Here is a 57,671-nt window from a genome sequence, read left to right as displayed (position 1 = left end):
GACCCTGAGTCCCTACATGTCCTTTCGCGTGCCGCGTCCGCTTCTCTTGCTTCCCCTGGCGGTCCTCGCCGGTTGCGCTTCCAGCGGCGGTACACCGCGCGCGGGCAAGGTCACGCCCCAGGTCAATGCCCTCTACGACCGCATGAACCAGGCCAGCAAGGGCTACGAGGCGGCCATCGACCAGGCTCGCCGCGGCGATACCCCGCAGGCGGCGCAAACGCGCAAGCAGGCCCTCGACCAGCTCAAGGATGCCTCCGCCCGCTGCAGCCTTACGCCGGGCTGCGATCCGCAGCGTTTCGCCGCCGTCTTCGACCGGCTGCTGCGCCTGAAGGACGGCAGCTTCATCGAGGGCGAGGACGCCGACGATACCGAGCAGGGTGCCGAGGTGGGCGTACAGCCCGGCGACGCCAACCTGCCCGGCTCGGTGGCGGTCGGCTCGCTGCCCGCGGCGCAGCGCAGCGTCACCATGTTGAAGGGCCACCAGTTTTCCGACCTGATGGTGATGAACGGTCCGGTCAAGGCGGCGCTGGAGCTGTGGCTGACGCAGCTGCGGCCCAACCTGATGGACGCCTACGTCAACTACCAGATGATGCGTTACAAGATGTGGCCGGCCTACAAGAAGGCCGACCTTCCCGAGGCGCTGCTGTTCGGCATCATGGCCAAGGAATCCGGCGGCAAGGTGCACGCGGTCTCGCGCTCGGGCGCGTCGGGCCCCCTGCAGTTCATGTACGCCACGGGCCTGCGTTTCGGCCTCAGCAACGCCGACGGCTTCGACCAGCGCTTCGATCCGACCATGGCCGCGCAGGCCAACGCGGAGTACATCGACGAACAGCTGGCCGCGTTCAACAACAACCTGGAAATGACCCTGGCCGCCTATAACGGCGGGGAAGGGCGCATGCGCCGCATTGCCGCCGGCAGCCCGGGTGCCAGCTTCTACGATCCGCAGATCTACGGGCAGATGTCGGCCGAAACCCGCGACTACGTGCCCATGGTGCTGGCCGCCGCCTGGCTGTTCCTGCATCCGGACAGCTACCACCTGCGCTGGCCGAAGATCGACGGTGAGCCGGGCCAGATCGTGCTCAAGCGACCGGCCTCGCTGTCGGAGCTGACCATCTGCCTGGGCTCTTCGCAGGACATGCCCGAGGGCTGGTTCCGCACGCTGCGCAACCTCAACCCGCGCCTCGACCCGCAGATCAGCCAGCCGGTGGGTGCGCGCCTGGAGGTCCCCAAGCAACTGGAGAAAGCCTACGCGTCCAGCTGCGCCGACGGCCCCTGGCCGATCCTCGCGTCCGACCTGCACAACGCGGCAAAGATCGTCGCGCCGCCGCCGCCCGCCGCGACCTCGGCCGCTCTGGCCGGTGGCGGATCCTCGTCGTCCTCGTCGTCGCGGGCGTCATCGTCCGCCTCGCGCAGCTACACCGTGCGCAGCGGCGACACGCTGGTCAGCATCGCGCGCAAGAGCAGCTGCGCGGATGTCGAGGACATCGCCCGCATGAACGGCCTCAGGGGCCACCAGTTGAAGGTAGGGCAGTCCATCCGCGTGCCGGTCTGCCGGTAAGCGGGAAATGCCCCGTGTTACGCCAGCGCGCTGGGCGCCATCCAGCGCGACGACGCCTCGCGCGTCTCCGACGTGGACAGTTCCTTGATCTGTCGCATCAGCCGCAGGATCTGGCGATGCAGTTCATCCATGCCCGGACGGCGTGAGCCCAGGGTCTCGTGGTAGACCGCGGCGACCCACAGGGCGACGCCACGCGCGGCGATCAGCGGATTGTCCGACCGCGCCTTGCCCAGGCCCACTTCGGGGCCATGGCCATGGGCACTGTAGCGCTCGTCGGGCGGCGTGCCGTAGCGGTGAGGGAAATCGCAGGCCGCGGCCTGCTCCATCTCGCGCCTTACCAGTTGCTGCAGGTCGGCATGGGCCCGGACCGGCAGGGAAAGCACCACGCGCTCGATATCGGCAAGCTGTCGACGCAGGCGGATCTCGCGGCTCACGGCGATGAGATGGGTGACCAGGCGCATGATGACTTACCTCGGGCTGACGCTTTCAGCAGGCACCGGGTTCCTCCCCCATGGAGTGGCCGGTCGCCGGGAGCATACCCCCTGAGCAGGTCGAAATGAAGATATTTCGTCACATTGTGACGTGTCGGGTCACCGGTTTGGCTGGGTGCCGACCCAGCGGCCCAGGCGCTGCCCAACCATGACCTGCTGCTGGGGCTGCAGGTCGTCCAGGGCGTAGCCCTCGGGAAGGAGCAGGATGACGGTGGAGCCCATGTTGAACCGGGCCATTTCGCCGAAGCGCTCCAGGGCCACTCCGCGCCCGCGACAGTCCTTGCGGATGATGGACGAGGCATAGGGCGGGATGGCCATGCCGTCCCAGACGGTGGCCACGCTGGAGACCAGGATCGCCCCGACCATCACCGAGACGAACGGCCCGTGTTCGCCGTCGAAATGGCAGACCAGGCGCTCGTTGCGGGCGAAAAGGCGCGGGATGTCCTGCACCGCGAACGGTGCGACGCTGAAGATCCGGCCCGGCACGTGGGTGGTACCGGTAAGGGTGCCGGCCAGCGGCATGTGCACGCGGTGGTAATCGCGCGGCGAGAGGTACACCGTGACGAAGCTGCCATTGCGGAAGGGCACGGCGGCGGCCTCGTCGCCCAGCAGCTCGGCGGCGGTGTACTCCTGGCCCTTTGCCTGGAAGATGCGGCCGTCGCGAATCCGGCCGGACTGGCTGATCCGGCCGTCGGCCGGGCACAGCAGGGTCGTGGGATCGTCGTCCGGGCGGCGCGCGCCCGGTTTCAGCTTGCGGGTGAAGAACGCATTGAAGTGCTGGTAGGCCAGCGGGTCCGGCTGCGCGGCCTGGCTCATGTCCACGTCGTAGCGCTGGACGATCTCCCGGATGAGGAAGTTCTTCCAGGGCGCCCATGCCCAGCGCGTCGCCCAATAGACGATCCGCGAGAGGAACCGGTGCGGGAGGATGTACTGCAGCAGGACCTTTGGCTTCATCGGGGGAGTATAGGCGACCGCCGGCCCTCGCCGCAGCGCCCCGGCTACTTCACCACCGGCAGCTCCAGCCAGGTGCCGTCGGCGCCGCCGCGGAACACCTTTTGCGTGGCCTTTTTATAGTCGCCCGGCTTCGCATTGAAGATATTCGGCACGAACGTCTGGGGGTTGCGGTCGTACAGCGGAAACCAGCTGGACTGGACCTGCACCATCACGCGGTGCCCGGGCAGGAAGACGTGGTTCACCGTGGGCAGGGGGAAGCGATAGGCCTGGGCCTTGCCCGGTACCAGGGCTTTCGGGGTGGCATAGCCCTCGCGATAGCGCCCACGGAAGATCTCCATGGCTATCGGCAACTGGTAGCCACCCATGGACGGTTCCGCTTCCACCTCGTCCGGGTAGACGTCGATCAGCTTCACCACCCAGTCGCTGTCCGTGCCGCTGGTGGAGGCGAGCAGGTGGACCAGGGGTTCGCCGGCGATGCCCATCGGCTGGATCAGCACCGGCGATACGTAGGTCAGCACGTCGGTGCGCGTGGCGAACTGGCGCTGGTCGTCCACCAGCCATTCGGGCCAGCTGTCTTCCCGGTCGGCCACGCCGTGCGACCACGATTGGATGGGGCGCACGCGGTAGGGCACCGGCTTGGCCGGATCAGACACATAGGCGTCCTCGCCCGTCGCGGGCGCCGTCGTGCCGAGCGTACCGTCCGCGCCCACGAACCAGCGTTGCATCGTCGGCGCGCAGCCCGTGCGGCAGGCGGACGGCCAGGTGTCCAGCTGGCGCCAGGTGTTCGCGCCGGTGACGAAGGCGTTGACCGGTGCGATGTCCGCGCGCGGCGCATCATCCTTCAGGTAGCGGGCGAGGAACGGTCGCAGGATCGTCTGGCGAAACGTGGTGGCCGTGTTGCTGCCCAGGTCGATCGCACCGATGGTGTTGCCCTTCTCCCAGGTCTTGGCGTGTCGCCAGGGACCCAGCACAAGCCACAGTTTCTCGTGGTTCGGGTCGCGCGGGGCCAGCGCCCGATACACGGCCATGTCGCCGTAATTGTCTTCCTGGTCCCACAGGCTGTGCACGAGCATGGTGGCTACGGTCATCGGCTCGTTCGCCGCTACCTTGTCCAGCGCCTGGTCCGACCAGAAGCTGTCGTAGGCCGGGTGCGCCAGGATCTTCTGCCAGAACCCCAGGGCTTCCATGCCGTAGGCGCGGCCGATGTCGCCGGCGGAGCCGCCCTTGAGATACAGGTCGTAGTCGTCGCGATAGCCGGTGCTCCAGCCGATGTCGCTGCCGCGCGAGTTCACCATGCCGTAGATGTAGGGAATCATCTGCTGGCGGAACGCGCCGCGATGGAACCAGTCGTCGCCCATCCAGCCGTCGATCATCGGGTTGATCGGCACGGCCACCTTGAGGGCGGGATGCGGGCGGATCGTGGCGACCATCGCCTCGAAACCGTCGTAGGAGATACCGATGATGCCGACCTTGCCGTTGGACTCCGGCACGTGCTTCACCAGCCAGTCGATCGTGTCGTAGATGTCGGACGATTCGTCGATGCCGGTGGGGTTGCCGTGGCCGATCGGCGGCCGGTTCATGACGAAGTCGCCTTCCGAACCGTGCTTGCCGCGAATGTCCTGGATTACGCGGATATAGCCGTCCTGGACCACGACATCGGCCGGGTTGTCGTAGCCGCGCAGGGTGCTGTCCAGGTGGGGGCTGTCGTTGCGGTGGCCCATGCCGTCCGCGCCGTAGGGCGTGCGCGTGAGCAGGATGCCGGCATGCGTGCTGCCCTTGGGCACCAGGATCACGGTGTGCAGTTTCACGCCGTCGCGCATGGGAATCTCGACGGTGCGGCGCACGTAGTCGAAACCGGTGTCGGTGGGAACGAAGTGTGCCGGCGTTTCCGTCGGCAGGGAGTTGTCCGGGGCCGTGTCGCCGAACGCCGGGGTCGCAAGGACCCCGGCGGCCAGTGCGACGATGGCCAGTCGCAGGAGGTGATGCATGGCGGCTCCGTCAGAAGTCGTAGGTGACGCCGAAGCGAGCGTAACGCGGCTGGGTGTAACCGATCACCTGCTGGTAGCCGTCGTTCACCGAGTTCTTGCTGCCCGACACCGGGTTGCTTCGCTGCGAGCGTTGCTGGTTCAGCGCGTTGAATACCGAGGCGGTGAAGGCCAGCTTGCGATCGGCCCACAGCGGACGGTATTCGATGTTGACGTCGACCAGTTCCTCCCACGGCTCGCGACCCTTGGCACCGTACGCCGACGGTTCGCCGAAGCAGAAGTGGTAGTAGCTGCCGTAGCCGGACGGGTCGCTCTCGTCCGCACCGTAGCGGCCCAGGCAGGACTTCGGCAGGCCCGACTGGATCAGCAGGTTGGCCGAGACCATCCATTCCGGTGCGACCTGGTACGAGCCGTACAACTTGATCTGGTGCTTGCGGTCGTTGGCGAGGTAGCCGTTGGCGTAGTTCATCAGCGTGGCGTAGTCCCAGTCACGCGAGGCGGCCACCGAACCCTGGCCCACGTCCGAGCGCACCTGGCCTTCGGTGTTGCCGTAGCTGCGCGAATACAGGTAATCGACCTTGCCCGACCACGTACCGTCGAACGGATGCGACAGGTACAGGTCCAGCCCGTAGTAGTTGCGCTTGAGGTGCGGGAAGCCGAAGTCCGCGTTGGTCACGGTGACATCGGTGTAGCCGCCGCTGGCCTTGGCCAGCTGGTAGACGTTGGCCCTGCCCGGATTGGACAGGTAGCAGCTGCCTACCGTCACCGCGTCGATGTCCGCCCCCTGGGCCACCGCGGCGCGCGTGATCGCACCGTTGTCGCACACGTCGTCCAGCGCGTTGCGCAGCTTGCGTACCGTGGCCTTGGCACCGGCCACCCATTCGGGGTTCAGTTGCTTGTCCAGGCCGAGGATGTATTCGTCCTGGTACTCGGACTTGATGTTCTTCGCGCTGACCGTCTTCGGGTCGGGCGGCTGGCCGTATTCGCCGTTGGGCGATACCGCGCCGCCGGTGGCGGACTGTACGAAGGTGACACCCGTGGGCAGGCCGCCGGCGTCGATACCCGTATAGGTGAAGTACTGGTTGGTTGCCAGCGACCCGGACGAGGTGCGCAGCGCGACGGAGGCGGGCATGGCGAGGAAGTAGCGTCCCGCGTTGCCGTACACCTTCATGCTCGAATCGCCATTCACGTCCCAGCTGAAGCCGAGGCGCGGCGCCCACTGCGGCTTGGTCAGCTTCAGGTACGGCTGCCCGGCAGGGTTGTAGTTGGTGAACTGGTCGTTGCGCAGGCCCAGCGAGAGCAGCACGCGATCGGTGACCTGCCAGTCGTCCATGACATATTGCGCGCGCTGCTTCACGCGCACCGAGGCCAGCGTGTTGTAGTGACGGTAATACCCGTAGTAACCGGTCTGGCCGCCGGGATAATTGGCCGGCTTGTCGACGAACGGGCTGTCGCTGATGTTGAGGCTGGGATCGCCCTTGGCATACCAGAGTTCGTAACCGTCGCCGCCGATGGTGGTGCCATCGTCGATGTCACGCGAGTCCTGGTTGTCGATGCCCGCGGTGATCGAGTGGTCGCCGGCCTTGTAGTTCAGGTCCACGCGCAGGTTGCGGTTGGTCGACTGGTGATCGGGGTTGTCCACCGTGTCCAGCGTCTGCCCGTTGCTGATCGGCGTACCGCCGTTCAAGGCCGGGTTCTGCTGGCTGACATTGCCCAGGAACGGTCCGGTGACGCCGGTGGCCGGCGGTTCGTTGTAGTAAGTCAGCTTCGACTTGCCGTACAGCGCGGTGAGGGTCAGGTTGTCGGTGATGTAACTGGTGAACTTGGCCGCGTAGACCATGGCGCGGGTCTTGTATGTCGAATCGGTGCTGGCGAAATCGCCTACCGTGTTCGTGTCGTAGTCATAGTTGTACTTGTTGCCGTTGGAACGGTGGGTCTGGTTGACCCCGGTCAGCTCGAGGATGTTGCTGTCGTTGATGTTCCAGTCCAGCTTGCCGTACCACTTCGGGTCCTTGTACGTGTAGCGGGTGTCGTAGGCGTGGTTGACGTCGCCGATGCTGTTGCCCTTGCTGCGCTGCATTTCCACCGCGGCGAAGGCGTACAGCGTGTCCTTGATCAACGGGCCGCCGGCATACGCGCTGACTGTCGTGCTCCACTCGTGGTTGTCGTCGTTGCGCTGGTTGATCGTGCCCGGCGGCGCGGGGTTGTCGTGGCCGTAGGTGATGTTGCGTGCGCTGGCGCGCGCGAAGTCCGGCTCCCACAACACCTGCGCACCGAAGTGCCATTCGTTGGTGCCGCGCTTGCCCACCTGGCTGATGACGCCGCCGTCCGAGCGGCCGTACATCGCCGAGTAGCCGCCGCTGAGTATTTCCTGCTGGTCCACCGCGCCATAGGGCAGGGTGACGCCGCCGAAACCGCTGAGCGGGTCGGTGGTGTTCATGCCGTTGATGTAATACGCGTTCTCGGAGACCGCGGAACCCGCAAAGCTGACCAGGCTGCCGCCGAACGCGTTCTGGAAACCGGAATAGCCCGGCGAGGCACCCGGTGCCAGCAGGGCGATCGCCTCGGCCGAGCGCTGCAGCGGCAGGCGTGCCATGTCGGCCGCCGTGATCACGGTGCTGGAGGCGACGGTGGCGACGTCGATCTTCGCCACCTGCGTGGCCGAGACGGTTACCTGGTCGAGCTGCTGTGCCGAGGCCGACGAGCCGGCGGACGCGAACGAGACATCGGTGGCCGCACCGACGCGCAGGGTGACGTTGTCACGTGAATCGACCACCTGGCCGTTGGCCTTGAGCGACACCTTGTACGTGGCCAGCGGCAGCGCCTCGGCGACATAGCGGCCGCGGGGATCGACGGCCACCTCGCGGGTGAGGCCGTTGCTGCCTTCGATCAGGACGGTTTCCCCGGCGGCGACCGGCGCGCTGCCAGCGATGCGGCCGGTGGTGGCCTGGCCGTAGGCCACGCCGGTGAGCGAAGCCGCGACGGCGGCACATAACAGGCTGCGTCGAAGATAAGGACGGGGAATCATGGGTTGCTCCGGGAAGGACAGATAAGGACAAGGGTGGGTTGGCCGTCCTGGCGCATTGTTTTCGGGTCAGGCATAGGCGATATCGCCGACGGCTTTGCCGAGGGCGGCGATACCGCGGGATTTTTCCGCGCGCCGGTCGGTGACCAGCAGGTCGATACGATCCGCGGGGCACCAGGCGACGCGACTGCGCACGCCGATCTTGGAATGGTCGGCGGCAATGACGATGCGTCGCGCGTTCGCGCACATCGCCCGCGCGATCTCGGCTTCTTCCATCTCGAAACTGCTGGCGCCCGCCTTGGCGTCGATGCCCACCGGCGAGAGGATCACCATGTGCGGTTGGTAGCGTCCGATCTCGGCGATGGTGCCCGAGCCGTTGGTGCAGCCGATCTGCGCATCGAAGCGTCCGCCCAGCAGGTGCACGTCGTTGCCGGGACGCGAGGCGAAGCGCGCGGCCACGTCCACCGCGTTGGTGACGATGGTGAGCCCGGTACGGGTGGCCAGCGCTTCGGCCACCAGGTTCATCGTGCTGCCGGCGTCCATGAAGATGGTCTGTCCGCTCTCGACCAGACTGGCCACCTTCCGCGCGATGGCGCGTTTTTCGCGGACGCGGGTGGCGTGGCGCACGGCGATCGGCGGTTCGTCGCCGGTGAGCACGGCACCGCCGTGCACGCGACGGATCTCGCCGCGGGCGGCCAGTTCGACCAGGTCGCGGCGGATCGTCTCGCGCGACACGCCCAGTTCGGTCACGATGCGCTCGACGGATACCTGGCCGCTGGTGCTGAGCAGGTCACGGATACGGGTGTGTCGTTCTTCATGCCACATGGCGTCGGTCCCTGAGTGTGTGGAGGAGAAGGCGCATGGCGCCGAGTGCGAGGCCGCCGGCGGCCACCACGCATGTCGCGTAGGCGGCGGCCGGGGCCAGGAAGCCGTTTTCGTCCAGGCGCATCACCGACACCGAGGCCAGGCCCAGGTCGGCGGTTACCAGGAAGATCACGCCCGACAGCGTCACCATCGAGCGCATGAACAGGTAGAAGAACGCCGCGATCGCCGCCGGCGCCGCGAACGGCAGCACGGCGTCGCGCAGCACGTGGCGTGTATCGCCGCCGCACACGGCCACCGCATCTTCCAGGGCGTCGGGCACGCGGCGCATGCCCGTCTGCATCGTGAGGAAGGTGGGTGCGTGATAGTGGTAGAGGCTGCATGCCGCCACGATCGCCACGCTGCCATACAGCCATGTCGACAGCACGCCATGGTTGAACGCCAGTACGTAGCCCAGGCCCAGCACCATGCCGGGAACGGCGGCGGGCAGGGCCGCCACTACCTGCAGCGGGCGGGCCAGCCATCCGGGCAGGCGACGCAGGCCCGCCGACAGCATGAACACGCCGACCACACCGACGGTCGCGGCGAGCAGCGACATGCCCACCGATGTCGCCACGGGGCCGTAGCCTTCCGGCATGCCGCCCAGGTAGTTGGCGAGGGTAAGCGTGCGATCGTACGGCCACAGCCTGACCACGCTCACGTACACCACCGTGCCGAGGGTGACGACGATCGACAGCACCGCCAGCGCGGCAACCCCGCCCAGGGCGGCGTCACGCCAGGGATGCCGTTCCGGCCGCAGCGCATGGCCGGGGCTGGCGTCGCCCAGGTCCTGCCGGCGTCGCGCCAGACGGCCCAGCCACACCGACAACAGCGCCGGGGCCAGCAGCAGCACGCCCAGCGTGGCACCCATGGCGAAATCACGCTGGCCCACCACCTCGCTGTAGATCTCCATGGCCAGCACGCGGTAGTTGCCACCGACCACCACGGCACTGCCGAAGTCGGTCAGTGTTTCCGTGAAGACCAGGAACGCGGCGGCCCAGAGGGCGAAGCGAATCCGCGGCAGGGTCACGTCGACGAACTGCCGCCAGGGCGTGGCCCCCATCGACGCCGCTGCGTCGTAATGGCGTGCGGGCGTGCGTTCCAGTGCGGCCGAGACGATCACGACCACCTGCGGCAGGCCATACATCAGGTTGGCCAGCAGCAGGCCCCAGAAACCGTAGATGTCGGTGGGCCAGCCCGTCAGCCGGTGCACGAGGCCGTTGCGTCCCAGCAGGCAGACCAGGCCGAGGCCGAGCACCAGCGAGGGCGCCAGCATGGGCAGCAGCAGCGCGCCGCGGATCAGCGCCTTGCCGGGCAGGCGCGAGCGATGCAGGGCCATCGCCACGCACAGGCCGATGGCGAGGGTGCCCAGCGTGGTGGTCGCGCCGATAACCACGCTGTGCCATGCCGCGCGCGGCAGGCCGGGGTCGTCCAGCAGCCGCGCGTAGTTGGCCAGCGTGAAGGCGCCCTGGTCGTCCACGAGGCTGCGCGTCAGCACGCTCAGCAGCGGATGCAGGAAGAATACGCACAGGCCCAGCAATGGCAGCGCCACCATCGGCATGCCGGGCAGCAGGGAGCGCTTCATGTCGTCACCCAGGCGCCGCGCGATGCATCGACGGTCACGGCCTCGCCTCGCGCCAGCGTGCTGCGGCCGGGCAGTTCGACGAGCAGCGAGCGACCGCGCCAGGCCACGCGGGCGTGCGCGAGGCTGCCCAGGAAGGTCAGTTCCTCGACCACCCCCTCGCCGCGCGGGTCGGCCGCGATCGTGAGGTCTTCCGGGCGCACGCACAGCTCGAACGTGGCCTCCGCGCCGGGCGGCCGTCGTTCGAGGAACGCGGGCACGGCTTCCCGTACCAGGGTCGTCGGCAGCAGGTTGGCCTTGCCGACGAAGCCGGCGACGAAGCGCGTGCGCGGCCGCTCGTACAGGCAACGTGGCGAGCCAACCTGTTCCACGCGTCCTTTGTTCATGCAGACCACGGTGTCGGCCATGGACAGGGCTTCGTCCTGGTCGTGGGTGACCATGAGCGTCGGAATGCCCAGCGACCGCTGGAGTGAACGGATCTCCACACGCAACTGCGCGCGGATGGCCGGGTCCAGCGCCGACAGCGGCTCGTCCAGCAGCAGCATGGCCGGGTTGCTGGCCAGGGCGCGAGCCAGGGCGACGCGCTGCTGTTGTCCGCCGGACAGCTGATCGGGAAAACGCGCCTGCAGGTCGCCCATGCCGACGCGCGCGAGCAGGTCGTCGGTGCGCGTGGCGATCGTGGCGGGGCTCTCGCGACGCAGGCGCATCGGGTATCCGATGTTGGCCGCGACCGTCATGTCGGGAAACAACGAGTAGGACTGGAATACCAGGCCCATGCGGCGATCGCGAGGCGGTAGCGCGGTGATGTCCCGGTCGCCCAGGATCACGCGCCCGCGGTCGGGCGGCGTGAGGCCGGCGACGATGCGGAGCAGGGTCGTCTTGCCGCAGCCGCTGGGGCCGAGCAAACAGACCAGATCGCTCTCGCCGGCCTGGAAGGACACGCCGTCGAGCACGGTGTGACCGCTCCAGGCCTTTGTGATGTCGTCGATGCGAAGGTGCATGGTGCCCTGGTCTCCGATGGCCGCGGCGTCAGCGCGTCGATCGTTTGTAGCGGTCGACGAGCGCGGCGCGTTCGCGCGCCGCGCTGGCGAAATCACGTGCGGGCAGGGTGGCGACGACGTCGGCCGGCAGCCCCTGCCGTTGCTGTTCGGCGCTGGGCACGCTGCCGGGGGCGGCCACGATTTCCTTGAAACCGCGGTAGAGCGCGGCGGCCTGGGGGGATGCCGTCCAGTCGAGGAACCGGCGCGCATCCGCCGCGTGCGCGGCGCCTTTCATCAGTGCCGAGCCCTCCAGTTCGTATCCTGCGCCGTCGGCTGGGATCACCATCGTGATCGGGTAGCCCTGGCGGATGGACTGCATCGCGGAAAAGGCGAACGAGATACCGATGGGGAATTCACCGATGCGCGCCAGCTTGCAGGGCGCCGAGCCGGACAGCGTGACCTGCCCGACGTTGCGTGCGATGGCCGTCACCAGCGCCATGCCGCGTGCATCGCGCCCCGCGTCGGTGAGCGAGGACAACACCATGTAGCCCGTGCCGGAGGACGCCGGATCGGGCATGGCGACCTGGCCGCGGTAACGGGGCGATGCCAGGTCTCGCCAGGTGCGCGGCATGGGCAGGCCGCGCTCGGCCAGTGCTTCCCGGTTGACGCACAACGCCGCCAGATAGCCGGTGGGGGCGAACCATGTGCCGTCCGCCCCGCGAAAACGTGCGGGCATGGCGTCGATGTGCTCGCCATGGACCGGCGTCAGCAGCGGGGCGATGCGCGGATCGAGCAGGTCGGTCACCGCCATGCCCCAGATCGCGTCGTTACGTGGTTGTGCGGATTCCGCCAGCAGGCGTGCGGCAAGATCGCCGCTGGAAAGACGCAGCACATGGATGTCCAGATCCGGCAAGGCATGCTTCGCCGCATCCAGGTAGGTGGCTATCTCGTCGCTTTCCAGCGCGGAATAGACGGTGACCTGGCCCGCTTGCACCACGCCGCAGGCCACGCCCAGGGCGACTGTCATGGCAATGCTGCGGAATGGACGCATGGATGGCCCTATGCTGTGACGCGGGTTGTCTTCCACCTGAGGGGGTACCATACCCCACCAATGTGGCATTTTGGGTATATTTGCAAAGCTGTGGTTTTACTTCCAGCAGAGAATTTTCGTTTTTGTCATCCCACCGAAACGTGTTGCCGCTAAGAGGCGCACGGCCAATCCCAGGAGTTCTGTCGATGGAATCGTTGTCCGCCGCCGGGCGGAAGGAGTTCGAGGCATTCGCCACCGGCATCGCCGATAACGCCCGCGCGCTGTCGTTGCCGCGGTTTCGCCGGCCCGTCGACGTCACCCTCAAGGGCGACATGAGCCCCGTGACGGCCGTGGACCGCGGCGTGGAATCGATGCTGCGCGAGCGCATCGAGCACGCCTGGCCCACCCATGGGTTGCTCGGCGAGGAATACGGCGCCACGCGCACGGACGCGGAATTCGTCTGGTCGATCGACCCGATCGACGGCACCCGCAGTTTCATCTCCGGCTGGCCGCTGTGGGGCACCCTGCTGGCACTGCTGCACCAGGGCCGACCCGTCATGGGCCTGCTCGACATGCCCGCCCTGGACGAACGCTGGATCGGTCACGTGGGGGTCGGTACCACGATGAACGGGCGGCCATGCCGCACCACGGGCTGCGAGGCCCTGGCCGACGCCACGCTCTACACCACCACGCCGGACATGTTCGACGCGGCGGAGTGGACACGCTTCGATCGCACCAGCCGCGCGGCGTACAGCCGTCGCTTCGGTGGCGACTGCTACGGCTACGGCATGCTGGCCTCCGGGCATATCGATGCCGTGATCGAAGCGAACCTCATGCCGTACGACTACCTGGCCATCGCGCCGGTGGTGCAGGCGGCCGGTGGTGTCATGACCGACTGGGAAGGCCGCGACCTGGGCCTCGACAGCGGCGGGCGCGTCGTCGCCGCGGCCACGCCCGCCCTGCATCGGGCGATCATCGCTTCACTGCAACAGGACTGACCTGCATGGTCTCGCGCGATCGTCGCCGTTTCCTCCAGGCCGCCGGCACCACCGTCGTCGCCTCGCTGGTGGCGCAGGGTTTCCCGGCGTCGATCGCACGCGCCATGGCCACTGCGCCCGACCGCCGCACGGGCAGCATCGCCGACGTCGAGCACGTGGTCATCCTCATGCAGGAAAACCGCTCGTTCGATCACTATTTCGGCAGCCTGCGTGGGGTGCGTGGGTTCGGCGACACGCGCGTGCTGGAGCTGGGCAACGGCGATCCGGTCTGGAAGCAACCGGTGGCCACGTCGCACACCAAGGTATGGAAGTCGCGTGGATTGGCCGACGACGTGGCCTGGGTCTATCCCTTCCACCTGGATACCCGTGCCAGCGGCGACCATCACGAGGGCACGGATCATGGGTGGAGCACCGGGCACGGCGCGTGGAACCTGGGCCGCAACGATCGCTGGATCGAGCAGAAGCAGGATGTGCTGACCATGGCCTACCTGCGTCGTGAGGACGCGTCGTTCCATTACGCCCTCGCTGACGCATTCACCGTATGCGATGCGTACCATGCCTCCGCGCTCGGCGACACCGCGATCAATCGCATCTACCTGTGGAGCGGTTCGTGCGATCCGTCGGGACGGCTGGGGCGCAAGTCGAACGGTCCGGGCACCGAAGAGCGTGCAGATGCCAACGGCTACACGTGGACGACCTATCCCGAGCGGCTGGAGAAGGCCGGTATCCGCTGGCGCGTCTACCAGGGCGGCACGGGCGAGCCGGGTTCGCCCACCGACAACTACACCGACAACTCGCTGGAGTTCTTCGCCGCCTACCAGGTGAAGGAGGGCGCGGACCCGCACGGTGCGCTGGTGCGCAACGGTGCCTCCACCCACACCTTGCGCGAACTGCGCGACGACGTGATCCACGGCCGGCTGCCGCAGGTCAGCTGGATCGTCGCGCCTTATCAATACAGCGAACATCCCACCTCATCCCCGGCCGACGGCGCGTTCTACATCCGCCGCGTGCTCGATGCACTCACCGTCAACCCGAAGGTGTGGTCGCGCACGGTGCTGTTCCTCAACTACGACGAGAACGACGGTTTCTTCGATCATGTGGTGCCGCCGGCGCCGCCGTTGCGCAGCGAGGAAAACGCGCAGGGCAGGGTGTCGGACGATCTGGTGGCCGGGCTCGACGACGAGATCATGGACCTGGATGCGCACCCGCGCATCTCCGCGCCCATCGTTCCCGGCAGCGATCCGCGCGGCCGGCAACCGGTCGGCCTGGGCAACCGCGTGCCGATGATCGTGGTGTCGCCGTGGACACGCGGCGGCTGGGTATGCTCGGAAACCTTCGACCACACCTCCGTGCTGCGTTTCCTCGAAAAACGCTTCGGCGTGGAGGAAACCAACATCAGCGCCTGGCGACGCTCGATCTGTGGCGACCTGACCAGCGCCTTCGACTTCGCGGGCAAGGTCGACGAGCGCATGCCGACGCTCGGCGTGCCGGAAGGTTCCAGCGGCAAGGCACCGATCCAGGTGCCGCGCACGCCGTCGATGCCCGTGCAGGAAGCAGGCACCCGCCCGTCGCGGACGTTGGGTTATGCCTGGACCATTCAGCACACACTGGATGGCGAAAGCAGTCGCATCGTCTTCGAAAACACCGGGCGCCTGGGCGCGGCCTTCCTCGTCTACGACGGCTTGCAGCGCGACGCGCCGCCGCGTCGCTACGCGGTAAGCGCAGGCACGCGCGTGGCGGATCGGTGGGATATGCCACAAGCCGGCGATGCCTACGATCGTCGTATCCACGGTCCGCAGTCGTCTCTCGCGCATCTGCGTGGATCGGCGGACGACACGATCGAAGCGTCGGTGTCGGGCGTCGGCGGCGAGCGCCGGCTTGACGTGCACCTGAGCAACCGCGGGCGCTTGCCGGTCGAGGTTCGGGTGACGGAGCGATACGGTGGCGCGTCGGCGCATCGTGTCGTGGTCGAGCCGGGCAGTGAATCGACTTTTTCGCTGGAACTGGGTGCCAGCGCGGGATGGTACGACGTAGCGATCGATCTGCCCGACGCACCTCGATACCTGCGTCGGTTTGCCGGGCATCACGATGACGGAAAGCCGGCGACGAGCGATCCGGGCTACGGTGCGACGGAGCAGCGCATCGACTAGCCGTTTCGCAATGATCAGCGATGACTGGAAGGGCTCGCCTTCCTTGGCGGTCGTTTTCTCTGCGGAGAGGAGGCGTCGGGCGGTCACCCTCTGCGCTCGAGCAGCGGCCGCAAGCGGCCGAACTCGCTCAGAGGATGACCCCCCGACACCTCCCAGACGACTGAGGTTGCGGGTTGGGAAAGCAACGCTCGCGGCGCCTCCTCGCCGCACCCGTACGAACAACGGCGGTTCTCGGCGACGGCACAAGCGACGGCACTAACCCACGTGGCTGGTACGCAGCTAGCCCGAGCGGTCGGCCCATGCCCGGCAAGCCCCGGTTGGAAGCGACCAGCGGCGCGGATGGCTATACTCTCCGGTCAGCCCCAGCGAAAGTCTCCCCGTGACCCACGAACTCGCCTCGATCATCGATTTCATCCGCTACGGCGCCAGCCGCTTCTCGGCCGCCGGGCTTACTTTCGGCCACAGCCACGACAATCCGATCGACGAGGCCACGCACCTGGTGCTGGCCGCGCTGCACCTGCCCCCGGACATTCCGCCGGCCTATGGCGCCGGTGTCCTCGTGGCGGACGAGAAGGCGAGGGTGCTGGAGCTGATCGAGCGCCGCGTGACCGAGCGCGTGCCGGTGGCCTATCTGGTGGGCGAAACCTGGTTTGCCGGCATGAAGTTCAAGAGCGACCGCCGCGCCCTGGTGCCGCGCTCACCCATCGCCGAACTGATCGAAGGCCGCTTCACGCCCTGGCTGGACGATCGTCATGTCACGCGGGCGCTGGACCTGTGCACGGGCTCGGGCTGCATCGGCATCGCCATGGCCGAATACAACCCCGACTGGCAGGTCGACCTGGTTGACGTCAGCGACGACGCCCTGTCGCTGGCCAACGAGAACATCGCCTTCCAGCACGTGGAAGACCGCGTGCGCGCGATCAAGTCCGATCTGTTCGCCGGCGTCCAGGGCGAGGTCTACGACCTGATTGTCTCCAACCCGCCCTACGTCACCCATGACGAATACGCGGCCATGCCGCCCGAATACAGCCATGAACCGGTCCTGGGATTGACCTCCGGGGATGATGGACTGGATCTCACCCTGCGCATGCTCGACGAGGCCGCCGACCACCTGAGCGAGGATGGCCTGCTGATCGTCGAGGTGGGCGACAGCGAGCATGCGCTGGTCGCGCTACTGCCGCGGGTACCTTTCGTCTGGCTCGAGTTCAAGGTCGGCCAGATGGGTATCTTCGCGCTGGAACGTCGCGACCTGATCGAGCACGCCGCCGACCTCGCCGCGGCGCGCGCCGCCAGACACTGACCCCATCGGAAACACCGTGTCCTCCAATACGTTCGGCAAGCTCCTCAGCGTCACCACCTTCGGCGAAAGCCACGGCCCGGCGATCGGGTGCGTGGTCGACGGCTGCCCTCCCGGCCTGGCCCTGGAAGCGTCGGAATTCCGCGCCGACCTGGAACGGCGTGCCACCGGGCGCTCGCGGCACACCTCGCAACGGCGCGAGGCGGACGAGATCGAGATCCTCTCCGGCGTCTACGAGGGCGTCACCACGGGCACGCCCATCGCGCTGTTGATCCGTAACGTGGATGCCCGCTCGAAGGATTACGGCAACATCCTGGAAACGTTCCGCCCGGGGCATGCCGACTACACCTACTGGCAGAAATACGGCGTGCGCGATCCGCGCGGCGGCGGACGTTCCTCCGCCCGCGAAACCACCATGCGCGTGGCCGCCGGTGTCATCGCCAAGAAGTGGCTTGCCCTGCGCCATGGGGTGAGTGTCCGCGGCCATGTCGCGCAGATCGGTCCACTGGGCCCACGCGGTTTCGACGCGGAGGCGATCGAAGGCAATCCGTTCTTCTGGCCCGACGCGTCACAACTGCCCGAGCTTGAGGCCTACATGGATGCGCTGCGCAAGTCGGGCGATTCGGTCGGGGCGAAGGTCACGGTGGTCGCCGACGGCGTGCCGGCCGGATGGGGCGAGCCCATCTACGGCAAGCTGGACGGCGAACTGGCCGCGGCCATGATGTCGATCAACGCGGTGAAGGGCGTGGAGATCGGCGACGGTTTCGACGCGGTCGCCCAGCGCGGCACGCAGCACCGCGACGAGCTGTCCACCGACGGTTTTCTCTCCAACCATGCGGGCGGCATCCTCGGCGGCATCGCCTCCGGACAGCCGGTCGTGGTGTCCATGGCGTTCAAGCCCACGTCCAGCATCCTCGTGCCGGGCCGCAGCGTCGACCGGGCAGGGCAGCCGGCCGAGGTGGTGACCAAGGGCCGGCACGATCCCTGTGTGGGCATCCGCGCGGTGCCGATCGCGGAGGCCATGATGGCCCTGGTGCTGATGGACCAGGCCTTGCGCCACCGCGCGCAGTGCGGCGACGTGGGCGAGGTGCCGCCGCGCATCCCCGGCAGCGTGGGGAGCGGTGCATGACGCGGCCCACGGTCTGGGTCGCCCGCCCGTTCTTTCCCGACATCGTCGACCGGCTCCGCGAGCACTTCGAGGTGCGCGCGGAGACCGAGGAACGCGCGTTCTCGCCGGCTGAACTGGCCGAGCGCCTCGCCGGTGCCGACGCCGCGATCATCGGCCTGGCCGAGCGGATCGACGCCGGCGTGCTGCAAGGCGCCCCCCGGCTCCGTTTTGTCGCCAACCTGGGCGTGGGCTACAACAACCTCGACGTGGATGCCTTGACCGCCGCCGGCGTGGGGGCCTCCAACACCCCCGACGTGCTCAACGAGACGGTGGCCGACTACGCCTGGGCCATGATGCTTGCCGCCGCGCGGCGCGTCGGCGAGGCCGAGCGCTGGCTGCGCGATGGCCAGTGGAAGGGCCCACGCTTCGAGGGCTGGCTGGGGGCGGACATTCATGGATCCACCATCGGCATCCTCGGCATGGGTCGGATCGGCCAGGCCATCGCGCGACGCGCCGCCGGTTTCCGCGCCCGGGTGATCTACCACAACCGCTCGCGCCTGGATGCCTCGATCGAGCGCGAATGCGCTGCTTCCTACGTCGAAAAGGCGACGCTGCTGGCCCAGGCCGACCACCTGATCCTGGTGCTGCCGTTCACGCCGGCCAACCGGCACGCCATCGGCGAGGCGGAGCTGAACGCGATGAAGCCCACGGCCACGCTGGTCAACATCGCGCGTGGCGGCATCGTCGACGACGCGGCCCTGGCCCGGGCGCTGGCCGACGGCCGTATCGGCGCGGCCGCCCTGGACGTCTTCGAAGGCGAGCCCCGGGTCCATCCCGACCTGATGCGTCTGCAAAATATCGTCCTCAGCCCGCACATCGCCAGTGCAAGCCGCGACACACGTCGCGATATGGCGGCGCTGGCTGTGGACAATGTGCTGGCGGCGTTCGGACACGGTCCCCACGCCGGCCGGCCTCCCTCGATCCTCAATCCCGGGGTGCTGGCCGACGCCGGCCTTCCCGGTTCCCCACGCCCTGACGAAAGCGACCGATGAGCAAGAAGACGAGTTACAAGGTGGCCATGGTGGGCGCGACCGGCGCGGTCGGCGAAACCCTCCTTTCGATCCTCGCCGAACGGGATTTCCCGATCAGCGAACTGGTGCCCCTGGCGAGCGAGCGCTCGGCGGGCGGTACGATCGATTTCGCGGGAAAACCGCACGTGGTGCAGGACCTGGCCACTTACGATTTCGACGGGGTGGACATCGCGTTCTTCTCGGCCGGCGGCTCGGTCAGCCGCGAGCATGCCCCGCGCGCGGCGGCGGCCGGTGCCGTGGTGATCGACAACACCTCCGAGTTCCGTTACCAGGACGACATCCCCCTGGTGGTCTCCGAAGTGAACCCGCACGCCATCGCCGACTACACGGCGCGCGGCATCATCGCCAACCCCAACTGCTCGACGATGGGCATGCTGGTGGCGCTGGCGCCGATCCATCGGGAGGTAGGCATCGAGCGTATCAATGTGGCGACCTACCAGTCGGTGTCCGGCGCAGGCCGCAGTGGCCTGGAGGAACTGGGCAAGCAGACCGCCCAGATGCTCAATTTCCAGGAAGTGGAAGCGGGCAAGTTCCCCAGGCAGATCGCCTTCAACGTCATTCCCCACATCGACGACTTCCAGCCCAACGGCTACACCAAGGAAGAAATGAAGATGGTTTGGGAGACCCGGAAGATCCTCGAGGATCCTTCGATCCAGGTGAATCCGACCGCCGTGCGCGTTCCGGTGTTCTACGGCCATTCCGAGGCCGTGCATATCGAAACCCGCGACAAGATCACGGCCGAGCGCGCCCGCGAACTGCTCGAGGCGGCCCCGGGCGTCGTCGTGCAGGACGAGCGCAGGGCCGGTGGCTATCCGACCCCGGTCGGCGACGCGGCCGGCAAGGACCCGGTGTTCGTCGGGCGCATCCGCGAGGACATCTCCCACGAGCGCGGCCTGGACCTCTGGGTCGTGGCCGACAACATCCGCAAGGGCGCTGCGCTGAATGCCGTGCAGATCGCGGAGATCCTGATCGAGGATTACCTGTAATGCATCCACGCGTCGTCGCCGCCTGCCTGCTCGTGTCGCTTTCGCCCTGGGCGATGGCGGCAGCGCAGGTGACGCCGGCGGCGCCGACCGAAAGCCCTGCTGCTGCCCGCGCGCGGCTGGAGGCGGCGCAGCGGCAGGCGGATGCCGAGAACCTCCGGGTCAGGCAACTCAAGGCCCGGGTGGATACGCTGGAGTCGCATTCCGATGCCGCGGCGAAGGCCCTGTCCGAGCGCGATCGCAAGATCGCCGAGTTGCAGAAGCAACTCGCCGGACAACACCCGTGACGGCCTCGGTCGGCGCGGTTTGAGCGACAAAGGGAGCTGTACGGGGTTCGCGAACGACAGCAGGGTTGTCGCGTAACTGCCCGTGTACGCTATTGTTAGTTGTTGCTGGGGTGCACTACAGTGGCGCCTTCGCGGCCGACCGCCCGAAAGAGGCGCGCCGTCAGCATGATTTTAGTTCGGGGGAAGCCGTAATGAACCGTACGTTGAAGCTGTCGATCATGCTGGCGCTGCTCACGGGGGGCGGTCAGGCATGGGCGCAGAACCTGGGCCCGGTCCAGATGCGCTCCACCATGGAACAGCCGCTGGTCGCGGAAATCCCGCTGAGCGGCGTGTCGGGTAGCCTCGACAACGTTCATGTCGCCCTGGCCTCCGAAGAGGCCTTCTCCCGCGCCGGCCTAAGCCGCGAGGGCCTGCCGGTCGCCCTCAGCTTCACCGTGGCCCGCAATGCCGGTGGCCAACCCGTCATCCGCGTGACCAGTGGCGCGCCCGTGCGCGACACCTATCTCGATTTCCTCGTCGAGGTATCCACGGGCGGCAACAAGGTGGTCCGTGAGGTCACCATGCTGCTGGACCCGCCGGGCACCCCGATCTCCGCGCCGTCCGTCGGTGCGCCGACGCCCACCGCGCGTCCGTCGCGTACGTCCGACGTGCCCTCGCGCACGGCCGAAGCCGCGCAGCCTCGTCCATCGCGCAGCGAAGCCGCGGCACCGTCCGCCGCCGCAGCACCGTCTGCCGCTCCGGACAGGGCGCCGACGCGCCCGTCCCCGCGTGCGGCGCCGGCGGCCAGCGGTTCCTATGGCCCCGTGCAGCGGGGGCAGAGCCTGTCTGCCATCGCGCGGGACCACGCCGGTGGCGGCGACATGAACCAGATGCTGCTGGCCCTGCGCAAGGCCAACCCGGATGCGTTCTATCGGGACAACATCAACGCGCTGAAGACCGGCGCGGTCTTGCGCGTGCCGTCCCCGGAAGATGTCCAGGCCCAGTCCGCGGCGTCCGCGCTGGCCGAGGTGCGTCGCCAGAACGAGGCATGGCGTTCGGGCTCGGCCCGCAAGCCATCCGTCGTGGCCGACGGTGCCGCGACCGGCGCGGCGCAGGACACCGGCAAGCCCACGCCGGCTGCCAACGACCGGCTCGCCATCGTCCCCTCGAAGGAGGGCGGTGAAGCCGCCTCCACTCGTGCCGGCACCCGTGACGGCAAGGGCGACGCGCAAGTGGCCGGCCTCAAGCAGGCGCTGACCACCCAGCAGGAAAACGTCGCCTCGCTCAAGCAGCAGGGCGCCGAACTCACCTCGCGCGTCAGCGACCTGGAGGCGATCAACAGCAAGAACGAGCGGCTGCTCAGCCTGAAGGACGCCGAGATCGCCGAGCTCCAGCGCAAGCTGGCCGACGCGCGCAAGGCGGGCGGTCAGGCCGCGCCGGCAGCCGCTGCCGCCGTGCAGCCGACGCCCGCGTCCGCGCAGCCGCCGGTCGCGACGCCCGCCGCTACGTCGGCCGCCGCGCCGGCACCGGCGGTAGCGACCTCGCCGGCGACGCCCGCATCGTCCGGCCCGGCCCGGCCCGCATCGGCGGCGCCCGCCGCCACGGTGGCCACCGCGCCGCTGAAAGATGCCGCGAACACCGCACCGGCCGCCACGCCCGTCACGAAACCCACGGGCGTGACGCCCGTGCGGGTCGACGACGATCCCTGGTACATGCAGCCCTGGGCCTGGGGTGGCGGCGCCATCGTCATCCTCCTGCTCCTGGTGGCGGCCGTGTTCGGCCGCCGCAAGCCGACGCCGGCCGAGGCGACACCGGCCTCGCTGGCCGACCGGTTCGGCCAGCAGGAACCGACCTTCGGCGAGTACGGCCACAACGATGCGATCGACCCGGACCAGCGCGAGATCCTCGACGCCCTGGCCGAGCACCCGGACGACATCGGCCTGCACCTGGAACTGGTCAGCCTCTATTACCGCCGCCGTGACGTCGACCATTTCGAGGCCGCGGCCGAAGCCATGTTCGCCCACGTCGCCGACCCGGATCAGCCGGAGTGGCGCGAGGTGGTGACCATGGGTGAGGATCTCGCGCCCACCCATCCGCTGTTCGGCGGCGTCCCGGTGGACGAGATCGACGAGCCGTACGACACCTACACCGCCGGCTCGCCCCACACCGCCGACGAGGTCGCCGCGCTCGAGGAATTCGACCTGGGCCACTACGTGACCAGTGCCGAAGACGACGAGTTGCCGCCGCGCGCCGAGCCGCAGAAGCACAGCGAGTACCACTTCAACTTCGACCTGACCCCGGTGCAGCGCGCCGAGGCCGAGCATCGCGCCAACGCACCCGACGTCTTCGACGTGGACGCGCCCGAGTCGCCGTACCACGAGGCGCCGTTGCACGACGCGGCACATCACGACATCGATGCGGTCGACGAGCGGCACGTGCCGCCGGCGTCCACCTTCGGCGACATCCTGGGTGAGCAGACCCGGGCGCACGAGGAACCCGCGCCGAGCTGGTCGTTCGACGGGGATCGCGACGGGCTGGCCGACGTGCCCGTACCGCTCGACGAGTCGCACCGCGCCGATACGCTGGTCGACGGGCACGAACATCACGCAGAGCAGCCGCGATTCGACGAGCCCAGCTTCGATGAAGGGCGTCCCGACGAGCATCGTCTGGACGAGCCCCGCTTCGACGAGCCGCCGGCGTTCCCGACGTTCCCCGACGACGAACCGCTCACGGATCACGTTCGCGACAACTTCAGCGACGACCCCGTCGACACCAAGCTCGACCTGGCCCGTGCCTACCTCGACATGGGCGACGCCGAAGGCGCCCGCCTGATGCTCGACGAGGTGATCGCCGAAGGGACGCAGATGCAGAAGGACACGGCCAAGCGGATCCTCGACGACATCGTCTGACCCGGCGGTTCGCCCCCGTGAAGGCCCCGGTGCGTGCACCGGGGCCTTCGTCGTTTCGTGTCAGGGCATCTATGTCCGGTCGAACACGAGTTCGCGTTCCGGCCAGCGAAGGGCGCCCAGTCGGGTCAGGAAGGCATGCCCTGCCAGTCGCTCCTGGAACCGTCGGCCCACCGAATAGTCGATGCAGTAGACGTTGCGGTCGGGGCCGAGCGCCTCGTCGAAGGGAACGCCCTCGAACAGGTCCTTGCCACCCTTGCCGAAGGCACGCCTGTCGACCGATACAGGCCAGCGCCAGTAATGGCCGATGACGACGGGCACGGCGCCACGATAGTCGTTCCACCAGGCGGCCCGCTCGACCATCCGCCATTTTCCGCTGCTGAAGAAAGGCGCCTCGCCGATACGCTCCACACCGGAGGTCAGCACGCGAACGGGATTGCCCATCTGGCGGATCTCGTCGACCTGCGCCATGCCATGGAGCATGCTCATGGCGGCATCCGGGTCGCGAAGGGAGTCGCCGATGTGCTTTGCTTCGTTGTCGGCCGTGACGAGCAAGCCACTGCTCGCCAGCCGCGCTTCGGCGGCATCGTCCGCCACCGTGAACAGGTCGGCCACGGTGGCGACGCTCGCCGTCTTTATCTCCTGCACCGATGTCTCGTTCCAGCAGGCATGCACGACCCGCAGTTCCGGGCTCTCGAGGGCGATGGGCAGTTCGCCGAGAAAGGCGAGGTAGTGCCTCCGCCTATCGGCATCCGCATCGGTCGAGGCGAGGAACTTACCTTCGTCGCGGTCGTGGTTGTCCTCGAAGAACCAGCCGTTGCCCTCCTTGCGCGAGCCACGCAGGATATTCAGCTCGTGATTGCCGAGTACGCATTGCGCACGTCCCGCGGCGACCAGCGCACCAACCAGGTCGAGCACGGCGGGGCTGTCCGGGCCGCGGTCGCACAGGTCACCGACGAAGACGAGGCGTCGCCCCTCGGGGTGGCGGCCCTCTGCGTCGTAGCCCATGCGGGAAAGAAGATGATGCAGGGCCTCGATTTCGCCGTGTACATCGCCGATCAGGTCGAGCGGTCCGTCGAACAGCTTTCCTATGAGCGCCATGGCTTGCCTTGTGCGTTGTTGCGATGGGGACGTGGTGGAGGTGCGCTTGTCGGCGCATGCGACGCCTACAACGGCATGCCGATGGAAGGTACCATCCTCTCCGCATCGCATCATGCATTCGTTTTCGCAGGTGGAGACGCCTGCGTTGATGTTGTGCATGGCTTCATTCGTGGCGGATGCCTTGAGGGTTCGCGGACATCGTCCGCTCCTACCTGGACTTTTGTTGCTTGGCTAGTTCGGCCTCGAAGTTTTGTTGTGCATCGGTCGCGTAGGCGCGGCAGCCGGCGGGATCGATCATGGCGTCCGTGCCGTCCTGCTTGCGCTTTGCGACGCGCTCCCAGAAATCGACCATCTCCGGATGCGGGGCGATGGGGATGTCGCAAGGCAAGTCGGCGACGACGGCAAAGCTGCGTTCGAAATCCCGGACGATCTCGGGATATCGGGCATTTCCCACCAGATGGAAGCCTGGGGCGGAAAGGCTGCCCACGTCGACCACGGCGAGACAGCGCTTTCCCTCGCAGGACGTCCATGTCCAGGTCGTGTTGCCCTTGGTATGGCCGGGTGTCGCGTGGGCCGTTACCGTCAGGTCGCCCAGATGCAACACGTCGCCGTCCACGACCGTTCGGTCCACGCGCACGGGCGGGAAAGCGAACCGGTTGCCGTACTGGGGATCGTCGGTACCCCCACGTTCCAGCAGGGAAGCGTCTGCCGCGTTGGCGATCACCTGTGCACCCGTATCGGCGGCCAATCGGGCCAGGTCGCCTGCATGGTCGGAGTGCGCGTGCGTGTTGAGTAGCCACTTGATGTCGTGCAGGCGTACGCCGAGTTGGCGCAGGTTCGCCTCGATCAGGGCAGCGTCGCCCGGCACGCCACCGTCGATCAGGATGTGTCCTGCAGGCGACGCAATGAGGAAAACGCCCAGCCCCCTGGGGCCGACAAACCACGTGTTGCCGTAGATGCGGAAGGGCTTCTGCGGGGCGGTCCATGATGGGCTTGCGGCGATGTTCCGGCGCAGGTCCGTGGACATCCGGTACGGCGCGTTCGATGCCGTCGTCGCGGGTTGTCCGGTCGCTTCGTCCCGGGCGTCGTCGCTGGCTGGCGCAGCGCTACAGGTGAAGGCTATCGGGACGAGCAGGGCGCAAAAGAGGCTTGCGTAGGTGAACGATGCCATGGGGTCAGGCCTGCGTGATAGTTGGTCCGCTGCGATCATGCGGGCTGTACGGGGCTTCCCGGAGGCGCGATTGTGGCAGCCCCGGGTCGGCGTGGGTGTGTCCCTACGCCCCCGAACGCACCGCCTGGCGCACGAATGGTACCCTTTGCGGTTTCCACGGCCCCCGACACCTTTCCCATGCGCATCGCCCTTGGCGTCGAATACGACGGCACCGATTTCTTCGGCTGGCAGCGGCTCAGCCATGCGAAGACCGTGCAGGGTGCGCTGGAGAAGGCGCTCGGCTTCGTCGCGCATGCCCCGGTGGAGGTCACCGCGGCCGGCCGCACGGATGCCGGCGTGCACGGGCGCTGCCAGGTGGTCCATTTCGATACCGAGGTGGTGCGCGACATGCGCGGCTGGATCCTCGGTGCGTGTTCCAACCTGCCGCACAGCGTGGCGGTCACGTGGGCGCAGCCGGTGGCCGATGACTTCCATGCACGTTTCTCGGCGCGGGCGCGTCGCTATCGCTATCGCATCCTGCCGCGCTTCGTGCGCCCCGCGCTGGACGCGCGGTTCGTCGCCTGGGAGCGGCGGCAGATCGATGCGGATGCCATGCACGAGGCGGCGCAGGCGATCGTGGGCGAGCACGACTTCACGGCGTTCCGGGCCATTTCCTGCCAGGCCGCGCATGCACGGCGCAACGTGCGCGCCATCCGCGTGTTCCGCGAGGATATCCACGTGGTGGTGGAGATCGAGGCCAACGCCTTCCTGCACCACATGGTCCGCAACATCGTCGGGTCCTTGCTGCGGATCGGCCGCGGCGAGGAAGCCGTCGGCTGGATGGCCGAGCTGCTGGCCGGCCGCGACCGCGAGGTGGCCGGTGCCACCGCGCCCGCGGAAGGCCTGACCTTCCTCGGTCCGCTTTATGAAGCCCACTGGGGGCTGCCACAGGAAGTGACGCTATGACCCGGATCAAGTTCTGCGGCCTGACCCGCATCGACGACGTGCAGCTGGCTGTACGCCTCGGCGTGGATGCCATCGGCCTGGTGATGACGCGCCGGAGCAAGCGCTTCGTCGATCCCGTAGCCGCCGCGCGCCTGCGCGACGCCGTGCCGCCCTATGTCAGCGTCGTGGCGCTGGTGATGGACGACGAGCCCGCCTTCATCGACGAGGTGGTCAGGGTGGTACGCCCGGACATGCTCCAGTTCCACGGCACGGAAACCGACGCGCAGTGCGCCGCCCACGGCGTGCGCTATACCAAGGCCATCGCGATGGGCGAGGGCGCGCCGGCCCTGGCCCGGCTGCACCTGTTTCCCGGCGCCGCGGGGCTGCTGCTGGACGGGCACGGCCTGGGCGAGCAGGGCGGCAGCGGGCAGCGGTTCGACTGGTCGACCATGCCGCAGGATCTTGCGCAGCCGTTGATCCTGGCCGGCGGCCTGGACGCGGACAACGTGGCGGAGGCCATCCGCATCGCGCGGCCGTGGGCGGTGGATGTCTCCAGCGGCATCGAGGTTTCGCCGGGCATCAAGGAAGCGGCTAAGATGGAACGCTTCATGTCCGCCGTACGACGATAGCGAGAACGCAATGACCGAGATCACGGATTTCCACGCCTACCCCGACGCGCACGGCCGTTTTGGCGACTACGGCGGCATCTACGTGGCCGAGACGCTCATGGAACCGCTGGCCGAGCTGACCGCGGCGTACGAGAAGCTGCGTGTCGATCCCGCCTTCATCGCCGAGCTCGACCGCGACCTCAAGTATTACGTCGGCCGTCCCAGCCCGGTCTACCTGGCCGAGCGCCTGACCCGCCACGTCGGTGGCGCGCGCATCATCCTCAAGCGTGAGGACCTGAACCACACCGGCGCGCACAAGATCAACAACACCGTGGGCCAGGCGCTGGTCGCCCGGCACATGGGCAAGACACGCATCATCGCCGAGACCGGCGCCGGCCAGCACGGCGTGGCCAGCGCCACCGTGGCCGCCCGCCTGGGCCTGAAGTGCATCGTCTACATGGGCGCGGTGGACATCGAGCGGCAGAAGATCAACGTCTATCGCATGCGCCTGCTCGGCGCCGAGGTGGTGCCGGTCACGTCCGGCTCCAAGACCCTCAAGGACGCCCTCAACGAGGCCATGCGCGACTGGGTCACCAACGTGACCGACACCTTCTACATCATCGGCACCGTCGCCGGCCCGCACCCGTATCCGCAGATGGTCCGCGACTTCAACGCCATCGCCGGCCGCGAGGCGCGTGAGCAGACCCTCGAGCAGTTCGGTCGCCTGCCTGATGTCATCACCGCCTGCGTCGGCGGTGGCTCCAACGCCATCGGGCTGTTCCACGCCTTTCTCAACGACCGCGACGTGCGCATCGTCGGCGCGGAAGCCGCGGGCGACGGCATCGACACGGGTCGCCATGCCGCCTCGCTGGCGGCCGGCAAGCCCGGTGTGCTGCACGGCAACCGTACCTACGTGCTGTCGGACGCCAACGGCCAGATCGTGGAAACGCACTCCGTCTCGGCCGGTCTCGACTACCCCGGCGTCGGTCCGGAACACGCGTTCCTGAAAGATGCCGGCCGCGCGGAATACGTCGGCGTCACCGACGACGAAGCCCTCGAGGCCTTCCACCTGCTGGCCCGCACTGAAGGCATCCTGGCGGCGCTGGAATCCAGCCACGCCATTGCCCAGGCGATCAAGCTGGCGCGCGAACTGCCGAAAGACGGCTTGGTCCTGGCCAACCTTTCGGGGCGTGGCGACAAGGATGTCCATACCATCGCCGAGCGCGAGGGGATCCTGCTCTGATGAACCGCCTCGACACGCGTTTCGCCGCCCTGAAAGCCGCCGGTCGCACCGGCCTGATCACTTTCGTCACCGCGGGCGATCCCCTGCCTGACGCCGTGGTCCCCATGCTCCATGCCCTGGTGGCCGCTGGCGCCGACGTCATCGAGCTGGGCGTGCCGTTCTCCGATCCCATGGCGGATGGCCCGGTCATCCAGCACGCCAGCGAGCGGGCTATCGCCCAGGGCGTAGGCCTGAACAACGTGCTGGCCTGGGTCGCGGCGTTCCGTGAGACCGACAACGAGACGCCGATCGTCCTCATGGGTTATCTCAACCCCGTAGAGATGTACGGTTACGCGGAGTTCGCCGAGGATGCCGCGGAGAAAGGTGTCGACGGCCTGCTGATGGTCGATTGCCCGCTGGAGGAATCCCACGTCCTGGAGCCCCTGCGCGCGGCGGGGCTGCACCAGATCGTCCTGGCCTCGCCCACGACGGTGGAAACCCGGCTGGACGCCCTTTGCAAGGCGGCTTCGGGGTTCCTGTATTATGTGTCGTTCGCCGGGATCACGGGGTCGGCCCAGCTCAGCACCGGCGACATCGCCGAGCGGGTGGCCGGTATCCGGGCGCGGTCCAACGCGCCGGTGGCCGTCGGTTTCGGCGTGCGCGACGCGGCCAGCGCCGTGGCGATCGGTGCCTTCGCCGATGCCGTGGTCATCGGCAGCGCGCTGGTCGATCGCCTGGCCGGCGCCGAGTCCGCCGACGATGCCGCCCGCCGCGCGCACGATTTCCTTGCGCCCATCCGCGCCGCGCTCGACGCGCGCTGATCCGCACCACCCTTTCGGAGAACCACCATGAACTGGCTGCAGAAAATCATGACGCCGAAGACCCGCGCACCCAGCGCGGCCGCCGGCAAGGGCAAGGTGCCCGAAGGTGTGTGGGAGAAGTGTGCCGGTTGCGGCACCGTGCTCTACAAGCCCGAGCTCGAGAAATCGCTGATGGTGTGCCCCAAGTGCGGGCATCACCACGCCATCTCGGCGCGCGTGCGCCTCAATGCGTTCTTCGACGAGGGCAGCGCCACCGAGCTGTGGCCGAAGCTCGAGGCCGTCGATGCGCTGAAGTTCAAGGATCAGAAGAAGTACAAGGACCGCGTCGTCGCCGCGCAGAAGTCCACCGGCGAGCGCGACGCGCTGATCGCGATGTCCGGTCGCCTGCTGGAGCGTCCGGTGGTCTCGGTCGCCTTCGAATTCGCCTTCATGGGTGGCTCGATGGGCTCGGTGGTGGGCGAGAAGTTCGCCCGCGCCGCCGAGAAGGCCCTGGCCGATCGTAGTGCGCTGGTCTGCTTCGCCGCCACGGGTGGCGCACGCATGCAGGAAGGCCTGTTCTCGCTGATGCAGATGGCCAAGACCTCGGCCGCCCTGGCGCGCATGCGCGATGCCGGCGTGCCCTACATCTCGGTGCTGACCCACCCGACCACCGGTGGCGTCTCGGCCAGCCTTGGCATGCTGGGCGACCTCAATGTCGCCGAGCCCAAGGCCCTGATCGGCTTTGCCGGCCCTCGCGTCATCGAGCAGACCGTGCGCGAAACCCTGCCGGAAGGCTTCCAGCGTCCGGACTTCCTGATCGAACACGGCGCCCTCGACATGGTCGTCGATCGTCGCGAGATGCGCGACACGCTGGGCTCGGTCCTCGGCATCCTCGGCAAGGCGCCGCGCGCCGTCGCCTGATCGATCAGATCAGACCAGTACGCGCTCCGCCCATAGCGACAGCGTACCCAAGGCGCCACCGATCACGGTGGCCGCCAGCACGTCGCTGGGGTAATGCAACCCCAGCACCACGCGCGATGCGCCGACCAGAGCGGCGAAGCCGATCAGGAACGGTGCCAGCACGGGGTAGTGCGCCACCGCCACGACGGTGAACGACACCGCCTGCAGGGTGTGCCCCGACGGAAAGCTGAACTCGTCCAGTGGCGGTATGTGCGCGATGACGCCGGGGCAGGTGCGGAACGGACGCGGGCGACGCGTCCAGCGCTTCAGCACGCGGTAGAGCATCAGCGCGGTAAGCCCGGTAACTGCCATCTGCAGCGCCACGGCCACGCCGTGCCAGCCGCCGACCAGGGCGATGACGCTCATCAGCGCGTACCAGAACACGCCGTCGCCCAGCCGGCTGACGGCACCGAAGAAGATCCCGATGGCCCGGCGTGCGCCCCACCGGTTGGCGGCGACGCACATGCGGCGGTCGAGGTTGGCCCTACGCGGCGACGGCGGTACGCGATGCATGGACGTTCTCCTCGGACAGGGATGTCATGATCAGTTCGAACTCGGCAATCACCGATTCGGGCGACGAACCGGCCACCGATGCGCGTGCCGCCGTGCCCATGGAGCGGCAGGCAAGCAGGTCCGCACCCAGCACCGCGGCACGTTCGATCAGGCCGCCTTCGTTGCCCGGCGCCACACGGATGCCGTTCTGCCCGTTGCGGATGAACTCCCGCGCGGCGGCTTCGGCGTAGGCGACCACCGGGGTACCCGAGGCCATGGCTTCCAGCACCACGTTGCCGAAGGTTTCGGTGAGGCTGGGGAACACGAAAAGATCGGCACTGGCGTAGCACGCCGCCAGTTCGTCGCCACGGCGTGTGCCGGGGAAGACGATGTCCGGATGGGCGGCTTCCAGTGCGGCGCGTGCCGGACCGTCGCCGACCATCACGCAGCGCGCCGTCGGCACGCGTCGTTGCAGGGCACGATAGGCATCGACGACCACCTGCAGGTTCTTTTCCGGGGCGAGGCGGCCCACGCTGAGCATCACCGGCGCGTCGGGAGCGGCGCCCCAGGCGTCGCGGAGGCGCTCGTCGCGGCGGTCCGGGTGGAAGCGTTGCGTGTCCACCGCGCGACGCAGCACGCGCACGTCGTGCACGCCCAGGTCGTTCAGTTCGGCGGCCAGCTGGCCGGTCGGCACCAGCGTGGCGTGCGCGCGGCGGTGGAAGCGAGCCAGGTACTGGCGTACCAGGGGCGTCAGCGCGCCGAAGCCGTAATGGCCGACGTAAAAATCGAAGCGGGTATGGAAGCCGGTGGCAACGGGGATGCCCAGGCGGCGCGCGGCACTGACCGCGCTCCAGCCCAGCGGGCCTTCCGTGGCCACGTAGATCGCGTCCGGGCGATCGGAGCGCCAGCGGCGTTCGAGGCGGAAGCGGGAGGGCAGGCCGAAGCGGAGGCTGTCGTAGCGGGGCACGGCGGCGGCTTCCACCGCCAGTACGTCCATGCCGGCATCCGCCGAGGCCGGTGCATCCGGGTGGATCGGACGGATGAGGTCGACCGTATGGCCCCGCCGCAGCATGCCGCGGGCCAGCGACTGGACGGTCAGGGCAACCCCGTTCACGTCCGGTGCGTAGGTCTCGGTAACGATGCCGAGTCGCATGGCGGTGCCCCTTGTGTCCTGAGCCTGAGCCATCCTTGCGTGCGGGCATGTCGCGGGCATGATGGCCAGATGACCGCGCGGTTACGACGCGCGCCAGGCGTATCGGTTAAAATCCCGGTCTTGTCAGCCCGATGATCCCCACGATGACCGTCCGCACCCGATTCGCTCCCAGCCCCACGGGCTACCTCCACATCGGCGGTGCCCGCACCGCGTTGTATTGCTGGCTGGAATCGCGTCGCCGCGGCGGGGAATTCGTGCTGCGCATCGAGGACACCGACCGCGAGCGTTCCACCCAGGAGGCCGTGCAGGCCATCCTCGACGGCATGCAGTGGCTGGGCCTCGGCCACGACGAAGGCCCGTACTACCAGACGCAGCGCATGGATCGCTACCGCGAGGTGGCCGACCAGCTGCTGCGCGAGGGCAAGGCGTATTACGCCTACGAGACCAAGGAAGAGATCGAGGCCATGCGCAACGCCGCCATGGAGGCGGGCGTGAAGCCGCGTTACAACGGCTATTACCGTGACCGCGACGAGCCGCTGCGCGACGACCCCAACCGCGTCATCCGCTTCAAGAACCCGTCCACGGGGTCGGTGGTGTTCGACGACAAGGTCAAGGGTCGCATCGAGTGGTCCAACGAGGAGCTGGACGACCTGGTCATCTTCCGCTCCGACGGTTTCCCGACCTACAACTTCGCCGTGGTGGTCGACGACATCGACATGGGTATCACCGAGGTGATCCGCGGCGACGACCACGTCAACAACACGCCGCGCCAGATCAACATCTACAAGGCGCTGGGCGCACCCGTGCCCGAGTTCGCCCACCTGCCCATGATCCTCGGCCCGGACGGGCAGAAGCTGTCCAAGCGCCACGGCGCGGTCAGCGTCATGCAGTACCGCGACGACGGCTTCCTGCCGCACGCGCTGCTCAATTACCTGGTCCGGCTGGGCTGGTCGCACGGCGACCAGGAAATCTTCTCCGTCGACGACATGAAAACGCTGTTCGACGTGGCCGACGTCAACAAGGCGGCGTCGCGCTTCGACGTCACCAAACTGTCATGGCTCAACCAGCATTACCTCAAGCACGACGATCCCGCCACGCTCGGGCCCGAGCTGGCCTGGCACCTGGCGAAGATCGGCATCGATGCTTCGCAGGGCCCGAACCCCGCGGATGTCGTGGTGGCGTTGCGCGATCGCGTGCAGACCTTCAAGGAAATGGCCGAGCGCGCAAAGATCTGGTACGGCCCGATCCTGGCCTGGGATGACAAGGCGGTCGAAAAACACCTGCGCACCGATACCGCGGTATCGGCACTCGAACAGGCCAGGGCCGAACTTGCCGCGCTGGCCGAGTGGACGCCCGAAGCGGTGCATGGCGCCGTCGAGCGCGTGGCCGCCGCGCTGGAACTGGGCATGGGCAAGGTGGCCGCGCCGCTGCGCGTGGCCATGACCGGCACCCAGGTCTCGCCGTCGATCGAACACACCATCTACCTGGCCGGCCGCGACGGCGCGCTGTCACGGATCGACGAGGCGTGCGCCCGCGCTCGTGGATGAACTGCTCGCCCGGGCGATGCAGGGCGTCGATCCGGACGCCCCCGGTGCGTTCCTGGCGATCTTCGCCAACCTGATGCGGCTGGTGCCATGGGGCGAACTGATCCTGTGGCAGGTCGTCTTCATCGTGGTAGGTGCCGCGCTCGGCTGGTGGCGCGGTCGCCTCGTCGCCGGTATCGTCGCCGCACTGGTGCTGGGCCCCTTCGGCTGGGTGGTGCCGTTTCTTCCGCGCAAGCCGCCACGCTTGCCGCCGCCGCTACCGGGGTCGAAAAAGCGCTGAGCGATCCACATGTTAGGATGACGCACACGAGGATATCGATGTGACCACGCCCGCAGCGCACAAACATACGCACGACCACCACGACGATGCCCGCGGCTTCGTCGCCGCGGTCGAGCAGGCCTCCATCCAGCGTGGCCTGCGCCTCACGCCGCTGCGGCGCGAGGTGCTCGAACTGGTCGCCGGCGCGGGCAAGCCGATCAAGGCCTACGACCTGCTGGATCGCCTGCGCGAGAAACACGGCAACGCTGCGCCACCCACGGTCTATCGCGCGCTCGATTTCCTGCTCGAAAACAGCTTCATCCACAAGCTGGAGTCGATCAACGCGTACGTGTCCTGCCACCATCCGGCAGAGGCGCACCAGGTCCCGTTCCTGATCTGCGACAAGTGCCAATGCGCGCAGGAAGTCTGCGACGAGCGCGTCGCCGAGTTGATCGAAGCACAGGCCCGCGCGCTGGGTTTTCGTCCGCAGGCGCAGACGCTCGAAGTCCACGGCATCTGCAAGAACTGCCGCTAGAAATCCTATCTCGCACATCGTGCGCTCCTACGCCACGTTCGGGCTCCGGCGCAAAAAAACGGGGCGTCGCATCACTGCGATGCCCCGTTCCGTTTCCGACCGGGCCGGGAGGGGGGAGCGTCCGGGTCGGTCACTCAGAAGAACGCGCGCACGCCCACCGATACGTTGCGACCGGGCATGGGTGCCACGTCCTTGAACAACGAGGTGGCGGGGCGCGCCGTCTTGTTGGTCAGGTTGTTGCCGTCGACGAACGCTTCCCACTGGCTGCGATCGTCGTTGACGAAGGTCCACGCAACGTGTGCGTTGACCAGGGTGTAGCCCGCCGTATCCGTTTCGAACGCGGCGATCTTGTCCTGCTTCATGTAACGCACCGCGCCCAGGCTGGCGCGCAGGCTGTCGGCGCTCCAGCTCAGCGTGGAACCCACGCGGCCGGCGGGAATGCGCGGCACGTTACCGGCACCGTCGGATAGCGTGGCGCGTACCGTGTCGCCGAACACGCGCAGGTCCCAGTTGCCCGACGTGCCCTTGGCCAGGTGGAAGGTCGCTTCCGCCTCGGCGCCGCGGAAGGTCGCGTCGTTCTGCGACCAGATGCGCACCGGCAGGTCGTCTTCCACTTCGCCGGTGTCGGCCAGGTAGATGAAGTTCTTGTACTTGTTGTAATACACCGCGACCTTGCCCTCGACCGCGTCGCCGTGGAAATGCAGGCCCAGTTCGGCCTGGTTCGATTTTTCCTTGTTGAGATCGCTGCCGATCTCGAAGGTGTTCGACGCGGCGTGCGGGCCGTTGGCGAAGAGTTCTTCCTCCGACGGCGCGCGTTCGGCGTGGTCGAGATTGAGCGACAGGTGCCATTGGTCGGCGAAGCGCCAGGCGGCACCGGCGGAGAAGCTGTTGGGGTTGTAGTTGCGCTTGGCGCCGTTGTCCGGCTCGACGTCCTGCTTGTCGTGGCGTGCGCCCAGTTCCACCTTCACCGGCCCGAATTCGCGTTGCTCGGTAAGGAAGGCGCCGGCGCCCCTGGTCGTCGTCGGCGGCACGAAGGTTTCCTCGCCCACGGCGGAGAACCGGCGATGTTGCGTCTGAACGCCGAAGGCGCCGTTCCAGCCGGCGAATTCCTCGTGCGTGACGACCAGCCGGCCCTGGTTGCTGTTGGTCGTGAACGTGGTGCCCGGCGTGTCGCCTTCGTATTCCACATGCTGGTAGGCGCCGTGCCCCAGGTTGAACTCGACCCTGGCGATGCCGTCGATGGGCTGGACCAGGCCGCCCTTCAGGCTGTAGTTGGTCTGCGCCATCTTGATGTGCACCGGGTCCTCGCCCTCGGCCGCATCGCCGGGCTCGGCGGGGCTGCCGTAGAGGTCCATGAACCGCGACACCGACACACCGACGTAACCCCACGAGCCGAGTACCGACGCACCGACGGCACCGGAGGTGGTCTTTACCGCGCTATTGGCCAGCGTGCCGCCGGGAATGTCGTAATCCTCGTTGTCGCGATGCATGCCATCGACGTGGATCGCGAAGGCATCGTTGCCCGCGTCGAGGCGGAGCAGGCCGGTCTTGCCGTCGGAGACGGAATCGTGGCGAAGCTCCGCACGGCCGGCAAAGCCGTTGTCGGGTGCCTTCTCGGGCACGCGACCGTCGACGACGTTGACCACGCCGCCGATGGCGCCGGAGCCGTAGAGGAGGGTGGCCGGGCCCTTGAGTACCTCGATCTGGTCGGCCAGGAACGGCTCCAGGGTGACGGCGTGATCCTGGCTGACGTTGGACACATCCTGCGAGGACAGGCCGTTCTCCAGCACCGCCACGCGAGGGCCGTCGAGGCCGCGAATGATCGGCCGGCCCACGGCGGTGCCCAGGGCCGAACTCTGCACGCCCGGAATAGCCGACACCGTTTCACCCAGCGACACCGCCTTCGCGTCGTCGAGGGCGGAGCCGGCCAGTACCGCCACGGGCGCAACGATCTGGTCCGCGCTCTGGCCCAGCGGCACGGCGTTCACCACGATGGCGTCCAGCTTGTCGGCGTTCTTGCGCGACTTGCCTTGGCCCTCTTTGGGTGAGGCGGGGGCGGTGGCATCCTGCGGCGCATCTTCGGCCATGGCGGGAACAGCGCTACCGAACGTGGTGGCGAGCGTCAGGGCGAGAAGGGTTCGGCGCATCGGGAGGTCACTCCATGGTGTGTTCTGAGATGTTATAAAGTATCATCACTTGCCTGGACCTGTGCAAGAAGTCACGCTATGCATCCTATGACCGACCTTCGCCTCGATTCCGACGATGCCGCCACGCCCCGCCGCTGGTGGCATGTGGCCGATCGTTTCGGCGCCACGGCGTCGTTCCTGTGCGCGATCCACTGCGCTGCCATGCCGTTCGTGATTGCGCTGCTGCCCGTGCTGGGGCTGTCGTTCCTGGCGGATCACCGCTTCGAAGCAGGCTTCGTCGGCTTCGCCTGCGTGCTGGCGACGCTGGCGCTGGTCTCCGGCTACCGGCGGCATCGCCGTCGCCTGCCGCTGATGCTGGCGGTGCCCGGGCTCGTCCTGCTGGTGGCGGGCGTCACCGTGCTGCATGAGGGCTCGCTGCTGGTGCATAGCGCGCTCGTGACCTGCGGGGGCCTGCTGGTGGCCTCGGCGCACTTCGTCAACCTGCGCGTCGACCACGGCGATCACGCGGGGCACCTCCATGGGCCGTCCTGCGTCCACCCGTGATTGTGTAACCGCGGCCCCGGCGCCTAGCCTTCCGCCCATGTCACACGATCACGCCCATCCGCACGACCACGCGCCCGGCCACGCGCATGACCATAACCATGCGCACGCCGCCGGTGGCAGCGAGCGCAAGTTGCTGTTCGCCTTCGTCCTCACCACGATCATGCTCGTCGTCGAGGCGGCCGGCGGACTGGCCTCCGGTTCGCTGGCCCTGCTGGCCGATGCCGGCCACATGCTGGTGGATGCGCTGGCGTTGCTGCTGGCCTTCCTGGGTGCGCGCTTCGCCGCGCGCCCGGCCGATGCCCGGCGCACCTACGGCTATGGCCGCATCGAGGTGCTGGCCGGGTTCGTCAATGCGCTGACCCAGTTCGCCCTGGTCGCCTTCATCGTGTACGAAGCGGTGATGCGGCTGTTCCATCCGGCGCCCATCCTGTCCGGCATCATGCTGGCGGTCGCGCTGGTGGGCCTGGCCGCCAACGTCATCGTCTTGCGCACCCTGCACGGCCACGACCCCGATGACGTCAACATCGCCGGCGCCAGCCTGCACGTGCTGGGCGACCTGCTGGGTTCCGTGGCGGCCGTCCTGGCCGCGCTGGCCGTGCGCTGGCTGGCCTGGAACTGGGCCGATCCGGTCCTGTCCATCCTGGTCTCCCTGCTGATCCTGCGCAGCGCCTGGTCGCTGGTGCGCCGCTCGGGGCACATCCTGCTGGAGGGCACGCCGGAAGGCGTGGACCTGGCGGAGGTGCAGCGGCAGCTCATGGCGGCGGATCCCGGCATCGTGGATATCCACCACGTGCACATCTGGCAGGTGACCGCCGGCTCGCGCATGGCCACGTTGCATGCGGAACTGGCCCCCGGCACGGACGCGGGCCGGGCGCTGACCGTCATCAAGGCCACCCTCAGCGAGCGCTGGCGGGTCGGCCACGCCACCGTGCAGGTGGATCCCGGCGGCTGCCAGGACGACCGCGAAGGCTGCGGCCAGGACGGCGGCAGCCACGCCCACTGACCCTGCCGCCCAAGGGCGGTGCTTGCCATTTGCGCCGCCGCTGATACGATGGCCGGCCGATCCTCTTCATCATTCCGAATCAAGGAGTTTCCCATGGGCAAGGGCGACCGCCGCACCCGTCGCGGCAAGATCTACCGTTCCAGCTACGGCAATGCCCGTCCGCACGTCGATGTCGTCACCGGCGCCGCCGTGGCCAAGCCGGCTGCCGCTAAGCCTGCCGCCGCCGCTGCCAAGAAGGCCGCGCCGCGCAAGAAGGCGTAAAGCCTGCCTTGCGTGAGACGAAAAACCCCGCTTCGGCGGGGTTTTTCGTTGATGGTGGTCGGGTCAGTGCCGGCGATGCGGCAGCGCCTCGTACAGCGCCGTGACCGCCTGCCGGCATGCCGTGGCCTCCGCCCGCAGCGAGGGCTCCTGTTCGGCGAGGAACGCGTGCATGAGCGCGAACGAACAGGCTTCGTCCGCCTCGCTGCCGGTGAGCGACCGCGCCCGCTGCAGCGCCGCGCGAGCCATGGCCAGGGCGGCGGTCGGGGTAGGTTCGGGCAGCCAGGGCGGCAGCAGGTCGACCGGCGCCGGCACCATGTGCAGCAGCGGCGTCTCGTAGGGCGACGTGCGATAGATCCACGTGGGGCGGGCTTGCATGCCCGTTATGCCTTGGGTCGGCACCGGGGTCTCGGCGAAATGCACGATGGAGGACGGTGCTTCCGCGACGCTTCGCGACCGGTGCCGTCGCCTGTGCCAACGCCTCGCCAGGCGTACGGCCACGGCCAGGCCGAACAGGCCCAGGCCCATGGCTGCCGCGACCATCCGCCCGCGGCCCTGCCAGGTGCCGTACCTGGGCGCGTCGCGGACGGTGGGTGCCGCGGGTGGCGCCGCGGGGAGCGGCGCGGCTTCGCGTGGACCGGGCGACCGGTCGGGGTGTTCCATGGCATCGAGCATGCGCGATACATCGCGCATCTGCCGGGCGAGACGTGCACGCCGGTCTTCCGGGTCGTCGGCGCCGGCACAGCCCGTGAGCAGACAGACCAGCAGCGTGAGACGGGCGGCAGGCCGCAACATCGACGATCCTCGACAGCCAGGGTCGCCAACGCCCGGATGGGCGAAGGGACCGTGATGTTAGAGGGCGTCGCCCCTATGATCGATGGAAGTTTTCTGAAAAATCAGTCGGATGTTGCCCGTGGCGGTCAGCCCCGCGGCGGCGACACCCGCGCGCCGGCGATCCAGCTTTCGCGCAGCAGCGTGCCGCCGATCCAGTAGCACAGCTCGGGCAGGTGCCTGACATGCCAGACCGCCAGGTCCGCACGTTTGCCGGCTTCCAGGGTGCCGCGATCGTCCAGCCCGAGGGCACGGGCGCCGTGTACCGTCGCCCCGCGCAGGGCTTCCTCGGGCGTCAGGCGGAACAGCGTGCAGGCCATGCTCATGGCAAGGCGCAGCGACAGCAACGGGGAGGTGCCGGGATTGAGATCGGTGGCCACCGCCATGGCCACGCCGTGTTCGCGAAAACGGGCGATCGGCGGCGGGCGCGTGTCACGCAGCGCGTAGTACGCGCCCGGCAGCAGCACCGCCACGGTGCCGGCCGCGGCCATGGCGCGCACGCCCTCGTCGCTGGTCCACTCCAGGTGATCGGCGGACAGGCCGGCATAGCGGGCGACCAGTGCCGCGCCACCCAGGTCGGACAACTGCTCGGCATGCAGCTTCACCGGCAGGCCCAGGGCCGCGGCCCGGGCGAACACACGCTCGGTTTCCGCATGCGTGAAACCGATGCCCTCGCAGAAGGCATCCACGGCATCCACCAGGCCTTCGTCGGCCAGCGCGGGCAGCATGCTGTCGCAGACCAGCGCGACGTAGTCGTCGCGGCGGTCCGCATACTCCGGCGGCAGCGCGTGCAGGCCGAGGAAGGTGGTGCGCACGTCGATGCCCAGCGTCTCGCCGATGCGACGGGCGACGCGGAGCATGCGCCGCTCGGCATCGGGCGCCAGGCCATAGCCCGACTTGATTTCCAGGGTGGTCACGCCGTCGGCCAGCAGGGCCTGCGCACGGGGCAGCGACTGGCGCAGCAGTTCGTCCTCATCCGCGGCGCGTGTATCCCGCACGCTGGAAACGATGCCGCCGCCCGCGCGGGCGATCTCCTCGTAGGTCGCGCCCTCCAGCCGTTGCTCGAACTCGCGGGAACGCTCACCGCCGAAGACCAGGTGCGTGTGGCAGTCGACCAGCCCCGGGGTGACCCAATGGCCCGGCAGCGATTCGACCCGGTGGGCGAGCGCATGCGGGTCGCCGGGCAGGGCGGTACGCGGGCCGGCGAAGGCGATGACGCCGTCCCGCCAGCCTATGGCGCCGTTCTCGATGGCGCCATAGGCCGTGCCGGTCGATGCCAGCGTGGCGAGGCCGACATCGAGCAGCAGGTGGTCCCAGCGATCGCTCCCGTTCACGGGGCGTGCCCCGCATCCGTGGCCGGCGCCGGCTCGCGGCGCACGCGCTCGGCTTCGTACTGCACGATCAGTGCATCCGCCAGGGCCTTGTAGACCGGCACGCGGCAGACCAGGGCGGAGGTGCCGCGCGCCAGCAGGCAGGCGGCCATGATCGGCAGCGCCATCATGTGGTTGGCGGTCAGTTCCAGCGAGATCACCGTGGCCGTAAGGGGCGCCTGGGTCACGCCGGACAGATAGGCCGCCATGCCCAGCAGCACCACGGCCGAGGTGTCCGCGCCCGGCAGCAGGTGGGCGATGTTGCCGCCCAGGCCCGCACCGACGGCCAGAGCCGGCGAGAAGATGCCACCGGGGATGCCTGCCCAGGACGAGGCGATGTTGCCGAGGAACTTGAGTGCACCGAACAGTGGGCCGGTGTCGCTGTGGCCCTGCAGGATGTCGCGCGCCTGGGCGTAGCCGGTGCCGTACAGGCCATTGGCGCTCAGCAGGCTCAGCAGCACCAGCGCCAGCCCGCAGGCGGCGGCGAACACGATCGGCTGCCTCGCGCGGAGCCGGCCGACCACGCCGCGCAGGCCCAGGGTGGAGGGAATGATCAGGCGTGCGAACAGACCGCCGGCCAGGCCACCGACGATGCCGGTGAGCAGGACCGCCAGCCATGCGCGACCCAGCGGCAGTGAGGCACTGATGTCGCCGAAATAGGCATAGTTGCCCAGCACGCCCAGCGAGACCACGCCGGCGACGAAGACGGCGGTCAGCAGCGTGCCGCTCATGCGGTGCTCGAAGGTGCCGGACATTTCCTCGATGGCGAACACGATGCCCGCCAGAGGCGTGTTGAACGCCGCGGCCAGGCCGGCGGCGGAGCCGGCGAGGATGAAGCGTCCCGCCGCGGTGGGATCGTCGAACCCGAAGCGGCGCCCCATCGAATAAAGCAGGCCGGCGCCCACGTGCACCGTGGGGCCCTCGCGGCCGACCGACGCGCCGCCGAGCAGCGCCGCCAGCGTCAGCGCCATCTTGCCCAGGGCGACGCGCAGGGCCAGCAGGCGCGTGCGGAAGTCTTCGTCTTCCACCTTCAGGGCCGCGATGGCCTGCGGGATGCCCGAGCCACGCGTCGCCTTCAGCGCCCCCTGGGTGAGCCAGCAGAGCAGGGCGAACATGGGGGGCGTGATAAACAGTGGCACCCACCACCCATGCGACGCCACGCTGTGGAAGAGTTCGAACGCGTAGTCCGCCGCCTTGGCGAAAAAGACCGCGGACAGGCCGACCACGATCGCGCCGGTCCAGAACAGCACGCGCCGCCGCCATTGCAGGGGTGAGAGCAGGTCGTGCTGGCGCAGCTTGCGCAGGCGCTGGAAGCGTGGGTGATGCGGAGCGTCCGCGTCGTCGTGGGGAGGCAGGTCGCTCACGGGGTCTCCGGCATGCGCGCCGACGATGTCGCGTGGCGCTCGGGTGGAATGGTCGGGATCATCTTCCCATTATGCGCCCGTGGGCCGGGCGGCCGACAGCGCGGCGCCGGTCCGTGGCCGCGGCGCCGCAGCGATATACCATGACGGGACATCTTTCGAGGATTGCCGCCATGTCGCACGCCACGCTTGCCGCCGACTACTTCTGGCACGACCGCGCATGGCGCGTGGGAGACGACGGCATCGCCGTGGCGAACGGGCGCTTCGCCGACGAAACGGCCGGCCCGCGGGAGCGCGTCGGCCGTTTCGTGCTCCCCGGCATGCCCAACCTGCACTCGCATGCCTTCCAGCGGGCGATGGCCGGCCTGGCCGAGCGGCGTGGCCCGGGCGAGGACAGCTTCTGGACCTGGCGCGAGACGATGTACGCCTTCGCCGAGGCGGTCGATCCCGACGACATGAAGGCCATCGCGACCCAGGTCTACGTCGAGATGGTGAAGGCCGGCTATACCCAGGTCTGCGAGTTCCACTACCTGCACCACGGCCCGCGCGGCGTGCCCTACGCCGACCCCGCAGCGATGTCGCTGGCGCTCATCGAGGCGGCTCGCGATGCCGGCATCGGCCTGACACTGCTGCCCGTGCTGTACATGACCGGCGGTTTCGACGGCCGGGCCCTCAACGAGCGCCAGCAGCGTTTCCGTCACGACGTCGGCCAGTACGTCGCCCTGCTGGAACGCCTGGCGCCGTTGCAGGACGACATGCTGCGGATCGGCGTGGCTCTGCATTCGCTGCGGGCCGTACCCGAGGATGCGATGCGGGCCTTGCTGGCCACCGGCGTATGCCGCGACATGCCCATCCATATCCACATCGCCGAGCAGATCGGCGAGGTGCAGGATTGCCTCGCGGCACGGGGGGCACGCCCCGTCGAGTGGTTGCTCGATCATGCCGAGGTGGATGCGCGGTGGACGCTGGTCCACGCCACGCACCTCACCCCGCACGAGACGGACCGCCTGGCGAAGACCGGCGCGGTCGCCGGCCTGTGCCCCACCACCGAGGCCAATCTGGGCGATGGCGTGTTCCCCCTGGGGGCCTTCATCGATGCGGGTGGCACGCTGGGCATCGGCTCGGATTCGCACATCTCGGTCTCGCCGGTGGAGGAACTGCGCTGGCTGGAATACGGCCAGCGCCTCGTCACACGGCATCGCAACGTCGCCGCCCGTCGTCCGGAAGAAAGCGTGGGCACCGTGTTGTGGCAGCGCGCGCTGGACGGTGGCGCGCAGTCGGCCGCGGTGAACGTTGGCCGGCTGACGCGCGGCTCGCGCGCCGACCTGCTCGTGCTGGACGATACCTCGCCGCTGCTGGCGGCCCGCGGCGAAGCCGACGTGATCGACAGTTTCCTGTTCGCCGGCAACACGCCGCTGGTGCGCGACGTCATGGTCGGTGGCCACTGGCGCGTGCGCGACTTCACGCACGTGGCCGAGGCGCGGGCGGCAGAGGCTTACCGTGGTGTCGTCGAGAGGCTGGCCGCCGCGTGAGGGACCGGCCCTGACGGGCACTTCAGCCGGCCGTAGAGGCCTTCGGCCGACGGTTGGTCTTTCGCGGCCGCCTCGGGCGAGGCGTAGATGGACACGGCCAGGTCGCAACGGTTCTCGCGCAGCGTGAAGCGCACCGTGTCCATCCGCGAAGGCGGCTCGTCGTCGAGCCGGCAGGTGCTGTCCCCGGCCAGGCGCAAGGTCAGCCGGTCGTCCTTGCTCTCGATCACCGCGAAGCGCGCGCCGGTACACCCGTGCCAGCTGAGCGCGTTCTTGCCCACACTCAGTAGCCGCAGGCCGGTGAAGGCGTTGCTGTAGGGCTCCCAGTCGCCGAGCAGCCACGCCGGCGCGGCCGCGGGCTGGGGGGCGGTAGAGAGCAGGGCGAGGGCCAGCAGGTTAAGCATGGGAAGACCTGTTTTTGCGGACGTCCAACCATACCCGCACATCTGTCGTAGGAGCGCACGATGTGCGCGATCGGGACGCGTCGGCACGCGATCGACATGCGATCGGCGCGCCTCGACGCACAATCTGCACGATCTGCACGATCTGCACGATCTGCACGATCTGCACGATGGGGATATTCCGCTTCTTCGCTTTTTTGGCTTTTCGCGCACATCGTGCGCTCCTACCTGCGCGTTGTAGAGGCGCGTTGTAGAGACGCGTTGTAGAGGCGCGTGGTGGGTGCGCGTTGTAGATGCGCGTGTCAGGCGTGCGTCGGCGTTGCGCGCGGCGGTTACGGGTTGTTGCAATGCGGCGGGGATCGTGGTTTATTCGGGGCATGAGCCGCTTCGCCGCCAATAACGCCAATACCAATAATGCCCGGAACCTCGGGAGGGTCGGCGTGTAGGCGGTTGCAACTGAAACCACCGAATACATCGAAGGCCCGCCCTCACCAGGCGGGCCTTTTTTCGTTCTGTCCGTCCGTAGATGTTCCGCCGTCCGTGTTCGTTCTTCCCAACCATGTCTTAAACCTTGCCAGTCAGGAGCAACACCATGTGTTCGATCTTCGGGATGTTCGGCCTGCAGGCCGGTGACGACCTTGTCGCGCTGCGCCGCGAGGCCATGGCGCTTTCGCAACGCCAGCGCCATCGCGGGCCGGACTGGAGCGGGGTCTATGTCGACGAGGGCGCCATCCTCGTGCATGAGCGACTGGCCATCGTCGATCCGGCCAGCGGCGCGCAACCGCTGCGGTCCCCCGAGGGCGACCTGGCCCTGGCCGTCAACGGCGAGATCTACAACCATCGCGAACTGCGCGCCGCCAGCGATTACCCCTTCACCACCGGCTCGGATTGCGAGGTCATCAACGCGCTGTACCGCGAGCACGGCGCCGATTTCCTGGGCAAGCTCAACGGCATCTTCGCCTTCGCCCTGTGGGATGCGGGGCGCAAGCGGCTGATCGTCGCGCGTGATCTTGTCGGTGTCTGTCCGCTGTATTGGGGACACGATCGTGCCGGGCGCCTGTGCGTCGCCTCCGAGATGAAGTCGCTGGTGGGCGTGTGTGCGGATGTGGCGCCGTTTCCTCCCGGCCATGTCTACGACAGCGAGACCGGGGAGGCGGTGAGCTACTGGATTCCCGCATGGCGTGACTACGATGCCACCGCCGGCAGGACGATCACGCCGAAAGACCTGCGTGCCGCGTTCGAGGCGGCGGTGCACCGCCAGATGATGACCGACGTGCCCTACGGCGTACTGCTGTCCGGCGGGCTGGACTCCTCCTTGGTGGCCGCGGTGGCGGCGGGCTTCGCGCGCCGGCGCATCGAGGAAGACGACCGTGGCGAAGCCTGGTGGCCGCGCCTGCACTCGTTCGCCATCGGCCTGGAAGGCTCGCCGGACCTGAAGGCGGCTGAGGTCGCCGCCGAGGCGCTGGGCACGGTCCACCACGGGTTCCGTTACACCTTCGAGGAGGGCCTGGACGCGCTGCCCGAAGTCATCCGGCATATCGAGACCTACGACGTCACCACCATCCGCGCCTCCACGCCGATGTTCCTGCTGGCCCGCCGGATCAAGGCGATGGGCGTGAAGATGGTGCTCTCCGGCGAAGGCGCGGACGAGATCTTCGGCGGCTACCTGTATTTCCACAAGGCGCCGTCGGCCCGTGCCTTCCACGAGGAAACCGTGCGCAAGCTGGATGCCTTGCACTATTACGACTGCCTGCGCGCGAACAAATCCATGTCGGCCTGGGGCGTCGAGGCACGCGTGCCGTTCCTCGACGTGGCGTTCCTGGACACGGCGATGTCGATCGACGCCGAGGCCAAGATGGTCGCCCGCAAGGGCATCGAGAAAGGCCTGCTGCGCGAGGCGTTCGAGGGCGCATTGCCCGACACCATCCTGTGGCGCCAGAAGGAGCAATTCAGCGACGGCGTCGGCTACGGCTGGATCGACGGCCTGAAGGCCCACGCGGAGGCCATGGTCTCCGATCGCGAGTTCGCCGCCGCCGCGTCCCGTTTCCCCACCAACACCCCGGCCACCAAGGAGGCATTCTTCTACCGGAGCATCTTCGAGACGCATTTCCCGGGCGAGGCCTGCGCCGCCACGGTGCCCGGCGGCAAGTCCATCGCCTGTTCGTCCCCGGCCGCCCTGGCCTGGGACCCGGCCTTCGCCGCCGCCGCCGATCCCTCGGGCCGGGCCGTTCGCGGCGTGCACCGGGAGTCGCTGCCGGCCTGAGCCGCCGCCCGCCACGGGCCGCCAACCCGGGGCGGGGGGTGTGTAGGAGCGCACGCACGTGCGCGACATATTTTGAGGCCGGCCCTGCAGGCTGGCGCGTACCTGGAGGGTCCGGGGCCCCCTTCGCGCACCTGCGTGCGCTCCTACATTTCCTTAGCCTGGAGGGTCCGGGGCAACCCTTCGCGCACGTGCGTGCGCTCCTACACCTCCTTATTTGCTAGGATTGGTCGCTTTAGCCGGCGCCCTCCGCGCCGGATCAGCCAGGCCAGACACACCATGATCGAGACCAATCCGATCCTTGCGCAGATCGCGGACCTCAAGGGCCGCGTCGAGTCGCTTAGGGGGTATCTTTGACTACGCTGTCAAGAAAGAACGCCTAGAAGAAGTCAACCGCGAGCTGGAAAATCCCAAGATCTGGGATGATCCCAAGCGCGCACAGGAGCTCGGCCGCGAACGCGCCCAGCTCGACGGTATCGTCACCGGCATCGAAGAGATGTCCGGCTCGCTCGACGACTCCAACGAATTGCTCGAGATGGCCGCCGCCGACGGCGACGAGGCCACGGTGCAGTCCATCGTCGACGACCTGAAGAAAGTCGACGCCCGCGTGGGCAAGCTCGAATTCCAGCGCATGTTCTCCGGCGAGCTCGACTCGGCGGCGGCCTTCGTCGATGTCCAGGCCGGCGCCGGCGGTACCGAGGCCCAGGACTGGGCGGAAATCCTCCTGCGCATGTACCTGCGCTGGGCGGAGTCGCGTGGCTGGAAGACCGAGATGATGGAAGTCAGCGCGGGTGAAGTCGCGGGCATCAAGTCCGCCACCTTCCGGGTCGAGGGCGACTACGCCTACGGCTGGCTCAAGACCGAGATCGGCGTGCACCGCCTGGTCCGCAAGAGCCCGTTCGACTCCGACAACCGCCGGCATACCAGCTTCACCTCGGTATTCGTCTCGCCGGAAGTCGACGACAACATCGAGATCGACATCAATCCGGCCGACCTGCGTACGGACGTCTACCGGTCGTCGGGCGCCGGCGGCCAGCACGTCAACAAGACCGAGTCGGCGGTGCGTATCACCCACGTGCCGACCAACACGGTCGTGGCCTGCCAGACCGAGCGCAGCCAGCACGCCAACCGCGACCGCGCGATGAAGATGCTGAAAGCCAAGCTCTACGAACTGGAAGTGCAGAAGCGCAACGCGGAAAAGGACGCCCTGGAAGCCACCAAGTCCGACATCGGCTGGGGCAGCCAGATCCGCAACTACGTGCTCGACCAGTCCCGCATCAAGGACCTGCGCACGGGCATCGAGCGCTCCGACACGCAGAAGGTACTCGACGGCGACCTCGACGAATTCGTCGAGGCCAGCCTGAAGTCCGGCCTCGAGGCCGGCTCCAAGCGCGTCGACGCCTGATCCCACCGGGGGCGCATGGGCGCCTCCGTCTTCCTCCGAAAAGAAGCCACGACCCAAGCCATGACCGAAAACGCCAACGCCGAAGCCTCCGCGACCGCCGCCGACGAGAACCGCCTCATCGCCGAGCGCCGCGAGAAACTGAAAGCGCTGCGTGCGCAGGGCATCGCCTATCCCAACGACTTCAAGGTCGACAGCTTCGCGGGTGACCTGCAGGACGAATTCGCCGACAAGGACACCTGGACGGCCGAAGCCATCGAGGCCGCGCCGCGTCGGGTCGCCGTGGCCGGTCGCATCATCCTCATGCGCGGGCAGGGCAAGGTCAGCTTCGTGCAGATGCAGGACGGCACCGGCCGCATCCAGCTGTTCGTCCACCAGGGCACCGTGGGCGAAGAGGGCTACAACACCTTCAAGCGCTGGGACCTGGGCGATATCGTGGGCGCCGAAGGCGTGCTGATGCGGACCAAGACCGGCGAGCTGTCGATCAAGGTCGAGACCGTCCGCCTGCTGACCAAGTCGCTGCGCGGCCTGCCGGACAAGCACCACGGCCTGGCCGACGTGGAGCAGCGCTATCGCCAGCGCTATGTGGACCTGATCGTCACCGAGGAGTCGCGCCGCACCTTCGCGCTGCGCTCGAAGATCATCAGCCACGTGCGCCGCTGGCTGGAAGCCGAACCGCGCCGCTTCATGGAAGTGGAAACCCCGATGATGCACGTGATCCCGGGCGGTGCCACCGCGCGTCCGTTCACCACGCATCACAACGCGCTGGATATCCCGCTGTTCCTGCGCGTGGCGCCGGAGTTGTACCTCAAGCGCCTGGTGGTCGGCGGCTTCGACCGCGTCTACGAGATCAATCGCAATTTCCGCAACGAGGGTGTGTCCACGCGGCACAACCCCGAGTTCACGATGCTCGAGCTGTACCAGGCGTATGCCACGTACCACGAGATCATGGACCTCACCGAGGGCATGATCCGCACGGCGGCCACCGAGGTCATCGGCAACACGGTAATCGAGTGGGATGGCGCCTCCGTCGACGTGGGCCCGGCCTTCCGCCGCTGGCGCATGGAAGACGCCGTGCTGGAACTGAACCCCGAGATCAAGCCGGCCGACCTGCGCGACCGCGCCGCCATGGCCGCGCACGCCGCGCGCCTGAAGATCCAGGTGAAGCCGTCGTACGGCTGGGGCAAGCTGCTGCTGGAGATCTTCGAGGCCACCGTGGAGCACACGCTGATCCAGCCCACCTTCATTACCGACCACCCGGTGGAGGTCTCGCCGCTGGCCCGCGAGAGCGATACCGACAAGGGCATCACCGATCGCTTCGAGCTGTTCATCAACGGCAAGGAGATCGCCAACGGCTTTTCGGAGCTCAACGACTCCGAAGACCAGGCTGCGCGCTTCCAGGCCCAGGTGGACGCCAAGGATGCCGGCGACGACGAGGCCATGCACTACGATGCCGACTACATCCGCGCGCTGGAGGTGGGCCTGCCGCCCACCGGTGGCCTCGGCGTCGGCATCGATCGCCTCGTCATGCTGCTGACCGGCTCGTCGTCCATCCGCGACGTGCTGCTGTTCCCGACCATGCGCCCTGAGGCCTGACCGGCCTCGCCCACGGAGACATCCCATGTTCTACGCCATTGTCGCGCTCGACCACCCGAATTCGCTGGAAAAGCGCCTTGCCGCGCGCCCGGCGCACCTTGCACGCCTGAATGCCCTGAAAGACGAAGGCCGCCTCAAGCTGGCCGGCCCGTTCCCGGCCATCGATGCGAACGACCCGGGCGAGGCCGGCTATACCGGCAGCATGATCGTGGCGGAGTTCACCGACCTGGCCGCCGCCGAGGCCTGGGCCAAGGCCGATCCGTACGTCGAGGCGGGCGTTTACCGCGATGTCAGCGTGCGGCCGTTCCGCGCCGTGCTGCCGTGACGGTCGAAAAGGTCGAGCGAATCCGGGCCCTGCTGACCGCGGCGCTGGCCCCGGTGGAGCTGGACGTGATCGACGAGGGCCACAAGCACGCCGGGCACGCGGGTGAGGGCAGGGGGCACTTCTTCGCCCGCATCGTCAGCCCGGCCTTCGCCGGCACCAACCCCATCCAGCGCCATCGCATGGTCTATGCCGCCCTTGCCGAGATGATGCCCGACGGCATCCACGCGCTGGCGATCGAGGCCAGGGCCCCCGGCGAATAAGCCAAAGTCGCTACACTCCCGGTTATCGGTTGTAGGAGCTCGCGGCCGCGTCCCCACGGAAACCATCATGCGTCTGACCACGATCAAGCTGGCGGGATTCAAGTCGTTCGTCGACCCCACCACGCTGCACCTGCCCACCAACATGACCGGCGTCGTCGGGCCGAACGGCTGCGGCAAGTCCAACATCATCGACGCCATCCGCTGGGTCATGGGCGAGTCCGCGGCAAGCCGCCTGCGCGGCGACTCGCTCACCGACGTCATCTTCTCCGGCTCCAGCGCGCGCAAGCCCGTCGGCCAGGCCGCGGTCGAACTCATCTTCGACAACAGCGACGGCACCATCCAGGGCGAGTACGCCAGCTTCGCCGAGATCTCGGTCAAGCGCATCGTCAGCCGCGACGGCCAGTCGTCCTATCACCTCAATGGCGCGCGCTGCCGCCGGCGCGACATCACCGATCTCTTCCTGGGTACCGGCCTGGGCCCGCGGTCCTACTCGATCATCGAGCAGGGCATGATCAGCCAGATCATCGAGGCGGCCCCCGAAGAATTGCGCACGCACCTGGAGGAAGCCGCCGGCATCTCCAAGTACAAGGAGCGTCGCAAGGAAACCGAGAGCCGCATCAAGGCCACGCGCGAGAACCTCGACCGCGTGCGCGACGTGCGCGACGAGGTCGACAAGCAGCTGGACCACCTGAACCGGCAGGCCCGCGCGGCCGAGCGCTGGAAGGCCTTCAAGGAAGAACACACCCGCCGTGAGGCCGAGCTGCGCGCGCTGGAATACCGCACGCTGCACCGGCGCCACGAGGGCGAGGGCTCCGGCCTGCGCGAGGCCGAACTCGAAATCGAGAAGCACCTGGCCGGGCAGCGCCAGGTGGAAGCCCAGATGGAAAGCGTGCGCGAGCGTCACCAGGGCGCCAGCGAGCACCTGAACCAGGTGCAGGCCGAGGTGTACAAGGTGGGCGCGGAAATCGCCCGCGTCGAGCAACAGGTGCGCCACAACCGCGACCTGAGCGAGCGGCTGACCCGCGCCCGCGCGGATGCCGAGCGCGAATTCGAGGAACTGCAGGGCCATATCGGTGCCGACCGCGAGCAGGTGGAAACCCTGCGCATGGCGCTGGCCGAGGGCGAGCCGAAGCTCGAATCGCTGCAGCAGATGCAGGATGAAACGAGCGACGCCATGCGTGCCACCGAGGCGAAGCTGGCCGACTGGCAGCAGCGCTGGGACACCCATACCCGCGGCGCATCGGAATCCAGCCGCGCGGCCGAGGTGGAGCGGACCAAGCTCGCCTACCTCGACCGGCAGACGGTCGACCTGTCGCGCCGCAAGGACGCCCTGGAGACCGAACAACGCGCCACGGACATCGCTGCCCTCGACGCCGCGGCGGAACAGCTCGATACCGAACACGACACGCAGCGCGAGCGCGTGGAGCACCTGGGCGGCGTGCTCGACCAGCACAAGGTGGCCTACGAGCGCGTGCTGGACGAAGAGCGCCAGGTGCAGACCGCGCTGAACGACGGTCGTCAGCAGCTGCAGACCGCGCGCGGCCGCCAGGCCTCGCTCGAAGCCCTGCAGAGCGCCGCGCTGGGCCAGGAGGAAACCGCCGCCAGCGGCTGGCTGGCGCGCCTGGGGCTGGATCGCTCGCGCCGCCTGGGCGAGTCGCTGCAGGTGGATGCCGGCTACGAATCGGCCGTGGAAACCGTGCTGGCGGGCCTGCTCGACGGCGTGCTGGTGGATGCGCCGGAAGCGCTGGTGCCCGAATTCGAGGCGCTGGGCCAGGCTGATGTCGCCTTGTTCGCCCGGGAAGACGGTGTCGCCGGGCCGGCCGGCACACTGGCCGAGCACGTGCGTGGCCCCGTGGCCGCCATGGCCTTGCTCGCCCGAGTCATGGTCGCGGAATCGGCCGAGGCCGCCGCCGCGCGCGTGGCCACGCTGCAGCCGCACCAGTCGGTCATCACCCGTGATGGCGCCTGGATGGGTCCGGGCTGGGCGCGCGTCCTGCGCGCGCAGGGCAACCAGGTGGGCGTGCTGGCGCGCGAGCGCGAGATCCGCCAGCTGGCCGGCCAGATCGAAACCCTCGAGGCCACGATCGACGAGCGCACCGAGCAACTGGAAGCGCTGCGCGCCAGCAAGTTCGAGACCGAGCGCCAGCGCGACGACGCGCAGCGCGATCTCTACGCGGCGCACCGTCGGTTGTCCGAACTGGCCGGGCAGTTGCAGAGCCACCGCGGCAAGATGGAGACGGCCCGTGCGCGCGCCGAGAAGGTCGGCGGCGAAATATCGGTCATCGTTGACCAGCTGGACGAACTGCAGGGCCAGACCCGCGATGCCCGCGCCCGCCTCGACGAGGCCGTGGGCCTCATGGGCGATCGCGAGGACGAGCGCCGCGGGCTGGAAAACGAGCGCCGCGAGCTGCTGGAGGCACGCGAGGAGGCGCGCATCAACGCGCGCGAAGCGGCCGACCAGTCGCACCAGCTGGCCCTCAGCATGGAATCCAAGCGCTCCGCCCTCGGCTCGCTGGAGCAGGCGCTGGCCCGCCTGGATACCCAGCTGCGCCAGGTCGTGGCCCGGCGTGACGAAATCGACCAGCAGCTGGCCGCGGGCTCCGATCCCATCGCGGAGCTGGAAGCCGAGCGGCAGACCTACCTCGACCAGCGCCTGTTGGTCGATCGCCAGCTGGTGGAGGCACGCCGTGCGCTGGAAGACTGCGACGCGGAATTCCGCCGCCTCGAGCAGGAGCGCCAGCGCGTCGAACACGTGCTGGGCCAGGTGCGCGAAAGCGTGTCCGAAAAGCGCCTGGCGGCGCAGGCATTGCAGCTGCGAGCGGAACAGCTCGCCGAGGCCATCGTCGCCTCCGGCCTCGAACTCGATGCCCTGCTCACCGAATTGCCCGAGGACGCGGAACCGGCGCGCTGGCAGCAGCAGCTGGTCGACCTGTCCGGCAAGATCGCCCGCCTGGAGCCGGTCAACCTGGCCGCCATCCAGGAGCACGCCGAGCAGTCGCAGCGCAAGGAATACCTCGACGCGCAGCTGCTGGACCTGACCAGCGCGATGGAAACTTTGGAAGGCGCGATCAAGAAGATCGACCGCGAAACCCGCCAGCGTTTCAAGGAAACCTTCGACCGGGTCAACGCGGGCGTGCAGGAGCTTTTCCCGCGCCTGTTCGGCGGCGGCCACGCGTATCTCGAACTCACCGGCGACGACCTGCTGGACACCGGCGTGTCGATCATGGCCCGCCCCCCCGGCAAGCGGGTGTCCAACATCACCTTGCTGTCCGGCGGCGAGAAAGCGCTCACCGCGGTCTCGCTGGTGTTTGCCATCTTCGGTCTCAATCCCGCACCGTTCTGCCTGCTGGACGAGGTGGACGCGCCGCTGGACGAAGCCAACGTCGGTCGCTTCTCGGCCATGGTTCGTGAAATGAGCGAGAAGGTGCAATTCATTTTCGTCAGCCACAACAAGGCCACCATGGAGGCCGCGCATCAGCTGTGCGGCGTTACCATGCGCGAGCCGGGTGTCTCCCGCCTCGTCCAGGTGGACCTGGCCGAGGCGTCCAAGCTCGTCGGCGTCGCCTAAGTACCGTTCTTCAAGGAAATCGAACCATGAATCCCGCCATCGGCCTCGCCTGGAACCCCGCCGTGGGCATCCCGATGCTCTTCGTCGGCATCGTCGTGATGGTGCTGCTCTGGCTCTTTGGCCAGCCACGCAAGGAGCAGGGCCGTCGCAAGCCGGTGCCCGAGCAGCCCGGGCGTGCCCGCGAACGTCGCGAGCCCGTGTTCAACGACGGCGACGAGGTTGACGAGGGCGATGAGTTCGACGATCGGGACCACGCCTCCTTCAGTGCGCGCGATGCCGCCCACGAGGTCGTCGACGACGCCAACGATCCACTGTTCAACCCGCGCCCGCGGCATACCGAGCTGGATGTGGACCTGCGTGCGGAGCTGGAGCGCCTTGGCGCCTCGCTGGCCGGGGAGCGTACCGCCTCCGCGGCGCCCCTGGCCGACGACCTCACGGCCCGCGATGCGCACCGTGCCGAGCCGCCGCGTCCGGCCGCGCCGCGCCATGAGCCGCCGCGCCACGAGTCGCAGCGCGTCGAGCCGCGCCTGGACCTCGACCTGCCGTTCGACCTGGACGATCCGCGTGGCACGCACGCCTCCGCCGCTGCGCCCTCACCGGTGCCGCCGCCCCGCCCGCAAGCCCCTGCGCCCGCACCGGCTCCCCCGCGCACGCCGCCGCGCTCCGACCTCGGTCGCCGCCCGCCGAACGCGCCCGTGGAGCGCATCGTCAGCCTCTACGTGGTGGCCCGCGAGGGCAGCCGGTTCAACGGTTCCGACCTGATCGTCGCCGCCGAGAAGGCCGGCCTCGAATTCGGCGACATGGGCATCTACCACCGCCTCGTGGACGGCCATCCCGAGCAGGGGCCGATCTTCAGCGTGGCCAACCTGACCAAGCCTGGCAATTTCGACATGGCGCGCATCGCCACGTTGCAGACGTCCGGCCTGTCGTTCTTCATGGCGCTGCCCGGTCCGGTGCCCGCCCTGGATGCCTGGGACGCCATGCTGCCCACGGCGCAGCGTCTGGGCGAACTGCTCGACGGCCTGGTGCTGGACGAGGAGCGCAACGCCCTCGGGCGTCAGCGCATTGCGCACATCCGCGACGAACTGCGCGGCTGGGACCGCGGCCACGAGGGCGAAGAGATCAAGTTCGGGCACTGACATGTATACCCCGAAGGCGTTCGTCGAAGACCGGCCGCACATCCTGCACGGGGCCATCCGACGTATCGCCTTCGGCACGCTGGTCACCGCGGGGCAGGGTGGCATCGAGGCCAGTCATGTTCCCTTCGTGCTGGCCCCCGACGAAGGTCCGCTGGGCACGCTGTATTGCCATGTGGCCAGATGCAACGACCACGTACACCGCAGCGAGGGCGAGGTCCTGTCGATCTTCGCCGGGCCGCACGCCTATATCTCGCCCAACGGTTATCCGGGCAAGGCCGAGCACCATCGCGAGGTGCCCACCTGGAACTACATCGCCGTCCATGCCTACGGCCCGGCGCATACGTTCACCGACCCTGAGTCGCTGCGCGACCTGCTCGAGCGGCTGACGGCCCAGGCCGAGCACGATGCCACCCAGCCCACACCGTGGCGGGTCGGCGATGCCCCCGACGACTATCTCGCTGCCATGTATCGCGGCATCGTGGGCATCCGCATCCCCATCGCGCGAATGGAGGGAAAATGGAAGCTCGGCCAGAACCGCACGGAGGCCGATCGCCATGGCGCGGCCGCCTTGCTGGCGCAGCGGCAGGGTGACGACGAGCAGGCCGTGGCGGCGCTCATGCGCGATATGGGCGCCTGAACCCCGCGTACGAATCCACGACGCCTGTTCACGCTTCCGAAACACCCCTGTGCGTCACTGTGAAGGTCTTGGCATGTCCGGGATTGGCACGATGCATACATGATGCCCGGCATGCTTGTGATTACCCTTCGAGGAACACGAGTCACATGCCTGCAAGTACGCGTGCACCCTTCCGAATCTACTACCTGCATCCGTTGCTGGCAGGTCCGCTGACCGCGTGGAACGCCTGGATCGAGCATGCCGCCTCGCTCGGCTTCCGCCAGTTGCTGATAGCGCCTCCCTTCGATGCATCGGCCACCGGTGACGTTTTCGTTACACGTGATTTCGATCGTCTTAACACGTCGGTGTCCGACGAAGGCGAGGCCACCGACCGGCTGGCCCAGATTGCCAAGGCATGTCGCAACCACCGCATGGAGTTGTGGCTGGACCTGTCGCTGGACGAGGTGTCCTCGGACGCCCCGGTACGCCAGGCGCATCTCGAGTGGTTCCGTGCCGTGGCCGCCCAGCACGGCACGCCGGACCCCCGCTGGACACCGGCGGAAAGCGACAGCGTGCGTTGGCGTTTCAACGATCCCGACGTGGCCGAGGCGGCCACGCAGTGGTGGGTCGACCGGATGCACCGCTGGACTGCTGCTGGCGTCGAGGGTTTTCGCGTGGTGCACCCGCAACGCCTGCGCGCCGAACGCTGGAAGCCGCTGATCGCAGCCGTGCGTGGCACGCACACCGATGCGGCGGAAGCGGCGTTTCTGGCCTGGACGCCGGGCCTGGCGCCTGAGGATCTCGCCGCTCTGTCCGGCGCGGGCTTCGATGCGGTGGTGTCTTCCGCCAACTGGTGGGATTTCAGGGCGCCCTGGTTCGCGGAGGAGGCGGAGCGCCTTGCCGCGGTGGCACCGGCCGTGGCCTGCGTGGAGGAGCCGTTCGGCCCGCGCTTTGGTGAACAGATGGGCGAGCACAACCAGCTGGAACATGCCCACCAGCGTGCGATCGCCTTCGCCGCCACGTCCCCGGGCGGCTGGATGATGCCGATGGGTTTCGAGTTCGCCCAGCACGAACGCCTCGACCCGCGTCGTGGTCAGCCGGTCACACCGGCATCGCTCGCGCAGGGTGCGATCGTCGACGTGAGCGATACCGTTCGTGCCGCGAATGCGGCCGTGCGCGAGGAGGTGCCGGCGGCACCGTTCGTCGCTGTCGGTCATGGCGTGGCGTCGTTCCTGACCGTGCACGGTCCCGATCCGAGGACCGCCCCCGGCGCGACCCTCACGCTGGTCAACGCCTCGCTGGATCGGGATGCGGTGGTCACCGCGGCGCAGGGACTGGTGGGTGCGGCGACGCACTTCGCCCCGTGGACCTCGGCAGAAGGGCGCAAGGTGTTCGACCAGGGCGACAGCCTGGTGCTGGCACCGGGCGGCGTCCTGACCCTGACAGGACAGCCGGCTGTTCCGGCGAAACGCAAACTGGGAAGCAGCGTGCAGAAAGAATGGCTACAGGCAGCATCGCGAGCGGATCGCGTCATGATCGAGAACGTGCAGCCGGTAGTGGATGCCGGGCGTTTCCCGGCCAAGCGCGTGGTCGGCCAGTCCGTGGACGTCACCGCCGACATTTTCATGGACGGGCATGAGGTGCTGGCCGCACGGCTGCGCTATCGCGCCCAGGACGAACGCGCCTGGCGCGAGGTCGTCATGCAGCCGGTCAACAACGACATCCATGCGGCCAGCTTCGTGCCGACGCGGGTAGGGCGCTACGAGTTCCAGGTCGAGGCATGGCACGATCGCTTCGCCAGCTACCACCACGAAATCGAGGTCAAGCATGCCGCGGGCGTACCGCTGGGCCTGGAACTGGAAGAGGGCCGCCTGATGGTCGAGGCCCGGGCGAAGGACGCCGCCGGCCCGAAGGCCAAGGCGCTGCGCAGCCTGGCGGCATCGCTGGCGAAGGCCGACGACGAGCAACGCCTTGCCTCGTTGCTGGACGAGGCCACCGTCGCCCTCATGATGGCCACCGATCCGCGCGTCCGCGCGTCCGCCACTGAGACGTTCACGCTGGAAGTGGACCGTCGGGAGGCCGGCTTTGCCAGCTGGTACGAATTGTTCCCGCGGTCGATGACCGACGACAAGGCGAAACACGGCACGTTCCGCAACACGATCGCGCGGCTGCCGGCCATCCGCGACATGGGCTTCGACGTGCTGTATTTCCCGCCGATCCATCCGATCGGCAAGGCCTTCCGCAAGGGGCCGAACAACACGCTGACGCCGGGTCCGGACGATCCCGGCAGCCCGTACGCCATCGGTTCGCCGGATGGCGGCCATACGGCGGTGCATCCGCAACTGGGCACGATGGACGATTTCCGCGCGCTGCGCGACGCCGCCCATGAGCACGGCCTGGAGCTGGCGCTGGACTTCGCCATCCAGTGTTCGCAGGACCATCCGTGGCTGAAGGAGCATCCGGAATGGTTCGACTGGCGTCCGGACGGCAGCATCAAGTACGCGGAAAACCCGCCCAAGAAATACCAGGACATCGTCAACGTCGATTTCTACGCGGACGGCGCCATTCCCTCGCTGTGGCAGGCGCTTTGCGACGCCGTGCTGTTCTGGGCGGCCGAAGGCGTGCGCACGTTCCGCGTGGACAACCCGCACACCAAGCCGTTCCCGTTCTGGGAATGGATGATCGGGCGGGTGCGTGCGAAGTATCCGGACGCCCTGTTCCTGTCGGAGGCCTTCACCCGGCCCAAGCCGATGTATCGCCTGGCCAAGGTCGGCTTCAGCCAGTCGTACACCTATTTCACCTGGCGTCACTCCAAGCAGGAGTTCATCGACTACCTGACCGAGCTGACCACGACCGCGCCGAAGGATTTCTTCCGCCCGAACTTCTTCGTCAACACGCCGGATATCAACCCGTACTTCCTGCAGACCTCCGGGCGGCCGGGCTTCCTCATCCGCGCGGCGCTGGCGACGACGCTGTCCGGCCTGTGGGGCATGTATTCGGGCTTCGAGATCTGCGAAGCCGCACCGCT

The 57,671-nt window shown here is 68.2% G+C and carries 47 protein-coding genes (1 of these 47 cut by a window edge); 30 read left to right on the top strand and 17 right to left on the bottom strand.

What is annotated here, in order from left to right; all coding sequences use genetic code 11:
• The first annotated feature begins 16 nt into the window (after nt 1-16).
• Nucleotides 17-1,558, top strand: coding sequence for a transglycosylase SLT domain-containing protein (locus ACVKN3_RS03385; RefSeq protein WP_285401309.1), 1,542 nt, complete (start codon nt 17-19; stop codon nt 1,556-1,558).
• A 17-nt stretch (nt 1,559-1,575) separates the two neighbouring features.
• Here ACVKN3_RS03385 and ACVKN3_RS03380 read toward each other — a convergent pair whose 3' ends face one another.
• The 8 genes from ACVKN3_RS03380 to ACVKN3_RS03345 form a co-directional block, all read right to left on the bottom strand.
• Nucleotides 1,576-2,019, bottom strand: a complete 444-nt coding sequence (locus ACVKN3_RS03380) for a hypothetical protein (RefSeq protein WP_285401308.1) — start codon at nt 2,017-2,019, stop codon at nt 1,576-1,578.
• 129 nt (nt 2,020-2,148) lie between these two features.
• Nucleotides 2,149-3,003, bottom strand: a complete 855-nt coding sequence (gene asd, locus ACVKN3_RS03375) for an archaetidylserine decarboxylase (RefSeq protein WP_285401307.1) — start codon at nt 3,001-3,003, stop codon at nt 2,149-2,151.
• 44 nt (nt 3,004-3,047) lie between these two features.
• Complete coding sequence (locus ACVKN3_RS03370) at nt 3,048-4,991, bottom strand: CocE/NonD family hydrolase (protein WP_354515892.1); 1,944 nt, start codon at nt 4,989-4,991, stop codon at nt 3,048-3,050.
• A 10-nt stretch (nt 4,992-5,001) separates the two neighbouring features.
• Nucleotides 5,002-8,016 (bottom strand): TonB-dependent receptor, encoded by a 3,015-nt coding sequence (locus ACVKN3_RS03365; protein WP_354515894.1) that lies wholly within the window; start codon nt 8,014-8,016, stop codon nt 5,002-5,004.
• Nucleotides 8,017-8,082: 66 nt separating this feature from the next.
• Nucleotides 8,083-8,838, bottom strand: a complete 756-nt coding sequence (locus ACVKN3_RS03360; protein ID WP_036140746.1) for a DeoR/GlpR family DNA-binding transcription regulator — start codon at nt 8,836-8,838, stop codon at nt 8,083-8,085.
• Nucleotides 8,828-10,459 (bottom strand): ABC transporter permease subunit, encoded by a 1,632-nt coding sequence (locus tag ACVKN3_RS03355; protein WP_354515896.1) that lies wholly within the window; start codon nt 10,457-10,459, stop codon nt 8,828-8,830. Before ACVKN3_RS03355 ends, ACVKN3_RS03360 begins: the two co-directional genes overlap by 11 nt.
• Nucleotides 10,456-11,457 carry an ABC transporter ATP-binding protein gene (locus ACVKN3_RS03350; RefSeq protein WP_354515898.1) on the bottom strand — a complete coding sequence of 334 codons (1,002 nt, stop codon included), beginning with the start codon at nt 11,455-11,457 and terminating at the stop codon, nt 10,456-10,458. The genes ACVKN3_RS03355 and ACVKN3_RS03350 overlap by 4 nt, the downstream gene beginning before the upstream one ends.
• Before the next feature lie 28 nt (nt 11,458-11,485).
• Nucleotides 11,486-12,463, bottom strand: a complete 978-nt coding sequence (locus ACVKN3_RS03345) for an ABC transporter substrate-binding protein (RefSeq protein ID WP_354515900.1) — start codon at nt 12,461-12,463, stop codon at nt 11,486-11,488.
• Between the two features lie 209 nt (nt 12,464-12,672).
• On the opposite strand from ACVKN3_RS03345, the gene hisN reads away from it, so the two are divergent.
• From hisN to ACVKN3_RS03305, 8 genes are all read left to right on the top strand, one after another.
• Nucleotides 12,673-13,464, top strand: coding sequence for a histidinol-phosphatase (gene hisN, locus ACVKN3_RS03340; RefSeq protein WP_285401293.1), 792 nt, complete (start codon nt 12,673-12,675; stop codon nt 13,462-13,464).
• Between the two features lie 5 nt (nt 13,465-13,469).
• The gene (locus ACVKN3_RS03335) at nt 13,470-15,614 is read left to right on the top strand and encodes a phosphocholine-specific phospholipase C (RefSeq protein WP_354515903.1); all 2,145 of its coding nucleotides are present in this window, start codon (nt 13,470-13,472) and stop codon (nt 15,612-15,614) included.
• A gap of 379 nt (nt 15,615-15,993) precedes the next feature.
• Nucleotides 15,994-16,914 carry a 50S ribosomal protein L3 N(5)-glutamine methyltransferase gene (prmB, locus tag ACVKN3_RS03330; RefSeq protein WP_036140751.1) on the top strand — a complete coding sequence of 307 codons (921 nt, stop codon included), beginning with the start codon at nt 15,994-15,996 and terminating at the stop codon, nt 16,912-16,914.
• 16 nt (nt 16,915-16,930) lie between these two features.
• Complete coding sequence (gene aroC / locus ACVKN3_RS03325; RefSeq protein ID WP_354515905.1) at nt 16,931-18,040, top strand: chorismate synthase; 1,110 nt, start codon at nt 16,931-16,933, stop codon at nt 18,038-18,040.
• Nucleotides 18,037-19,071 carry a 2-hydroxyacid dehydrogenase gene (locus tag ACVKN3_RS03320; protein WP_285401283.1) on the top strand — a complete coding sequence of 345 codons (1,035 nt, stop codon included), beginning with the start codon at nt 18,037-18,039 and terminating at the stop codon, nt 19,069-19,071. Before aroC ends, ACVKN3_RS03320 begins: the two co-directional genes overlap by 4 nt.
• Nucleotides 19,068-20,096, top strand: coding sequence for an aspartate-semialdehyde dehydrogenase (locus ACVKN3_RS03315; protein WP_354515908.1), 1,029 nt, complete (start codon nt 19,068-19,070; stop codon nt 20,094-20,096). Before ACVKN3_RS03320 ends, ACVKN3_RS03315 begins: the two co-directional genes overlap by 4 nt.
• The gene (locus ACVKN3_RS03310; RefSeq protein ID WP_285401279.1) at nt 20,096-20,380 is read left to right on the top strand and encodes a hypothetical protein; all 285 of its coding nucleotides are present in this window, start codon (nt 20,096-20,098) and stop codon (nt 20,378-20,380) included. The genes ACVKN3_RS03315 and ACVKN3_RS03310 overlap by 1 nt, the downstream gene beginning before the upstream one ends.
• A 191-nt stretch (nt 20,381-20,571) precedes the next feature.
• Nucleotides 20,572-23,268, top strand: a complete 2,697-nt coding sequence (locus ACVKN3_RS03305) for a FimV/HubP family polar landmark protein (RefSeq protein WP_354515910.1) — start codon at nt 20,572-20,574, stop codon at nt 23,266-23,268.
• Between the two features lie 69 nt (nt 23,269-23,337).
• On the opposite strand, the gene ACVKN3_RS03300 is transcribed toward ACVKN3_RS03305, so the two are convergent.
• Both ACVKN3_RS03300 and bla read right to left on the bottom strand, forming a co-directional pair.
• A complete protein-coding gene (locus ACVKN3_RS03300; protein WP_354515912.1) occupies nt 23,338-24,366 on the bottom strand; it encodes a metallophosphoesterase in 1,029 nt (342 codons plus the stop codon).
• A 208-nt stretch (nt 24,367-24,574) separates the two neighbouring features.
• Nucleotides 24,575-25,537, bottom strand: coding sequence for a subclass B3 metallo-beta-lactamase (gene bla / locus ACVKN3_RS03295; protein WP_285401273.1), 963 nt, complete (start codon nt 25,535-25,537; stop codon nt 24,575-24,577).
• Nucleotides 25,538-25,714: 177 nt separating this feature from the next.
• On the opposite strand from bla, the gene truA reads away from it, so the two are divergent.
• From truA to accD, 5 genes are read left to right on the top strand one after another with little or no spacing between them, the layout of a single operon-like run.
• On the top strand, nt 25,715-26,482 hold the full coding sequence (gene truA, locus ACVKN3_RS03290) for a tRNA pseudouridine(38-40) synthase TruA (protein ID WP_285401272.1): 768 nt from the start codon (nt 25,715-25,717) through the stop codon (nt 26,480-26,482).
• Nucleotides 26,479-27,090, top strand: coding sequence for a phosphoribosylanthranilate isomerase (locus ACVKN3_RS03285; protein WP_285401271.1), 612 nt, complete (start codon nt 26,479-26,481; stop codon nt 27,088-27,090). Before truA ends, ACVKN3_RS03285 begins: the two co-directional genes overlap by 4 nt.
• 10 nt (nt 27,091-27,100) lie before the next feature.
• Nucleotides 27,101-28,312 (top strand): tryptophan synthase subunit beta, encoded by a 1,212-nt coding sequence (trpB, locus tag ACVKN3_RS03280; RefSeq protein ID WP_036140759.1) that lies wholly within the window; start codon nt 27,101-27,103, stop codon nt 28,310-28,312.
• Nucleotides 28,312-29,112: a tryptophan synthase subunit alpha gene (gene trpA / locus ACVKN3_RS03275; protein ID WP_285401268.1), complete on the top strand. Its 801-nt coding sequence runs from the start codon at nt 28,312-28,314 to the stop codon at nt 29,110-29,112. Before trpB ends, trpA begins: the two co-directional genes overlap by 1 nt.
• Nucleotides 29,113-29,139: 27 nt before the next feature.
• On the top strand, nt 29,140-30,012 hold the full coding sequence (gene accD / locus ACVKN3_RS03270) for an acetyl-CoA carboxylase, carboxyltransferase subunit beta (protein ID WP_354515916.1): 873 nt from the start codon (nt 29,140-29,142) through the stop codon (nt 30,010-30,012).
• Nucleotides 30,013-30,021: 9 nt separating this feature from the next.
• On the opposite strand, the gene ACVKN3_RS03265 is transcribed toward accD, so the two are convergent.
• Nucleotides 30,022-30,564, bottom strand: a complete 543-nt coding sequence (locus ACVKN3_RS03265; RefSeq protein ID WP_285401264.1) for a phosphatase PAP2 family protein — start codon at nt 30,562-30,564, stop codon at nt 30,022-30,024.
• A complete protein-coding gene (locus tag ACVKN3_RS03260) occupies nt 30,536-31,696 on the bottom strand; it encodes a glycosyltransferase family 4 protein (protein WP_354515918.1) in 1,161 nt (386 codons plus the stop codon). The genes ACVKN3_RS03265 and ACVKN3_RS03260 overlap by 29 nt, the downstream gene beginning before the upstream one ends.
• 143 nt (nt 31,697-31,839) lie before the next feature.
• Here ACVKN3_RS03260 and gltX point away from each other — a divergent pair, with 143 nt between their 5' ends.
• From gltX to ACVKN3_RS03245, 3 genes are read left to right on the top strand one after another with little or no spacing between them, the layout of a single operon-like run.
• Nucleotides 31,840-33,243 (top strand): glutamate--tRNA ligase, encoded by a 1,404-nt coding sequence (gene gltX, locus ACVKN3_RS03255; protein WP_285401259.1) that lies wholly within the window; start codon nt 31,840-31,842, stop codon nt 33,241-33,243.
• Nucleotides 33,236-33,520 (top strand): hypothetical protein, encoded by a 285-nt coding sequence (locus ACVKN3_RS03250; protein WP_036140764.1) that lies wholly within the window; start codon nt 33,236-33,238, stop codon nt 33,518-33,520. The genes gltX and ACVKN3_RS03250 overlap by 8 nt, the downstream gene beginning before the upstream one ends.
• A gap of 34 nt (nt 33,521-33,554) precedes the next feature.
• Complete coding sequence (locus ACVKN3_RS03245) at nt 33,555-34,034, top strand: transcriptional repressor (RefSeq protein WP_456991222.1); 480 nt, start codon at nt 33,555-33,557, stop codon at nt 34,032-34,034.
• A gap of 134 nt (nt 34,035-34,168) precedes the next feature.
• Here ACVKN3_RS03245 and ACVKN3_RS03240 read toward each other — a convergent pair whose 3' ends face one another.
• Complete coding sequence (locus ACVKN3_RS03240; protein ID WP_354515920.1) at nt 34,169-36,181, bottom strand: TonB-dependent receptor; 2,013 nt, start codon at nt 36,179-36,181, stop codon at nt 34,169-34,171.
• An 87-nt stretch (nt 36,182-36,268) separates the two neighbouring features.
• Here ACVKN3_RS03240 and ACVKN3_RS03235 point away from each other — a divergent pair, with 87 nt between their 5' ends.
• The 3 genes from ACVKN3_RS03235 (at nt 36,269) to ACVKN3_RS03225 (ending at nt 37,988) form a co-directional block, all read left to right on the top strand.
• Nucleotides 36,269-36,724, top strand: coding sequence for a MerC domain-containing protein (locus tag ACVKN3_RS03235; RefSeq protein ID WP_354515959.1), 456 nt, complete (start codon nt 36,269-36,271; stop codon nt 36,722-36,724).
• 37 nt (nt 36,725-36,761) lie between these two features.
• Nucleotides 36,762-37,727 carry a cation diffusion facilitator family transporter gene (locus ACVKN3_RS03230; protein WP_354515922.1) on the top strand — a complete coding sequence of 322 codons (966 nt, stop codon included), beginning with the start codon at nt 36,762-36,764 and terminating at the stop codon, nt 37,725-37,727.
• A 93-nt stretch (nt 37,728-37,820) separates the two neighbouring features.
• Nucleotides 37,821-37,988, top strand: coding sequence for a 30S ribosomal protein THX (locus tag ACVKN3_RS03225; protein ID WP_081916503.1), 168 nt, complete (start codon nt 37,821-37,823; stop codon nt 37,986-37,988).
• Nucleotides 37,989-38,051: 63 nt separating this feature from the next.
• Here the strand turns inward: ACVKN3_RS03225 and ACVKN3_RS03220 are convergent, their stop codons facing one another.
• From ACVKN3_RS03220 to ACVKN3_RS03210, 3 genes are all read right to left on the bottom strand, one after another.
• Complete coding sequence (locus ACVKN3_RS03220) at nt 38,052-38,780, bottom strand: hypothetical protein (protein ID WP_354515924.1); 729 nt, start codon at nt 38,778-38,780, stop codon at nt 38,052-38,054.
• 125 nt (nt 38,781-38,905) lie between these two features.
• Nucleotides 38,906-40,150, bottom strand: a complete 1,245-nt coding sequence (hutI, locus tag ACVKN3_RS03215; RefSeq protein ID WP_354515926.1) for an imidazolonepropionase — start codon at nt 40,148-40,150, stop codon at nt 38,906-38,908.
• On the bottom strand, nt 40,147-41,550 hold the full coding sequence (locus tag ACVKN3_RS03210) for a chloride channel protein (RefSeq protein ID WP_456991159.1): 1,404 nt from the start codon (nt 41,548-41,550) through the stop codon (nt 40,147-40,149). The genes hutI and ACVKN3_RS03210 overlap by 4 nt, the downstream gene beginning before the upstream one ends.
• A 170-nt stretch (nt 41,551-41,720) precedes the next feature.
• On the opposite strand from ACVKN3_RS03210, the gene ACVKN3_RS03205 reads away from it, so the two are divergent.
• Nucleotides 41,721-43,079 carry a formimidoylglutamate deiminase gene (locus tag ACVKN3_RS03205; RefSeq protein ID WP_354515928.1) on the top strand — a complete coding sequence of 453 codons (1,359 nt, stop codon included), beginning with the start codon at nt 41,721-41,723 and terminating at the stop codon, nt 43,077-43,079.
• Here ACVKN3_RS03205 and ACVKN3_RS03200 read toward each other — a convergent pair.
• The gene (locus tag ACVKN3_RS03200; protein ID WP_285401241.1) at nt 43,043-43,480 is read right to left on the bottom strand and encodes a hypothetical protein; all 438 of its coding nucleotides are present in this window, start codon (nt 43,478-43,480) and stop codon (nt 43,043-43,045) included. The genes ACVKN3_RS03205 and ACVKN3_RS03200 overlap by 37 nt on opposite strands.
• 589 nt (nt 43,481-44,069) lie before the next feature.
• Here ACVKN3_RS03200 and asnB point away from each other — a divergent pair.
• From asnB to ACVKN3_RS03155, 9 genes are all read left to right on the top strand, one after another.
• Complete coding sequence (asnB, locus tag ACVKN3_RS03195) at nt 44,070-45,740, top strand: asparagine synthase B (protein WP_354515930.1); 1,671 nt, start codon at nt 44,070-44,072, stop codon at nt 45,738-45,740.
• Nucleotides 45,741-46,016: 276 nt separating this feature from the next.
• Nucleotides 46,017-47,142, top strand: a protein-coding gene (gene prfB / locus ACVKN3_RS03190; protein ID WP_185754325.1) for a peptide chain release factor 2 whose coding sequence is annotated in 2 segments (ribosomal slippage) — nt 46,017-46,091 and nt 46,093-47,142 — 1,125 coding nt in all. Because the reading frame shifts where the segments join, the coding sequence is not laid out codon by codon here.
• 60 nt (nt 47,143-47,202) lie between these two features.
• On the top strand, nt 47,203-48,735 hold the full coding sequence (gene lysS, locus ACVKN3_RS03185; RefSeq protein WP_354515932.1) for a lysine--tRNA ligase: 1,533 nt from the start codon (nt 47,203-47,205) through the stop codon (nt 48,733-48,735).
• 25 nt (nt 48,736-48,760) lie between these two features.
• Nucleotides 48,761-49,060, top strand: a complete 300-nt coding sequence (locus ACVKN3_RS03180; RefSeq protein ID WP_036140774.1) for a YciI family protein — start codon at nt 48,761-48,763, stop codon at nt 49,058-49,060.
• The gene (locus ACVKN3_RS03175; protein WP_285401232.1) at nt 49,057-49,320 is read left to right on the top strand and encodes a BolA family protein; all 264 of its coding nucleotides are present in this window, start codon (nt 49,057-49,059) and stop codon (nt 49,318-49,320) included. The genes ACVKN3_RS03180 and ACVKN3_RS03175 overlap by 4 nt, the downstream gene beginning before the upstream one ends.
• A gap of 67 nt (nt 49,321-49,387) precedes the next feature.
• Nucleotides 49,388-52,888 carry a chromosome segregation protein SMC gene (gene smc, locus ACVKN3_RS03170; protein WP_354515935.1) on the top strand — a complete coding sequence of 1,167 codons (3,501 nt, stop codon included), beginning with the start codon at nt 49,388-49,390 and terminating at the stop codon, nt 52,886-52,888.
• A gap of 26 nt (nt 52,889-52,914) precedes the next feature.
• The gene (gene zipA, locus ACVKN3_RS03165; RefSeq protein ID WP_354515937.1) at nt 52,915-54,027 is read left to right on the top strand and encodes a cell division protein ZipA; all 1,113 of its coding nucleotides are present in this window, start codon (nt 52,915-52,917) and stop codon (nt 54,025-54,027) included.
• Nucleotide 54,028: 1 nt separating this feature from the next.
• Nucleotides 54,029-54,664: an FMN-binding negative transcriptional regulator gene (locus ACVKN3_RS03160; RefSeq protein ID WP_354515939.1), complete on the top strand. Its 636-nt coding sequence runs from the start codon at nt 54,029-54,031 to the stop codon at nt 54,662-54,664.
• A gap of 146 nt (nt 54,665-54,810) precedes the next feature.
• On the top strand, nt 54,811-57,671 hold the 5' portion of the coding sequence (locus tag ACVKN3_RS03155) for a maltotransferase domain-containing protein (RefSeq protein WP_354515941.1). 421 nt of this gene lie beyond the right edge of the window; the window shows 2,861 of its 3,282 coding nt (coding positions 1-2,861); it begins with the start codon at nt 54,811-54,813; its stop codon lies off the right edge, out of view.

This window comes from Luteibacter sp. PvP120, assembly GCF_054055715.1.
This window is presented reverse-complemented; position numbering and strand designations above follow the sequence as displayed.

Bases quoted from the DNA above. Each gene is read 5' to 3' on its own strand.
- ACVKN3_RS03310 (WP_285401279.1), top strand. From the start codon at position 20,096: ATGCATCCACGCGTCGTCGCCGCCTGCCTGCTCGTGTCGCTTTCGCCC.
- ACVKN3_RS03285 (WP_285401271.1), top strand. From the start codon at position 26,479: ATGACCCGGATCAAGTTCTGCGGCCTGACCCGCATCGACGACGTGCAG.
- zipA (WP_354515937.1), top strand. From the start codon at position 52,915: ATGAATCCCGCCATCGGCCTCGCCTGGAACCCCGCCGTGGGCATCCCG.
- ACVKN3_RS03230 (WP_354515922.1), top strand. From the start codon at position 36,762: ATGTCACACGATCACGCCCATCCGCACGACCACGCGCCCGGCCACGCG.
- asnB (WP_354515930.1), top strand. From the start codon at position 44,070: ATGTGTTCGATCTTCGGGATGTTCGGCCTGCAGGCCGGTGACGACCTT.
- ACVKN3_RS03225 (WP_081916503.1), top strand. From the start codon at position 37,821: ATGGGCAAGGGCGACCGCCGCACCCGTCGCGGCAAGATCTACCGTTCC.
- lysS (WP_354515932.1), top strand. From the start codon at position 47,203: ATGACCGAAAACGCCAACGCCGAAGCCTCCGCGACCGCCGCCGACGAG.
- bla (WP_285401273.1), bottom strand. From the start codon at position 25,537: ATGGCATCGTTCACCTACGCAAGCCTCTTTTGCGCCCTGCTCGTCCCG.
- ACVKN3_RS03380 (WP_285401308.1), bottom strand. From the start codon at position 2,019: ATGCGCCTGGTCACCCATCTCATCGCCGTGAGCCGCGAGATCCGCCTG.
- ACVKN3_RS03260 (WP_354515918.1), bottom strand. From the start codon at position 31,696: ATGCGACTCGGCATCGTTACCGAGACCTACGCACCGGACGTGAACGGG.
- ACVKN3_RS03345 (WP_354515900.1), bottom strand. From the start codon at position 12,463: ATGACAGTCGCCCTGGGCGTGGCCTGCGGCGTGGTGCAAGCGGGCCAG.
- accD (WP_354515916.1), top strand. From the start codon at position 29,140: ATGAACTGGCTGCAGAAAATCATGACGCCGAAGACCCGCGCACCCAGC.
- ACVKN3_RS03370 (WP_354515892.1), bottom strand. From the start codon at position 4,991: ATGCATCACCTCCTGCGACTGGCCATCGTCGCACTGGCCGCCGGGGTC.
- ACVKN3_RS03300 (WP_354515912.1), bottom strand. From the start codon at position 24,366: ATGGCGCTCATAGGAAAGCTGTTCGACGGACCGCTCGACCTGATCGGC.
- ACVKN3_RS03355 (WP_354515896.1), bottom strand. From the start codon at position 10,459: ATGAAGCGCTCCCTGCTGCCCGGCATGCCGATGGTGGCGCTGCCATTG.
- ACVKN3_RS03205 (WP_354515928.1), top strand. From the start codon at position 41,721: ATGTCGCACGCCACGCTTGCCGCCGACTACTTCTGGCACGACCGCGCA.
- ACVKN3_RS03235 (WP_354515959.1), top strand. From the start codon at position 36,269: ATGACCGACCTTCGCCTCGATTCCGACGATGCCGCCACGCCCCGCCGC.
- ACVKN3_RS03180 (WP_036140774.1), top strand. From the start codon at position 48,761: ATGTTCTACGCCATTGTCGCGCTCGACCACCCGAATTCGCTGGAAAAG.
- ACVKN3_RS03315 (WP_354515908.1), top strand. From the start codon at position 19,068: ATGAGCAAGAAGACGAGTTACAAGGTGGCCATGGTGGGCGCGACCGGC.
- ACVKN3_RS03385 (WP_285401309.1), top strand. From the start codon at position 17: ATGTCCTTTCGCGTGCCGCGTCCGCTTCTCTTGCTTCCCCTGGCGGTC.
- ACVKN3_RS03305 (WP_354515910.1), top strand. From the start codon at position 20,572: ATGAACCGTACGTTGAAGCTGTCGATCATGCTGGCGCTGCTCACGGGG.
- ACVKN3_RS03335 (WP_354515903.1), top strand. From the start codon at position 13,470: ATGGTCTCGCGCGATCGTCGCCGTTTCCTCCAGGCCGCCGGCACCACC.
- ACVKN3_RS03360 (WP_036140746.1), bottom strand. From the start codon at position 8,838: ATGTGGCATGAAGAACGACACACCCGTATCCGTGACCTGCTCAGCACC.
- trpA (WP_285401268.1), top strand. From the start codon at position 28,312: ATGAACCGCCTCGACACGCGTTTCGCCGCCCTGAAAGCCGCCGGTCGC.
- ACVKN3_RS03160 (WP_354515939.1), top strand. From the start codon at position 54,029: ATGTATACCCCGAAGGCGTTCGTCGAAGACCGGCCGCACATCCTGCAC.
- ACVKN3_RS03200 (WP_285401241.1), bottom strand. From the start codon at position 43,480: ATGCTTAACCTGCTGGCCCTCGCCCTGCTCTCTACCGCCCCCCAGCCC.
- ACVKN3_RS03240 (WP_354515920.1), bottom strand. From the start codon at position 36,181: ATGCGCCGAACCCTTCTCGCCCTGACGCTCGCCACCACGTTCGGTAGC.
- ACVKN3_RS03320 (WP_285401283.1), top strand. From the start codon at position 18,037: ATGACGCGGCCCACGGTCTGGGTCGCCCGCCCGTTCTTTCCCGACATC.
- trpB (WP_036140759.1), top strand. From the start codon at position 27,101: ATGACCGAGATCACGGATTTCCACGCCTACCCCGACGCGCACGGCCGT.
- ACVKN3_RS03265 (WP_285401264.1), bottom strand. From the start codon at position 30,564: ATGCATCGCGTACCGCCGTCGCCGCGTAGGGCCAACCTCGACCGCCGC.
- ACVKN3_RS03220 (WP_354515924.1), bottom strand. From the start codon at position 38,780: ATGTTGCGGCCTGCCGCCCGTCTCACGCTGCTGGTCTGTCTGCTCACG.
- truA (WP_285401272.1), top strand. From the start codon at position 25,715: ATGCGCATCGCCCTTGGCGTCGAATACGACGGCACCGATTTCTTCGGC.
- ACVKN3_RS03365 (WP_354515894.1), bottom strand. From the start codon at position 8,016: ATGATTCCCCGTCCTTATCTTCGACGCAGCCTGTTATGTGCCGCCGTC.
- hisN (WP_285401293.1), top strand. From the start codon at position 12,673: ATGGAATCGTTGTCCGCCGCCGGGCGGAAGGAGTTCGAGGCATTCGCC.
- gltX (WP_285401259.1), top strand. From the start codon at position 31,840: ATGACCGTCCGCACCCGATTCGCTCCCAGCCCCACGGGCTACCTCCAC.
- asd (WP_285401307.1), bottom strand. From the start codon at position 3,003: ATGAAGCCAAAGGTCCTGCTGCAGTACATCCTCCCGCACCGGTTCCTC.
- smc (WP_354515935.1), top strand. From the start codon at position 49,388: ATGCGTCTGACCACGATCAAGCTGGCGGGATTCAAGTCGTTCGTCGAC.
- ACVKN3_RS03350 (WP_354515898.1), bottom strand. From the start codon at position 11,457: ATGCACCTTCGCATCGACGACATCACAAAGGCCTGGAGCGGTCACACC.